The organism is Tardisphaera saccharovorans (genome assembly GCF_046635845.1).
GTDB lineage: Archaea > Thermoproteota > Thermoprotei_A > Marsarchaeales > UBA168 > UBA168.
In genome coordinates this window covers 571323-628993 of sequence record NZ_JAQQXN010000001.1, presented here as the reverse complement: position 1 = coordinate 628993, position 57671 = coordinate 571323, and the positions used below count along the sequence as shown (strand labels likewise).

Sequence of the window (57671 nt, the reverse complement as noted above, 5' to 3'; positions counted from 1 at the left end):
AAAGAGCGATGAGGGCTGTGATAAAGCCCTTTCAAACGACGCCGATGTTGCGCTTATTTATGGGGCTGGGGGCAGTACGTCCTTGTTGGAGCGCTTAATATCTAGCAAGAGATGGAACATCCTGTTTTTAAGGCACCGCTCGGGTCCCTTGTACCTTTGGTACGAGATAGCACATCCGAGACTTCTCAGAAAGTCCTCATCAGACCTCCCGTTGAAGACCCATCTAACCGTAGATGACATTGTGGTAGATAATTACGGCAAACTCGCTAAGATGCTAAGGGCGCTGTTCGGGCTAAAGAACACCTTGGGGAAAAAGATTGTGGCCATAGGCGGCCCTTCCGGATGGGGGATAGGATACAAGGCGCTTGAGCTCGCTAAGGAGAGATGGGGACTTGACATTATAAGCGTCAGCTATGAGCCCGAGCTTGCCGACAGAATAAAGAAAAAGTTATCAGATGAACGCGCTGTTGAAAAAGCTAAAAATCTAGCCAAGAATTACGCCTCACGTGTCCTTGAAATGCAGACCAATCCTGCGTTTTTAACAAACTCGTTTTTGCTTTACGAAGTTTTTGAGGATATATTAACTGAATATGGCGCAGATGCCCTGACCATAAACGATTGCATGACCACAATAATGCCTCTTGCCAAGACAACTGCGTGCCTTCCGCTTAGTCTCATAAATGATGAGGGAAAGCTTGCTTTCTGCGAAAGCGATTTCGTGGCAATACCAGCTGGGATATTGCTTCATTACGTAAGCGGCCAGCCCGTATTTTTAAATGATCCCACATTTCCTCACGATGGCATGGTGACGGTAGCCCACGACACCGCTTCATCGATGATGGGTGGCAAAAGGCACGCGGTCAAGCTTTACACGCACTTTGAATCGGATTATGGAGCCGCTCCTCAAGTGGTATTCGAGGAAGGACAACAGTTAACGGTGTAGACCCCGACTTTCAAGAACTAAAGTGGTTAATCTTCGGAGCTAAAGTGGATCGGGCATCCGATTATCCTGCCTGCCACTCTCAGATGGGCATAAAAATACAGGGAGATTGGATGAAGCTACTCAGGGATATGCGCGGATTCCACTGGATAATAACGTACGGAGATTATCTCGATGAACTGACTTACGCGCTTAAAAAAGTGGGAATAGAGCCAGAAACCGTGTAATTTAAAGCGGGCAGTTTTTCTGAGTCGAGAGATTCATCGCATCTGATGGCATTGGCGCGCTAAAGCTCAACGCGTGAAGCCATGCAAGGACACCTACTGGAACCCCTCAGCGCATTCATGAAAGAACGGGATCTTGGCAAGCGCTCACCGTTCACGCGTTCTTTAATAGGTCCACGACCCATACGAAACGTAATCAATTAATTCTATGAGCATTTTTGCCTTTCTTACTTCAGCTACAAGACTAAAAACTAAGCTCGTGATCCCTACCCACCAAATGCCCTTTCGGTTGAGCTTCAAGCCACAATATCACGTAAGTTAAACATTAAATAAAAAGCGTAAGCTAAGAGAGCTACTTCAGGAGGAGCGTAATTATGCCAAAGTTGGGGTAGTTAAACTCAACCGACGAGGCGCTCTTTTTCACTTTCGCGTCAACCTGGTTAAGCTCCAGCAGGTCAACAGATTGAACATCGTTCCACTTTAAATCGGAGGACGTTATCAAGTTAGCCCTGCCTTTTCTATTGAATGCATCGTAGATCCTTAGCACGATGCCATTACCGTCCTCTGCGCTCTTAACTGCCTCGAGAATCAATCCTTCATCGGATAACGAGATGAAGCTCTTGCTTCTTAGCTCTCCTTTCACTAACGTTAGCGGATACAGTATTTCATAACCTAACCTGTGAACCTTTGCGTCCTTCCATGTTCCCACGTGCGGCACCACCCATACCCGCGTTTCGACGTCTTCTACATCAGTTAAGGGGTCAGGATACATTGGAGTTTTTGAAATAGACAACCCCAGCGATGAGCCTTCCGCCGCAATTCCATGCTTCGCCTCAGCCACGATCGCCATCCCATAGCCGCCATCGCTGATATCCGTCCACCTAAGCATTGGAACTTCAAACTTCGCCTTTTCCCATGAAGTGTTCTTGGTCGTTGGTCTCTCCACGTTTCCAAACGGGATCTCTGAGGTCGCTCTTTCAGCGTTTACGTCTGCCGTGAACCATACCTTGAGGAGCAGCTCCCTATCTCTCATCAGCGGCTTAACTGAAAGGTCGATGATCCTGAAGGTCATAAAGAATTAATCATTAGCTATCTGGCTCCGAGGCCTTATGATTTGAACCCTGGGATTTCGCTTGATCTCATTATTGCTAGGACTAATAAGCACTCAACGTTACCTTCATAAAGAGGGGCAGTCATCTAAGTAGTGATAACAATTCTTTTTGGGTTATGGTCAAACTTCAAGAATTGCATTTATAGGCCGCATCCCTCTTCCGTGATAGACCTCGCTTAATGCCAATCATCTAAATAGTCGGTCGGCTCCTACTTCTCCCACGCATAATGCCACTAATACGATGTGCGATACCGCGCCCACCTAATCATGGGGTTCTAATTATTGAGATCTTTAGTAAATTGTAAGCTCTACACAGAAGCCACTAGGTAATGGTTCTAAAAAAATGATTATTTTATTTCGCCGAAGTTTCGGTTTTTCCGCCGCTTGGGGCTGGCTTGCTACCACGCCTCATCAATGCTACTACAACTACAACGATTATTACTATGATGACTACGGCAATGATTGCGTACATCGCGTAGTTCGTCGTGCTTTTGGCTGTCACCGTTAATGAAACAGCGCTTGATGCAACAGAAGGAGCTGATACTAACTTAGCTACCAAAGATATCGTTCCAGTCTGAGATGGAGTATATGTGTACGTTGCCTCTCCGTTTGATCCGGTTGTGGCGGTACCAACTTCACTTCCGTTTGCATAGAAGGCAACTGCGTATCCCGATGCAGCGCTGCCATTGGAATATTTAGCGGTAGCAGTTAGAGTCACGGGCGAACCAACCGTTACGCTCGAGGCGCTGGAGGATAGAGTAACCGTGGAAACCGTAACGCTCGGCTCTACTGTAAGGGTCGTTGCAGGTGACACAACGGAAGATGCTTGAGTCAGCGAAGCAGTAATCGAGAAGTTTCCAACAGCAGACGGCGTGTAAGAGTACGTTGCAACTCCGCTAGATCCGGTTGTGGCGGTACCTACCGTTACTCCATTCGACATAAAGTTAACGGATACACCGCTAGCTGGAGTGCCGTTCGCGAACGCCACCTTGGCACTAAGTGTAACAGGAGTGCCTGCCTTTACCATGGTCGGGGATACCGCAAGGCTGACACTAGAGGTAGATAATGCACTTTTGACGTAGTTCGAGCTATATATGGATGGCAAGGACAAGAAGTTGGCCCATACCGGCGAGAGGTCATGGTTAGCTATGGCGTCGGCAAGTGGGGACTGTATTCCTGGTGGAGTTATTCCGTATATGGTATCATAATACTCAGCATTCTCATATGAAGCTATACCTGGGAATATAACGCTGTCCTCAAACAGAGGACCGTACTTTTTAGTCCAAGTTAAGTTGAAGTCCTGAGGCCATATTTCCATCACCTCAGTCTTAGCACCAAGAGGTATCATCGGGACATACTGGCCATAGAAGAGAGCGAACTCCTCCATGGTTTCGTTGTAAAGCGCTGACAGGGGTTTCGCCTTCATCAGTTGAGCATACCATGCGCTCTGGTTGTACTGCGTAATCGTACCGTTTGGCCAAGTTATCGGGAAATCAGCTGTAGCGTTCCAACCTCCCTTTGACGTATACACGAGCCCTGACCACCAGTTACCCATCAGCCACGCCGATGCGAAGCCTTCCTGACCGCTTCCTGCCATGAACGAGACGGCCAGCTGGAACTGCCCATCAGGGATAGTAGTTGTGAACAATGTATCATAATCCTGTGTGTAGACCGTCGTTTGTATTCCGAATTTCGTGAGCTCGGCAGCAGCCGCGCTGGCCAAAGTCTGTCCATCCATCCAGCTGTTGCTAACCCATATCTGCAACGTGAATTGTTTCCCATTGGGCATGTACCACTCCCCATTTTTCAGCGCGAAGCCAACGCTCTCTAGCAGCGACGCTGCCTTGGCCGTATTGTAACTTACATTGGTTATGTATTTTGTATACCAAGAGGGGTAAACCATCTGCATGAAGCCTATCAGGCTATTGCTAGGTGTATACTCGTCTATTCCTTCCGCGTTCCATGCGCTGACGGTCTCAGAGTCGTTCATAGCATAAGCCAAAGCAAGCCTTACCTTTGTAATGTTTAGCGGATAGGCACTTGGGTTGATTATCAATCCTAGACCACTGAATGTCGGCAATAGAGGGGTCCAGTATCCTACTGGCTGTACCTCCTTCACCTGAGCTGGGGTGAGCTCCGCCTGTCCCCACGCCAGCTCACCGGCCATGAACATGTTCATATAGGACGATCCGGTCCAGACATATTCGACTTCGGGAGAGTAATACTGCCAGGTATGATAAGGCAAGATCTTTGCCCACCCATCCAACAAGTTCTGGGGCTCCAGATGATCTATCAAGTACGGGTTGGAAATGGTAGCATAGTATGGCCCGAGTGCCCACTCCGGAGGAGCAAAGCTCTCCACGTGATTAGCATACGCGGCAGCCGCGGTAGAGTTAAGCGCAGTAACGTTTTCAAGCAATGGCTTCCAAACGGAATACGGTGTCCAGATCGTGGCCCCCTCGATCATCAGTATGGGGAGCGTCGGCGAGAAGGTCGTAAGCGTGAACATGATTGCCGTGTTATTTATAACAGTTATATTGCTTGGGCTCAGATATGGGGTAAACCAGTTAAAGACCTTTTGTCCTATGTAGAACTCTGTATACACGTCCCATGCCGTGAAAGGCATGGTGGCACTTCCATTATACCAGTAAAGCCCTGGTGTAAGGTCTACAATGAAACTATTATTTGAAGGATAATCGACGATCTTTTGTGCTAATAACGGGAGAAGGGTACCAGTTATCCCATTGTAAACCATCAACGGGTAATCAACGAAGCCAACAAAGTTGTTCGAAGCATATCCGTTCCACACCGGCATGCCCGGCGTGTATACCATGGTTGCTTCCTGAGGTATGGAGATCTCAGGCAAGGAGCTACTCGAGCTAGCAGCTTGTGCAAACGGCATGAAAGCCGCCATGCTAAGTGTTGAGATTAGGAATACGAGCACTATGGCTATTCCTTCTATTGGCTTTTTTACATTCCTCATTTTGTCGCATGTAGTATATCCTATCGGTTCTTAAGCTTTATCTCATATTGAATTACGTCTAATTCATTAAATAAAGTCCGGATAATAAAATGAGAGTTAGCAGAAGTGTTTATAAATCGAAAATCCGACTTACTGCCATAGAGCCATTCGAATTAACGCTTAAAGCGCCGGTAACTGTTATCGATATACGTAAGCTAGAATTAGAAGTTAATTAACAAGGCTATATATGTAGAATCTTAAGAAAGAGCGATTCTAATTAGAAACAGGCAAAATGCTAAATTTATCGTTTACTACGGAATAAAGTCGCACGTCTCATTGATAATCGACGTTTTCTACGAATTAAAGCTCAATAACTGCCCTAAAATGCTACTTCGATACCAGCGACGGGACCAAAATATCAAGGAGACTGATGACGGGTTAACCCCAATCATCTTCTGACCATGAAAACTACAAATCGGATACGCGAAAAGGCCAGCTCTGCTTCTACATAAAAAAGACTTTTATGAATTCCTAATTTTTTTGCTCGCTAGAACGTTCTCAGCTTCCTTTCTCTTCTGCGGATCAAAGACTCTATCCGACGCGTTCGCAAGAAATACGAATCCCATCAAGAGCAAAGTTGATATTATCGTGATGATTATCAAAGGTATGGTGCTATTGAAGTTATAAACTGCTCCTTGACGGTATATAGCTATGTTCATATCAATACCCCAATTTATAGCCGTGAATGGCAGAAGCCCCAGCAATGCCAATCCCATAGAACCATAAATGCCATTGTTAATTGCCAACATGAAATTCATAAATACGTAAGGCATTATACCCGGTAAGATATCGTTGGAAATTATGCTCCAGCTGCTGAGGCCAAGTGCTCTTGAGGCCTCGACAAAGTCCTTCGCTTTATTGGATAAGGCAACAGACCTTATAGCCCTAGCCAGACCTCCCCAACTAAGTATGCCCAGAATAAATCCAAGCGTAATAGGGCCTGCGTTCCTAAAAATTACGGCGAGCACAAGCCACAACGCGAAAGACGGTATTGTGAGAAGCAAGCTGAAGACAAAATTTAAAGCTTGGTCGACGTAACCACCCACATACCCCGAAATCACGCCAAGCACCACTCCTATTGACACGGTTATGGCTGCTGCTACAACTCCTACTATCATGAAGTACTGCAACCCATAGATAATATCAAGGAGAAATGGAGCTCCGTTATAGTCGCCACCCAATATATACCAGAAAGAGGGATGGATGGATGGGAGCGCATCTTCATACACCAAATTTTGCATCGCAACTCCAGGGTAAGGAAACAGCGGGGCGAGTATGGATAAAAGAACAGCACCCAAAACTATGGTAAAGCCTATTTTTCCCTGAGTAGTACTTGTGATCAGCCTAATAGATACCCTGAGGGAGGTAACAAAATCCTTGATCTTCTTCGAAACGCTAGACCCACTGGCCTTGCTCATTTTAAACACCCCGATCGCTTTCCTCTGACCCTTGGGTCTATTATCCCGTAAGCTATATCGGCCACAAAGTTGCCGACTATTACTGCTATGATTATTATTAAGAAACAGCCGATCGTAAGCAGATAATCCCTTGCACCGGCGGCCGTTGACATAATCAAACCAAGCCCCGGAACGTCGAATATGCTTTCTATGAATATTGACGCACCAAAGAGCAACCCATAAGAATACATAAGAGAAGTAAACTGGGGAAGAAGCGCATTCCTGCCAACGTACGACAAAGTTACCCGGCTTGACTTAACGCCTCTCGCCTTCGCTACCAGTATATAATCCTCTTTCATGAGACTTGTAGCAATCGCCCTGGTGCCGAACATCCAGCCAGGGAATAACATGAGGTAGAAGGTAAATATGGGTAAAGCTAGGTGCCTAGCGACGCTCAAGAGGAAGGGAAGGTTCAGACCCATCTTTGTCGACGGACCCCATGCCCCCATCATGGGAAACCATCCAAGCTTTACAGCAAATATAATGAGTATAAATATGGCAAGCATATAAGCTGGAATAGAGGAGAAGAAAGACATTAAACCTGATATAATTGCGTCTAATGCCTTTGATGTAGTAGATGCCGCAATCAAACCCAAGAAGAATCCGGTAATAAACGCCAGGGTCAATGAGACAAGCACTATTAGTATCGTCCAAGGCGCTGCGGCAGCAACGACCTTGGAAACCGACGTTGCATATACTATGGAATAACCGAGGTTGCCATGAATCAAGTTACCTATCCATGTGAAGTACCTTGCAAGAACACCCTCATTGGGATTATACCCTGCAAGGGCGGCAGCCCTCACCTTAGCCGTCAAAGTCGGAACGCCCTTTGATAGCAAAGTATAGTATATGACTAGGTATGGATTTCCGGGCATAGCTAGTATTATGAGGAATGATAATGTCAATGCAACGTAGACCTCAATGGCCAAATACGCAAGCTTCTTACCTATCCACAAAAGCACGCTACTGTCCATATTAATTTAGTTCACTTCCGTTTTTAAGAATAATTCTTATGGTGGATTGTTGAATAATTCCAATGAGCACTTTCAGCACATGGAATAAGTAGTGGTTAGAGCCACAATGGTATGACCACCAAGAGCTCTAACCACTGGGATAAGTCTGCGGGTAAGGGAAATAAGCCTAGCCCCAAACGCCATTGGCGTTCCTAGGACGAGCAGTCGTAAGGGGCGAGTTCCTCCTCGAGGTCAGGCCCTTCAAGCGTTGGAAGAGGGAACTGAAAAGGGTCAACAAAAACAAGAGGGGAAGGCCCCACCTCTACCCGGCCTTTGTCAGGTGGCAGGCCATGGCCAGTGGGTTGACTACCGCTAAAGGGGATAGCGCGCGCCCTGAAGTCCCTTCACCTGATCTCCAGGGCAGATGGCTACACGACCGCCTGGCAGGGGATCTCCAGGATGGTCCCGGAAAAGCTGCCGAGCGCCAAGGAACTGGAAGTGGCGGCAGACGGCACCGGCTTGAAGACCGGAAGCGCGGGAGAGTACCTGACCTACAGGTACGGAAGGCCAGGAAGGCAGAAGAGAAAGCACGCGGTCCTCGTCATAACCGTGGACGTTAAGCGCAGGAAGCTGTTAAGCGCCGACGCTTACGTCGAGGGAAGAGGCTGCTCAGAGGCGAAAACGGCCGTGAAGATGCTCGCCAGTATCAGGGAGAGGGGGAAGACCGTCAGCAAGTTCTACGGCAAAAGCTTACGATGCCAACCTGGTCTTCTCTTCGCTGAATGACGCGGAGAGCGCCTTTGAAGGGAAAACGCGACCACTTACCGTTCCCGCGGCTCTAAGAGAAGAAGGGATGAGATTAGGAGGTACCATTCCCTGGGATACAGGAGGTGGAAGGACGAGACGGATTACGGAAAGAGGTGGGCGGTGGAGGGCTTCTTGGAAGGGGAAGTTCGGCGAGGATAGCACCGCGAGGAAGCCTCAAGCGCTCATCGCGGAAGCTGTGCAGAGGGCTTGGGCGTACGACGAGATGGCCTGCTACGCGAAGAAAAGGACGCGAAAGGGCAAAGCGAGCACGAAAGCTAGGCGGAAGCATGGCCCAGGATTTATTTAACAAAGCATCTTATGGTCTATTGGCTTTCAATTCGAAGAGTAGCTCATAATACATGCAAGTGCAAATTAGAATTAGAGCTTTAATTACTTAATAATTTCAAACAATCGCCATAATAAACTTTAAACTCATACAAGTCCATTTTAACCAATGAGCTAGTGATATCTATTTATTATAAATCGCCAATAAAATATTCGATGATATATGCTTCGTAAAGCAGATCATCAGACGCATAGACTGGCTACTAAAATATCGAAATAACATACAGACTCTCTTCATGGCGTTTATACAGCAGGACAGACATAACTCTCACGGCAATCTCCATTTTATGCTTCGCCATGTGATATTACTTGCATTATTCAAGTCAACGACATTTCGTCTTATAGCCTTCTTCATCGCTATTCGCTCTCTCGCTCTTGAATAGCAAGACAAAACACCATATGTCCAGCTCCTTTGCACTACCCCTGGAGTAAATGCTTCAGGCTTTCTACAAGCTTATCTTCCTTTATCGGCTGGTTTACTCCAGTGATCAGGGCTACTGGTACTCATTACCGTCGCAACTTTAGAATCACGTGTCTTCTTTCTTGAGGTTCGCTCTGGAATTATACAATAACCTACGTTAGTATCTATTTTTATAGCGCATCAAAATCGCGATTCTCCTGCAGAGATAGCTTAATTTTGATTAGGAGAAAGTGTCAGAAGTGTTTTTAGTTCACTCTTCCTACCGCTTCTACATTCAAATAGATTAAATGTTAGATTATCTAGATAAGACCACGTTTTAACTTATATGAATCAAATTCATATAACGATTTTCAAAATAATTGCAGATTATTCTTTTCGTTGTTTCTGTTCAATTACTGAATTAAGCTTTAAGAGCGCATGGCTTACTAGATTTGTTATTTCAAAAGCTATATTTAATAGGTCACTCTCATCGAAATAGGTCATACTTTGACCTTTTGCGACTGCCTGACGTATTTTCTCCAGATCATCCCTTACAATAATATGAGCAAGAAAGCTCCGACCTTCAGGGAGGAGATGAATTGCTGGATTGTTGCATAAATCTCATGAGATTTTAGCGGGTACTGCTTTGGCGTGAGCAAAACAGGGAGAAAAAAACAAAATTCCTCATGAAGTCTGATTTCTCGCAAAATCCTTGAGCAAATTCATGAGCGATTTCCGAATTATGCAACAAAGCATGAATTGCGAGAGGTTTTTATGCCAACGCGATGATTTCCTCATCGGGATAACCAACCGATAGTCGGGTAAGGCACGCTCAAATCCACGCCTGTGGAGATACCTCTGACGGGATACCTTCAGCGGGAAGGTATTATTAGCTACGCGTCGTTGAAACAGGAACCTTATCCTTTAGGGAGGAGAGGATGTCGGATCTATCAGAATTTTCCTTTTCTCTTTATCCATGAGTTTGCAATCGCCTCAGCTTTTATATGTTGTGCTATCGTTGATGCAGACAGAAAGAGCTAACGACACCACGTTCGTTAGCGTGATCTCTTTTCATGCAAGGTTTAACGGATCTTGCCACTACACCGTCGTGATGCTCTGTCCACTTCTACCTTTTCAACATTGCAGCACGGACACTTATACAGGGTCATTCTTCTAAGGTCTCGGCGTTCAGTGCCTCTCCAGCTTAGCATTTCGTATTCAATAGGTACATTCAACCGCTCAAATAAAGATGAAGCTACTGCGAGGTATTGGAATTAAAGCCCTTGGCAACGCATGTAACCGTTTTAATCGGGAACGGGTATCCGAGAAGATAAGCTTAAGAATGATTAAGACTTAAACGCTAAATGGCCAAAGCCTTGCGGGTAAAGCCGATACTTGTGTATTCTGCCCCTCAAAAAAGGGAGGCCACATCGTGGAGAGAGTGGGGAGGTATACAAACCGAAACTCAAGCTGCTGAGGAGACAAGGCGGATAAAAAATGAAATGTCATCGCTGAAGGTCGATTTTCCTCTAGAGTTTCTTCCGCTTTCCTTGGTAAAAAGCGAGACGCAAAGCGACGAAGCCATTTCTAATGACGCTGACGTCTCGCTGATATTTGGGGCGGGTGGCAGCACCGAGCTCATGGAACACCTCATATCTGGGAAAAAGTGGAATATCATGTTCCTGAGGCATCGCTCGGGCCCATTATACCTCTGGTACGAAATAGCCCATCCGAGGCTGTTGAGAAAGTCCTCTTCAGACAACTACCTGGAAACTCGCCTAACGCTAGATGACATATTGGTGGATGACTATGATAGGCTCGTCAAGATGCTTAGGGCGCTCTTCGCCCTGAAGAATACAGTCGGGAAAAAAGTGGTGGCCATAGGAGGCCCTTCTGGATGGGGGATAGGAAGCAAGGCGGTTGAGCTCGCTAAGCAGAGATGGAACCTCGATATCACAAGCGAGAACTACGAACCCGAGCTAGCCGATAGGATAAAAAAGAAGTTCTCGGATGCATTGGCTATCGAAAAAGCGAGGGAAAGGGCCAAGGAATACGCATCTCGCGTCCTCGAAATGCGGACAAGTGCCGATTTCCTGACGAATTCCTTCCTGCTTTACGAGGTATTCGAGGACGTCATGAACGACCATAAAGCAGATGCTATGACTATAAATGATTGTATGACAACCATAATGCCATTGGCAAAAACAACGGCGTGCCTTCCTCTCAGCCTCATAAACGATGAAGGGAAACTGGCCTTCTGCGAAAGCGATTTCGTAGCCATACCCGCAGGTATACTCTTGCACTACATAAGCGGCCAGCCCGTCTTTCTAAATGACCCAACCTTTCCGCACGACGGTGTCGTGACAGTGGCCCATGATACCGCTCCTTCCATGATGGGTGGCATCAAACATGAAGTCAAGCTTCACACCCACTTCGAATCAGACTACGGCGCGGCTCCGCAAGTCCTTTTCAAGAAAGGACAGCAGCTTACAGTAATAGACCCTGACTTCCAAGAATCGAAATGGATAATATTTAGGGCGAGAGTTGAGAAAGCCACGGACTATCCTGTGTGTCACTCTCAAATGGACATCAGAATAGATGGAGACTGGAAGAAGCTATTGCAGGACATGCGCGGATTTCATTGGATGATAACATATGGAGATTACGTCGATGAGCTGGCCTACGCATTAAAAAAAGTGGGGATAGAACCAGAGATCGTATAACCAAAACATCACCTGTCTTTTACAGGGCCAAGAAATCGATATCACCTGAAACGGTATTGTTATCAGAAATGATGTTACAAAATACACTTCGCACATGGGTGTACACACTCCTATGCTAAAGCCTAGCCCGGAAATCCATACAACTATCTGCTGGGGTTCTCTGATACATCGATAAGCCGACTGAGCAGTAGCAAACCCTCAACTTTTTTGCATTCCTCAATAAACAGGTGACCTATAATGAGGTTTTTTTACCAGTTGATTTTATGAGGATTTTTGCCTTTTTTGTTTCACACATAAAACCTAAGAAAAGCAAAACTCCTGATCACTACCCGGCAATGCCTCCCTGGTTAGGTAGCAGGATGTACGATCACAAACCAGCGAAATAAAAAACGATGTGTAATCTAAGAGAGCTACTTCAGGAGGAGCGTAATTATGCCAAAGTTGGGGTAGTTAAACTCAACCGACGAGGCGCTCTTTTTCACTTTCGCGTCAACCTGGTTAAGCTCCAGCAGGTCAACAGATTGAACATCGTTCCACTTTAAATCGGAGGACGTTATCAAGTTAGCCCTGCCTTTTCTATTGAATGCATCGTAGATCCTTAGCACGATGCCATTACCGTCCTCTGCGCTCTTAACTGCCTCGAGAATCAATCCTTCATCGGATAACGAGATGAAGCTCTTGCTTCTTAGCTCTCCTTTCACTAACGTTAGCGGATACAGTATTTCATAACCTAACCTGTGAACCTTTGCGTCCTTCCATGTTCCCACGTGCGGCACCACCCATACCCGCGTTTCGACGTCTTCTACATCAGTTAAGGGGTCAGGATACATTGGAGTTTTTGAAATAGACAACCCCAGCGATGAGCCTTCCGCCGCAATTCCATGCTTCGCCTCAGCCACGATCGCCATCCCATAGCCGCCATCGCTGATATCCGTCCACCTAAGCATTGGAACTTCAAACTTCGCCTTTTCCCATGAAGTGTTCTTGGTCGTTGGTCTCTCCACGTTTCCAAACGGGATCTCTGAGGTCGCTCTTTCAGCGTTTACGTCTGCCGTGAACCATACCTTGAGGAGCAGCTCCCTATCTCTCATCAGCGGCTTAACTGAAAGGTCGATGATCTTGCTATCTGCAGAAACGGCTACCTTCTCCTCGATGCTCGAACTCCTGAAGCCGAACCTCAACGATGCCTTCGCCCTGAGCGGCCCGCCCTCCAATACCTTAACTTCTTGCAGCTTCGGCGAGAAGCTCGTTAACTGATAGGATGGCTCGATATCCCACGCATCCGCCCAGCCAGGCATATTTTCGTAAAACTTGAAGACGTTACCCTTAGTAACCGTCGTCCTGCCCGCCTCTTTATCGAAGACGCTGAACGTCCCATCCTCCTTGCTAATTATAACGCGAATAAGCGGGTTCTCGATCGTGACAGTATTGGCATCCTCAATTACGCTAACGTGGCCTTTCGGTTCGAGTGGCTGCAAGGGGGAGAAGCCCACCGTTGGCGCCCGCACCTTCACGAGATATTTTCCATCGGCCACCAGCTGGGCCTGGCCCTCTACCTTTCCCCCTACCTCAACGTAGTCTTCCCTATCCCAGTTGAGCGAGTTAAAGACGAGGTAACCGTCCCCTTTTCCAGCTAAAAGGCTCTTCGATTCCTCAGCAATTGCGTTCGCTTTTTCTATAACGCTACCGAGCTCCTGGTAGACCTGCTCATACACACTCCTTATTGCAGAACCCGGAAGCACGTCATGAAACTCATCCTTCAGCAACGTCTTCCAAAGCTCTTCAAAGTTCGCTTTCTTTCCGGCTAAAGCTGCCCACAGCTCGGCCTCTCTCAGCGCCGCCTCGGCCTTCGCGTGAAGGTACTTCATCATTGAATGAGACGTGAGCGTTCCTCTGTGAGTCTCCAGGTAAAGCTCGCCCCTCCACGATTCGCTTGGAGAACCAAAATCCATAGGTCCTTTGTGCACTTTCGGGAGCAACGGCAGCTCATTGACAATGTCAGATTTAATTAGCATCTCAGGGGTGGGACCTCCTCCACCGTCCCCGTAACCATAGGAGTAAATCAGTGGCTTGCTCTTGTCGCTGTTGTTGTGCCACTGCTCAACGACCTCCCTTATGTCGAACGTCGAGTTGTAACCACCCCTCCCGTTTCCAAACGTCATCGCGGTTATGGCTGTCCCATCAATTCCTACCCAGTTAAAGTAAGAGTAGGGGAATTTGTCGGTGTCGTTCCAGAATACCTTATGCGTGGCAAAGTACTTGACCCCGCCGAGCTTTGCTATCTGAGGTATGCTTCCTGAAAAGCCAAATGTATCTGGCAGCCAGAAGATATCGGCTAACCTGCCAAATTCCCTTAGGTAAAACCGTTGCGAGTATAGAAATTGACGAGCAAACGATTCCCCTGAAAGCATATTGGCATCCGATTCTACCCATCCGGCTCCAACGATCCATTTACCCTGCTTTATCTTGGCCTTTATGCGATCGTACAGTTCGGGATAATCTTCTTTTATCCATTGATAATAAAGTGCCATACTCTGCATGTAAACGAAATCATAATTATCCATAAGTGTTAGCATGGTAGAGAGGGTTCTAGCAACTTTTCTTCTCGTTTCATCAAATGGCCAAAGCCACGCGGTATCTATATGGGCGTGCGCTATGGCGGCAAGCTCTCCCCTCTTACCGTATTTGGCGCGGAGCTGGGCTAAGTTATTTATCACAAAGGACAGAGCTTCTCCATATCTTGTCAAATCTCCGGATTTTTTGTAGCCAATGGCTGACAAATCCACGTTTGTCTTCATGCTGGAAAGCTGGCTAATCACATCTCTCCGCAATATGACTGAAGCGATTACTACCTGATCAACGCCTACCCCGTCAAAGTAAGCAATGCGCAGCGCTTCCGATATCAGCGCGCCCACATCTGCCTTCAGATCATCATCCTGAATCGAACTCAGAAGATCATTGAGCGCCGATAAGTAAAGGTACAGGCGATATGGGTCCTCAGCTATCTCAACGCGATATGGTATACCTGGATCAATGGAAACAGTCTCTCCAAAGGCCCTATAAGGAGAGAAGATCGCCTCTACCCGATTGTCCCCTGCACTCAACGGGATGTAATTATGGTATCCATCTAGGCTATAGTATGGGTGACCATTTAGAGTTACGAGAGCTGAGCCCGCATATCCCTTAACAAGTAAGATTGATGTGGTCTTCGGATTCTTAGGAGTACCATCAACGCTTAGCGCGTATCTTGCGTCGCCAGATTTCTCCCAACTTAACTCCCGCTCATCTATCACCGAGGCAGCGAAAATCGCCAATAATCTTGTATCAATTTCCTGAGAATTTCTCTGCATATAGTGCAAAACCCCGCATTTATAAGGTTTACGCGAAATAGCAATTAACTAGGATAAATTTATGCGCATAATTAAATAGAAGGCTTTTACGCCAATGAAGAGCAAAAAATCCGATGAAATGATAGATTTTCCTACCGTTATTAAAAATATTTAATAATAATATATCATAACGTCGCAAATGAGATGCTTGTTTGGAGCTGTGAAGCTCATATGTTGGGCTCATCACGCACCGTATCTGTAGATGTGATTAATTCAAATAAAGCAAATACATGAACAACAAATTGGTCAATATCTAAACAGCTTTTTCAGGGACGAAAGTACCCGCAATTATGGCAATTAGGCTAGTATCAAAGACAACACCAGTTGAGCGAAGCATGTTGACAAAGAACGCTTATACATGGAGCGCAATTCCAAGGATCGTTGTAGGCTTCGCCCAACAAGCCACGAGAGCATCGATCGCGCGATTCAGCAAAAACCTCATTTCTGCTGTAGCCTAAGAAAGGCAAGAGCCTCCTCTAGGCTCTTCCTCGGCTCATGTGAAAGCGAGCATTCAAGGGTACCGTAATATGAGTAGCCCAGTTGGGAAAGCGCCTTAAGGGGGGTTGAGAAATCGGTGTGGCCCTTGCCTGGCTCCATTCTGTTGCTATCCGCAAGATGTAGGTGAAGCAAGCGAGGAAACGCTGCTGATAGAGCCTTGACCATATCAACTTCCTCAATATTCATGTGAAACAGATCTCCCATTATGCCTATTCCTTCCCCAGCTTCAAGGGCTATCGAATACGCATCTGATAAAGTTCTGACTAAGTGTGTCTCATACCTATTAAGGGGCTCCAGGATCACGTAGGAACCAACGTCCTGCGCCTTTCTGGACAGTTGCTTTAACTCTTCCAACAAAAGACGCCTTTCCAGCTCTGTGGCCGTCGCGTAAGGGCTGAGATCCGGTAACTTTGAGCCTCCAAACGTGGGTACCACGATCACTCCAACGGCTTCGAGGTTAGCAGCCCAATTAAGACGATCTGTTATCTCTGCCACTGCGGTTTCTCTTTCCTTGGGTGAGGCCGAAAGCAGATCACCCTTATATCCTGAACAGACGGTTGAAATCCTTATACCATAGGACGCGCTTAGCTCCTTCACCTCTTTGATTTTATTGGGCATATCATCAGTGCCCCATAGTTCGACCGCGTCATACCCTATCTCCTTTAACAATGAGAACTTCTGGTCGTACGTCTTTCCTGGGACCAAATTTTCCTGGACCGAAAACTTCATAGAATGATCGTGCCGTCATTTAAAAGTGTAGCATTATCTCTTCGATAAGATTTTACTGTTTACGTTCCACGCATAGTTTTTGCGGATCTCCCCCGGGGGAAATGGGTTCGCGGTCAAGAATTGGCAGATTTGCTGATTTTCAGATGTAAGGAAAAGCCCTTTAAATGGATGACAGTAAAACGCGAAAACCCCTTGAAGGGGATCTCCAGCATCGTAAAAATGCGAGAGCTTCCAAATGAGGAGGACGCATACGCGTAGGCCCTTGTTAATGGGCGCAAACGAGGCCCACCCACAAAGGCCCAACAGCCGTTGCAGCTGTACAGAAAGCACCGAACCCCTCCTCAGTTAGTGAGGTAGTTCGCACGCATCCGCTAACAAAACGTCGGCATATACTTTAATTTAATTAAAGATGAGTTGACTAATCTTCTTCCAGCTACCTTGGTCCCGATACAGATCTCAGGCTTAAATCCGTTCCTTGGCAAATACACAGGTCTCTCCTTGTCGTTAATGGCAGAGGTAAGCCCAGCGTATCTGCTTGCCCTGTCTTTATTTGGCTTAACTTTTGGGCAACTATTTCATTCGTTCACATCACGATCACGTCATTTGTGACCTCGATACATGGCGGCATTTTTTAGAGCTACATCTACCGCTATTCCCATGCCCCTTGTAAGAGGAAATCCCATGTTAAGACAACAACTACTCGCGCGACTTCATAAGCTCCGAGTTGTCCTTCGGCTAGGATCTCCTAACTTTTGTTGATCAGGCGTCAAGCAAGTTTGGCTAAGGTTTTTACACGCAACTAAATCGAGGAGGCTGCTCGTTCTTTACGTCTTCAAAAAAGATTATGAAGCTAATCGCGCAGAAGGACCCACCCACCAGTACAGTAATCCCTATTAGCGTAAGACCCATGAGCAACCACAAGAAACAGGAGAGAATTGCGGAAACCGGCGCCATAAAAAGCACGCCTTCTTCTCCTGAACTTATGCTGTGAGCCAGGTAAAATGAAAAAAAGCCGTCGACCATAGGCATATTATGAGAATTAAATAATCCTCAGGTATACCCGGTAACCACGTCCACAGCGATCCGGATAACGCAAGATAGGGAGACAAAGTTGTAAGTATGCTTGACACCAAAAGAAGGATGACCTTAACATCATAAAAACGGCACTTGCCCCTTTTTCTTCTACCACAATAACCTCAAGGTTTCGCGCTATAAGGGTTTCGAACTACTTGCGTGGCCAAATAAGTCCTAGGCCATAGCATTTTTTTCCCTTGTTTTCCTGCTGCTTTGCGCTTCACGCTTTAGCCTCCGCATTAGGACCAAGGCGTGACAGGCATACACCTTGTACTGCTTCTTCGATAAGTATGTGAGGCTTTCTCTCGAAGGTAACCCAATGGAGTTTCCTGAGGAGAACCACTCGGTGGCCCAGTTCTTTCCATGAGCTGCTTCATCGCTCCACTTCTTTCATGAATTCAAACCCGGCGTGCCAATAAGCCACTGAGACATGATTCTGGCGTTAAAAGGGCTAAGCCTGGCTAGCAGTTGGAATTCCCGTAACTGGTACTTGGCTACCGGTTCGGTCGAGTATCTTAAGCTCTTAATTGTCATATCATCGTGGACCTAACTATCACCTACAACATCTCTAAAAGTTCTCTCTGGAACTGCGAAAAAATCGCTGAGCGAGTAAACCTTTTACGGGGCGTCCCACGCTCGATCATGAGGATTGTTACTTGGAACATTCACGGTGGAAAGGATTCGCGTGGAAGACCGACGCTCACGCAGATCATAAACTTTCTCAGAGCTCTTTCGCCCGACATAGTAGGACTTCAAGAATGTGTCAGATACCAAGGAGAGAATTTCATGGTTTTAACGATATCAAATGCGCTTGACATGGATGCCATTTGGGCTCCCACCATAAGGGATTATCAGAGCAACGCCGTCCTCTCGCGCGAAACCATAGGCTCATACTCGGTGCTAAGGTTCGAAAGGTCACCTGAGGAGGAAGAGAGGAGGTTAGCTATCAGAGTAAGCGCGAACTATCGTGGACGCGGTTTCCCGTTTTTCGTGACTCACCTCTCGCTCGACGAACCAAGCAGAATTGCTCAGGTAGCTCGCCTAATGACATGGATGGGAAAAATTGATGACGCTGTTCTCGTGGGCGACTTCAACGACGTACCCGGCTCGCCCGCCATAAAGGGCATAGGATTAACCGACGCCTCCCCCGGCGTAAGGGCTACATTCCCATCGGAAGATCCAAAGGAAAGGCTTGACTACGTCTTCATTGGGAAGAAATGGAAGGTCATGAGCTACCAGGTGCCGAATGTGCTTTATTCTGATCACCTACCATTGGTCGTAGACTTAGAACCGCTACGAGGTGAAGTTGCACGCGATAGACCAAATACGGCGTACGGGCGCACTTCTTCAAGCACTTTTTACCCTCAACGGTTTATCCGCGATACTTCCAGTGCCTAAAAGGATGTGATGTGCCGTCCAAAGCCGAAGGCTCGCGCTCCCCTTTCCCTGTGGTCTTGCGACCGAGGTCATATCGGAAATTTCTTATTCCCTCAACTGCTTCCTTAACAGGACTTGACTTCGATTGAAGCACTGAAGCCCACAAGTTTTTGCCACTGGCGCTAACGGCATACGTTGCCCTTCAAGGCCAGCTTAAAGCTGAAACCCATTTACCAAAAGTCACGATTCTGCGAGCTTTGCAACGCTAAGCGACTGACCGGTTTCAAGCGAGGAAAGCGCCGCTATGGTAACCGCAGCTGTTTTCAGCGCGTCAGCATAATCCGACTTAACGATTGATTGGTCTGCTTTCTTCACTGCATCCAAGAATGTTCTGTCCTCCAGCTTGAATATGTCCGGTTCGCCGTTTATGGTTACCTGCACGGTTCCTCTCTCCTTGTAAAGCCTCAAGTTTTGCTCCCACTTCTCGAACACGGCGGTTGTATCGTACGCATAAACGTTCATGAAAACTCCACCCATGGAATTGGAAGAACATGAAGAATAAATATTGGCCACTGCACCGCTCTTGAACTTGATGTTTAGCACCGCAGCATCATCTATGTTATATGAAGAGGGCACGCCCTTGTTGAAACCTCTGGCGGCAAAAGCCTGAACAGTATCCACTTCTCCAGCGAAGTACCTGGCCTGGTCTACTGTGTGTGTCACCTGCTCATGCATCTGCGTTCCACTCTGTTCGCGTCTTATCCACCACCAATCCCTGGTGGGCGTACCCCCTATCCAGCCGCCCAATATCAGGATCGGTGGGTCATGCAGAAAGCTTTCTCTGGCATAATTCACAGAGCGCCTGTACCTGTTCATGTAGCCCGCGCCGGTGATGACGCGGTTCTTCTTGACCTCATCAAGTACCTTTTTGCCGATATCGAGATCTAAAACTACTGGTTTCTCCACGAAGAACGGGATGCCTCTCTTGGCGGCCTCAATTTCCGATCCATGCGCGAACGGAGGCAGGAAGTAGTATATGACATCCGGTTTAGACTCGTTTATCATGGCGGCTAACTCGTCATAAACGGGCACGCCGCCGTATTTAGCCGAAAGTGAATTGGCGGCTTCCTTAACCGCATCGTAAAATCCCACGAACTCTACATCCTGAAATGTGGATATTCCCTTGGCATGGGCGTCGGCTATGCCACCGCACCCAACAAAAGATACACGAAGTTTGTCCGACATGATCAAGTTTTGGCTTGGCTTAAACGTTTATCGAATGCAATAGATATGCCGCGCGCAGTACCCAGTAATAGTTTCCATCAGCTCGGAGCCAGTTCAAATGACCAAGAGCCATAAAACCGATTTCCTGCTCAGAACTTCGGGCTTCGTGCGCACAAAACCATGAGATTCCTTTGTACGCTTGATTTTTTGATTAAGCTTTTAATAGGAGTTATTCTGATATACCTGTCTTAAACCGCTTACGTTTTTCCTCTCTTTCTCTGGTCTCTCGTTTCAAGTCAGCCACTCCTCGCCAAAGCTTCGGAAGCTTGTTGCTGGTCTCCTGCCCCACCCGTAAGTGGGGTTTCATCGAACCGCAACGATTGGCTGACAGCGGCCTGAAGTAATCGGATTTACCGAGCACCTCGACGTTCCTTGAGGCGTTCAAGTCCGCATTGAGCTCATAACCGCAGTTCTTGCATTTGAATACTGAGCCATGCCCGTTGTTCTTGCCTGTATAGCCACGTTTCGAACGTTTCTGCGACGCATGCTTCGGATCTACATGCAGTACTATTTTGCCTGCATCCTCTGCCTTGTATTCTGTGAACTTCTGCAGTTCTGCTGGTGACCATGAACCCAGCATCTTTCTAAATCTTTTGCCCTTTCCATTTTGCTTCATCGACGCGGGATTCAGCGCCTCTAATGCATATGCGTCATAGGGAAGTGAAACTATCTTCTTTGAGATCGCATGATTAACATCACGCGCGAACCGTCTCTCTCTTCCGCTCGGTTTCCTCAGTTTCCCATGAGCGGAACGAGCGCAGATGGTAGCGTGGGTATCCTTTCCCTCACCTTTCCGTATGTCCCTTTGTTGAGCTTGCTCTTGTTGAACGTTTTGTTCTCGAAACCATAGTCCAGAACCATCTGTACAGCTTCTTTAAGCTGCTTTGCCGTTTCAATTAATGACTATCGTATGGTAGTTTTAGTTTAATAGTTCTGAACATCTATTATTAGTATAGCAAACTTATTAATAGTATTTTCGGGTGAGGGAAGTCTGCCTATCTCCTCCCTGGAGGTCGGAGCTTTACTGCTTCCCTCAAACTCCTAACTTTTCTATAGATTTCTTAAGGGACTAACCCAACGCACCGTCTTCACAGAGCCCTAGCCGCGCTAACCTATGACCTCGATTGAACGACTCGTTTAAATTCACATGCTTTTGCGCGACAAGCTTAGTAAGGCGTTTAATATGCGGTAAGTTATAGGCCATGCCTAAAGACGATCTTAACCTTATAATAGTTGTCTTAGATAGCCTCAGGCAGGACCACGTCAGCTTTTACAATCATGGGAAAGCCGTTTTCGACGGAGTACCTGCGGCTAAGACCCCCAACCTGGACAGGGTGCTTGCCGATGGCATTGCCTTTTTGAACGCTTACCCCTCTGGCTTACCTACAATCCCGCAACGGACTGAGCTGCTTACTGGGCAATTCACGTTACCTTACAAACCATGGTCTCCGCTAAACCAGTATGACTTGACTGCGGCCGCGCTACTGAAGAGGAGAGGTTACGTGACCGCGTTAATCTCCGATACCTACCATATGTTCAAGCCCGGCTACAACCTGTACTCGGGCCTTGATTACTGGGAATTCATAAGGGGGCAGGAATTTGATGCCCACGGCATCCCGCCTCCTAAAAACAGAAAAATCGAGGACTACTGCAATACTAACATAAAGAACGATCCAGCCTGGGTTTCCTTGTTGAGCAAGTTCCTTTCAAACATTGACGAGTTCAGGGATGATGAAGACGATGATTGGTTCCCCTGCAAGGTTTTCTCGAAGGCGGCTGATTGGGTGCGTAAAAATAGACGGCAGGACGGCCACATCTTCCTTTGGATTGACAGTTTTGACCCGCACGAGCCCTGGGAACATCCTCATTCCTACGACGTAAGTTACGGCATGGCGCTTGATGCTAAGCCGCGGATAATACTTCCCAAGGGTGGCGAGGCCATGTCCTGGGCCTCACCCGAAGAGATAACTAGTATCCGCAAGCTGTACGCTGGGGAAGTTGCCTTCGTCGATCACTGCTTTGAACGCTTTTATTCAGCGCTGAAGGAGACGGGCCTTCTGGACAATTCCATCATGCTTCTGCTTGCCGATCACGGCCATCCGTTGGCTGATCACGGAAAGTTTCTGAAGGGAGGAGATAGGATGTACAGCGAGCTGCTTAAGGTGCCTTTCGGAATTAGGCTTCCGAGCGATGTGGGTTCGGAGCTCGGAATCAAGAGCGGAATGTCCCAAGACCTAATCGCGGTGCCAGACGCGTTGCCCACGCTGCTTGAGCTTCTCGGCTTCGAGGAGGACGCGATACCTTTGGCTGGACGCAGCTTTTTGCCTGTCCTTAAGAGCGAAAAGAAGGGAAGAAACGCAGTGATAATGGGATACCACGAGGCGCCAGACAGGTGCGTAAGGGACGGACGGTACAGTTACGTCAGCAGGCCTGCAGGGCAACCTGATGAGCTTTACGATCTGGAAGAGGACCCTCGTGAGAAGCGCAACTTAATTGACGAGCGCCCTGAGGAGGCGAGGAGGCTTGCCAAAGCTCTAAGGGGTGTTTGGGCGCACACGCCGCAGAGCTACGTCAAGGGTCTCCAAGGCAAGTACGAGCTTTATTGACACGGCGGCTGCTTGCTATCGAATCACTTAGACACCTACTTTTTAAGCAAGATTTCCTAATAGGAACGTTCGTCTTCACTCTACTGAGACGCTTGAACTAAACGCTCTTCTTATGAGTAACCGTGCCGATGCGCTGACTTCAAAATCTCCCCTTAGCCTAATGTCTTCTGATGAAGATCCGACCTCAACAACATATTGACCTTTTTCTATTATGAGCTGCATTTGGTCATCGTAGAAGGATAGGATCTCGGCTGGGACGCGGAACGTGACCTTCCTCCTCTCGCCGGGCTTAAGCGACAGCTTCGCAAATCCCTTGAGCTCCTTTGCTGGCCTTGAAACCGAGGCAATCGGCTTCGAGACGTAGAGCTGGGCGACCTCCTTTCCCTCCCTTCCTCCAGAGTTCTCGACGTAGAACGATATCTCAACCACGCCGCCCGGATTTACCTGCGGCGTGACGGAGAGGGAGGAGTAGGAGAAGGTCGTGTAGGACAGGCCGTGACCAAAGGGGTAGAGGGGCATGGAGTCCGTGAAGGCGTAGCTGCCCATGGAAGACCTCCTCCTGTAGTAGTAATCGGGGAGCTGGCCAACGGACTTTGGATAGGATATGGGAAGGTGGCCGCTTGGGTTGACCTCGCCGAAAAGCACTTCGGCGATCGCCTCCCCTCCCTCCTCTCCCGGAAGCCAGGCCTCGAGGATGGCCGATATGGAAGAGGGGTTGGGGATGGAGTAGGGCCTCCCGCTTACGAGCACTAAAACGAGCGGCTTTCCAAGCCCCTCGAGCTCCACGAGGAGGTCCTCCTGCGCTCCCGGCAGCTTGAGGTCGTGGGAGTCGATGCCCTCCCCGACCGTGTTCTGGTAATCCTCGTACTTACCGCCATGCCAGGCCCATTGCGGAAGCCCAGACCTGTCTCCCATAACGGCCACGACCACGTCTGCCTGCCTGGCTGCCTCAAGGGCCTGCCCGAAGCCGTCCTTAGATGGAAGCGCTACGTCGCATCCCTTAGCGTAGAGAACAGAAGAGACCCTGCTCTTTAGCGCGTCTAGGATGCTCGTTACCTTAACCGTGGGTTCCTTGAGCGCTACGTGGGCTGCATAGTGATAGTCTCCCAGCAAGTTCCTCGCGTCCGCAGCGTTAGGGCCAATCACGGCTATCTTTGCTTTCCTTCCTAAGGGAAGCACCCCTTCGTTCTTGAGAAGTATAATAGACTCCCTAGCTGCTTCGAGCGCAAGGCTCCTGTCCTCAGGCGTGTCTAGGCTCTCTGGGACCTGAGACTCGTCCACATACGGATTGTCGAACAGGCCGAGCTGGAACTTGAGTCTCAGTACCCTCTCAACGGCCGCGTCCACGGCGCTCTCGGGGATTAGGCCCTCCTTGACGGCGCTTACCAGCTCGTGATAGCACCTTCCAGTTGGCAACTCCACGTCGACGCCTACCATTAGCGCCTTGATTCCCGCTTCCTGCAAGCTTCCGGCAATCCCTTCCGTGGTCTTGAGCCGGGAGACCCCCTCATAATCGGACACAACGACCCCCTTAAAGCCCCACTCACCTCTGAGGACCCCTTTTAACAACCATGAGTTGGCGTGAGATGGCACCCCATCTATCTGATGATAAGCTGGCATTATGGTCTGCAATCCTGCCAGCTTCACGGCTGCTTCAAAGGTCCTCAAGTGGTTTTCCCTCAGGAACCTCTCGGAGACGTTCACGGGTGCGGTGTTCCTCCCTCCCTCGGAGGATCCGTGCCCCGCGAAGTGCTTTCCGGTTGCGGCTACGCCCTGCGCCTGAAGAGACGACACGTACGCAACTCCCATGGAGGAGACGAGGTAGGGATCCTCACCGTAGGTCTCCTCGGTCCTTCCCCACCTCGGGTCAACCGCAAGGTCAAGGACTGGCGCAAGACCTTGCCTACCTCCGACGGTCCTCACCTGCTTTCCTATGGATATCGCAACTTTTTTCATCAATGGAACGCTCCAAGTGCTGGCAAGCCCTATGGATTGTGGAAAGCAGGTAGATGATGGTCCCTGCAATCCTGCAAGGCATTCTTCATGGATTATGGTCGGTATTTTCAGCCTTGTCTCATTTATAAGAAACCGCTGTATCTTGTTAACTACGCTCGCGGCGTCTTTTGGCTTGAAGCCCCTGCCGGATATGCGGGTTATCTCGCCTATTCCGTTCTTCAGGAGGTTCCTTGCCTTCTCCTCTGAGAATTGGCCGTTTTCAAGGAGCTCATCTGCCCACGCGGAGCTGAGCTGAGCCATCTTTTCTTCCAAACTCATGCTCTTGATAAGCTCCCTCACTTTCTCATCAACGTTATTAGCTGACATAAGCAAAGCCCATAGCCATATAAAAGCGTAGTCATTTAATGAGGAACGAAACAACCCAAACTGAAAGAAGCACCACGATGAGGACCGCGTCCAAGGGTGTTAAGCTTACGTCCTTGTAATAGCTTCTTCTATTACCGGACCTGAACCCTCTAAGGTCTGCTGAAATGGCTAGGCTCTGGGCGCTCATTATGGATAGCACGACCACATTTGCTATGCCGAGCAATCCCGCAAATACCACCCTTACTATACTCAATGGACGGCGGGCGGTCCATTGCCTCCAAGAGAGGCCGCGGCTTCTCATCGCTTCAAAGGTAGCGGATATCTGATCGATTATCCTAGGTATCGCCGTGAAGGCAACGGTCAGTATGAAACCCATTTCCACGGGAACCTTACTTTTAACCAGTGCTCTAAGGATGTCAGCTGGAGACGAGCTGAAAACTATGAGGAAAGCGCTAGCAACCGCCACGGAATCTCTCAATCCAGACAGCAACCCGAACTGAAAACCAACCGCGGAGAAACCGCTTACGCCAAGGGCCCTCAACGAGCTAGGCAAAAGTAGCTCGTAGCCATAGCCCATGCGGGGTCTGAACTCTATTGACGCCGTCCACGCCGCAGGGATTACTGTGGCGGCTATAAGCGGAAAGATAAACGCGTACTTATCCCTTACGCGGGGCGTAAAGGCGTAAAGCATCAGGACAAACGCAAGAAGCAGCAAGACATATGCTGGGCTTACGACATCGCACATGGCGGGAAGGGTTATGGCCATGAGCAACTTAACCCTGGGATCAACCTTATCTAGCGGTCCTCCATAGGGAAACGCAAACACCGAGCTGAACTTGTTCAGCCCTATGGCTACCCATACGAAGTAGAAGGCGGTTAACGGCCCAAAGAGGATCATGGCCAGCGCAACGGCGTAAGCCACCAGCATGTTAAGAGAGTAACCGCCCTCCTTATAAGCAGTAGGAGGCCAATGAGGTGTTTTGCCTTTGGTCTGAAAACGTTGCGACTACACGCTTTTGGTACCGCTATGGGAAAAATGGCGATTTCCATGTCTTTAACTTTAATCGGGTTTAAGAGGCAGAAGTCTCCTTGAAGGGGATGGATCAACTCTCGCGACCGCCGCACGAGGCTCCACTCGCCAGCGTGGGCTAGTTCATTGGTGCGTTATGCGATTTTCTTTCAAAGCGCTCGCTCCACCTCGCTATCGTGCTTTGTCTCTCTTTCCTCTGGCGGCTTAACGTTGTGGAAGAAAACCCAATACAGGGCCGCGTTGGCCGCTAAAAAAGCCCCGCTTAAGTAAAGAGGCAACGATATGGATATGTATTCCATGAGGTAGCCCGTCAGAGTCGGGGCAGCAACCGTGCTTGCCCTACGCGCTATACCCGATACCCCCTGCGACGTTGCCCGGGCCTCCTCGTCAATTACGCCAAGGGTATACGACTGCCTCACTGGCATTGCCATGCTGTTCAGCGCCCCCCTTAGGACGTAAGCAACGGAAGCCACCAAGTACGTGGGAGATAACGGTATGGCAACCAGTGCCACTATGCCAGCGATGCGCGTCAGGGTTATGGTCTTGATTGAGCCAAGTACGCGAGCCATGCGCGCGGCCAGTGGATAGGAGGCGGCATTTACAAGGCTGGACGTGAAGAACACGGGGGTGAGCTCATTTAGATCTACCCCGAAGCGAACGTAAAACCAATATGGAAAGAAGGGAGATATGAGTCCCATTCCGAACCCAGAGAACACGCCAGCTAGCGAGAACTTCGTTATAAGCGACGCATTTCTCCTTATGGCCCTGTTTACGGCGGCGCGGCCCTTGGGCTTATCCTCGTGAACGCTCCCTATCACAAAGGCCTGCGCGGCCCCTAAGGCCGCTGTTGTGATGAACAAAACCCGAAATCCAGAAAATCCCATCACGCTTGGTATAAAGGCCAAGAGCGTGCCGAAGGCACTTGATAATGAACCCACCGTAGATGCCACGGATATAACGTAAGTCCTGTTCTTATCATCTGTCTTCTCGGCGAGCAGCGCGTTTTGAAGGGGCGCAAAGGGACCCCCTCCCGCTCCCCCTCCTCCTCCCCCTCCGACGCCTCCGAACACGGCAGCCAGGGTTATCAAGGCGAGGTTGCGGAAAAGCGCGTAGAAAACGCCGGAAAGAGACATGATTAAGGCAAGCATGACAAGCAGGGGCTTCTTTCCGTAAACGTCGCCGGCGTAGCTGAAGACCAGCATCAACACGGCCGAAGAGGCCGACGCCGCCGTGAAAATTAGCCCAATCTGAACTGCGCTTAGATGAAGCTTTGCAAAGTAAATGGGTATGGCGACGTTCATGTATCCGAAGGAAAAACTTCTGAGCCCTCTGGCTGCTATTATTAGGGATTCCCCGCGCTTGTCCCTCGTCATCAGATATTACCTTTAAAACTCAAACGATCTCCCCTTAGCTCTTTAACCTTTTTATGCTGCAACCTAGCCTTAACCGTTGGACCATGAGTAACGAGGAGATCCCGTGGGATGGCCTAAGCGACGAAGACGTAAAGGGCATCCTCACGCGTGCGCGGGTAATAATGGTTATAGGGGCGTCTAGGGATCCGCGGAAGCCCTCCGGTCACGTCCCGCTCTACTTGATGTCGAAGGGCTATCGCGTTGTGCCCGTAAATCCGTTTGCCTCCGAAATAAAAGGCGTGAGGGTATTAAACCGGCCCTCAGATTACGCTGGAACCGAGCACATAGACGTAGTTGACGTGTTCAGGCCTTCACATGAGATACCATCGGTGGTTGAGTCCATAAAGGACCTGAGCTTCGACGTGCTTTGGTTGCAAGAGGGCATATACCATCCGGCAGTGCTGCAACTTAATGAAAAAAAGTTGGTTTGGAACCGCTGTATGATGAAAGAGCACGTCCGCCTCATAGGACGACCGTTGCTCATGCGCCTTAACGCGCTGGCCAGCTGCAAAGGGCGCTTTGGTGGTCTCTTAAACTCGCGCTTAGCTCACTAAGACGCAAGAGCGCAGGTAACCTAGAGGCAGCGCGCTCGAGGCAACCGCCTATAGCTTGGATAGAAACGATCCGTCCGCTCCTACCCTTTTCGAGAGCTCGCCTAACTTCTTCAGATTGTTAACGCTGCTTTCAATCGCCTTGAACGGGTCCTCGCGATACGGGAAGAGGTCAAAGGAATACCAGCCATCGTACCCCAGCTTTTCAAGCCATGACAGCATCTCAAGGAAATCCACGACGTGAACGACGCCAAAATCTAGGTCATCATCTCCTGATCCGAGGTTATCGTTTAAGTGAAGGTGGAAAAGCTTGCCATGCTTCAAGGCAAGCGAAGCCGCAAAGGCAAGCCCTTCCCCTACCATCAGCGAGTGGCCAACGTCGATCGTCACACCAACGTTATCGCGTTGAACCTCCTCTGCCATGAGGAGCGCCTCTCCCATATTGGCGGGTATCTCGCGCGCTCTGGGCTCCTTGGGTTTGTACTCTATGGACACCTTAACTTTTGGGTTGTGATCCGCTATGCGCGCTATGGAATCCACCATGTTTGACCAAGCCCGCGGGTAGTCCGTGCGAAACGGGTAATCGTATCCGTCCTGACCCGCCCACACGTTTACGACCGCGCCGAGTTCTGCCGCCAGATCCATGGCTTTTTGTGTCTCGCTTATGGCCTGCGTTCTGATATCGTCATCCGGTGAAGAAAGGGCCCCGAGCGCCCACTTCCTGCTGGAAAAAAGGTCAACGCCCACCGCCGCTACCTTCAGGCCCATTTCTTGCGCTTTCTGTACAAGCGCTTGCGGCTCGAGGCCAGGAGAGAGGTTGAACTCTATTCCCTGAACTCCGTTGATCTCGGAAAGGACGTTCACCGGATCAACTGCGTCCCTATAACCGCCGGACATGAACCTGTCGGCCATGTTCCCAAAGACCCATAAACCCACCGATATCTTCATGCATAAGCGCCCGTCGTGGCCTATACGCGTATTCCCCCCGCCGTGTTAGGTTGAACGTCAATTTCCCCAATCTTGAGCAATCTTCAAGTACATGCCTTACGTGTTCGTCGTTTTGGTCCTTTACCTTGTACACAGTTGTGTAAATCTCGTAAATAAAGTCGCGTACCGTGCTGCTCGTAAGCGAAGAGCGAGGAAGGAGAGGAAGGACGCCCAGGTTTAGCCTCACCCACGCACCCCTCATAGGAGGCTGATAGTAACGAATCGGAAGGACGTAGAAACCGTTGGCCTTCCAAAACGGAACAATCTTGTCTTCGAACTCAGCGTACAAAAATGCTTCAGGGCCTGCCTTAACTTCACCCGAGAGAACGTTTGACACGGACTTAACGAGCTGACTGCCGAGCCCCCTTCTCCGATATCTGTAGTCAACCGCCAGATACCATATTATGCTTCCCCTATCTAAACGGGCGAAGATCGCCATGGCGACAACCACCCCATCCCTCAGCACCGCTAGGCGCGGACCCGCGCGCCGCCCAATTATCCCGCGCAAGAACTCAACTGGTATTGATGTGGGGGAGTTTCCGAACGACTCCTCGTATATCCGAAGGGCTTCATCCAGATCTTCGTCGCGCCCGTTAAGCTCTCTGAACTCAACGCCCAAAGCTCTCGTCCTCCGGCATAAACGACAGCAACAGCTCCCTCCTCCTTGGACGCACGTCAAGTTCTATTAGGAAAACGTTCTGCCATGTCCCAAGTGCTAAGCGGCCCCTTTCGACTGGGAGAGCTAGGGCGCTGCTTAGAAGCAGGGACCTTAGGTGAGAGTGACCGTTACCATCACCCCACGTTGAGTTATGCCTGTAGTTCGCGTTCTTCGGCACAAGGCGAGATATCATGTCCCTTATATCTTCAAGCAGAGCTGGGTCATCCTCGTTAATAAATAGGCCTGAAGTTGTGCTCTTTAAAAACACAAAAAGCATGCCACTTGGCAGGCCAACCACTCTACTTTCAAGCTCGCCCGTAAGGTTGACTATGTCAAGTTCTCCCCTCGTCTCAACGAAAAGGCTTTCCATATCTTATTGTTTTGATCGATAAAAAGTGTGGCGGTTCGTCGAGAGGCCAAACCCAAGAGGGAGTTAACTCAAATTCGGTGCTAAACGCCTCATAGTATTATCAACGCCACGTACAGGGCATATATGGCGAGCAATGGTAGCGCATCAAGGCGATTAAGCTTGTGTCCTCCCCTCATGGATGCATGAAGTAGCAATGGAGAGGCCAGCGCAAAAACAGCAGAGGACACCACGGGCTGGCTGATCGGCAGCACCATGTCGCCTCCCACAGCGGCCATCGCTCCCAATCCCAGCAGTGCCTTCGCGGTATTTGAGCCAAGGATAGTGCTTAACGCCATTCCGCTTTCCCCATTCCTTGAAGAGATGATGGAAACCATGATCTCGGGCAGCTCGACACCCAATCCCAGTATCAAAACGCCCACAACAAACTCGGGTATTAAGTATCTGGTGGCAATGTTCACTGAGGCCACGACGGAAAATTTGGCAGACACGTATATGAGTACTATAGATCCAAGAAGCACGGCGGTAGTTGCCGCAAGCTTTTTTGGTGGAGGCCTCAAGGGAGGGTTTGCCACATCTTTAGCCTCTCCCCTGGCCACGTAAAAGACGTAAAGCGAGTAAAGAACCACAAGGAAGAACCCAGTGTATCTGTTGAGGCCTCCAGCAAATAAAAGCGAGATCGCAAGCGCCGTTGAAAACGATGAAGTAATTGCCTCCCTCGCGCTCAGGTTTCCCCTGGTGCTCACGTCACCCTTTAGTATCACTAGCAACGATGGGACGAAAGTGGTCACTACCACGGTGGACCCGAGAAGCGTTCCTATGCCCAGCTTGGGGACGCCATCAACGGCCGAGATGGCGCCAGTTATTATCTCATCCATGGCAGTAGCCAAAGATATAAGTATGGCACCTATGGCCTCGCTTGACCAGCCCGCGTAAGAGGCTATCTTGCGCGAGGAATCCACAAGAAGCTCAGTCGAAACGTACAGCGTTACAAGCGATGCCGCTAGCACGAGAACGCTATCCAGTGGTCCCAGTCTTACCTCCTCTCGCTGTATTTTGCGACCGCAAATTAGCCTTTCCCAGAGTCACGCGTTGAGCTTAAGCTGCCAATCTGGACGAAGATTGCTCCTCGGCTTCACGAGCTGAACCTGAAGCCTGAGGTTTCTTGATATCTGTTTGAGGTCTTCCGATACGTACTCCTCGATCCTTCCCTTATCCATTAGCTCAGCCATCATGGGATCTACCTGTAGCCTGCCCAAGAACGGGATGCGGTGCCTTTTCGCCTCCTCCTCACCCTTGGGAGCGCCAAATGGATACACGATATCGCCGTTGGGGCATTTCATGTAGGCCATGTTTTCAACGAGGCCGAGTATGGGGACGTTGACCTGCTTAGCCATGTTAACGAACTTGCTAACGACCATGTTCGCGACGTGCTGAGGCGAGGAAACCACTACCACCCCGTCAACTACTATGCTTTGGAAGATCGTTATGGCGGCATCGCTTGTGCCAGGAGGCATGTCTATTATGAGGTAGTGAAGCTTTCCCCATTTGACGTCTGAGTAAAACTGCTGGATCGCCTTGGTTATGAGAGGGCCCCTCCATATGATTGCCCCCTCTGGGTTGTCCAAAAGGAGGTTCATGGAGACAGCCTTTATGCCGTTCTTTGTGATGAAGGGAAGGAGCTTGTTTCCCTCTGCCATGGGCTCCTGTCCTTCAAGTCCCAGCGCTTCGGCCACGCTTGGCCCCGTTATATCCGCATCTAACACTCCTACGTCGAATCCCTCCCTTCTCAGCTCGGAGGCCAGCGCAACGGCCACAAGCGACTTCCCTACTCCTCCCTTTCCGGATCCCACAGCGATTATCTTCATGATGTCGCCGTGACCGTAAACGGGTATGTTAGATGCGGTGCTGTAAGTCGCGCCGTCCCCATACCTCTTCCTTACTATCTGGGTTACCTCGTCGAGTTCCTCCTTCGTCATGACTACCGTGCGAACCTCGACTTCAGATGCGCCTAGCGCCACGAGCGCGGATCTGACGTCGTCCTCAATTGTGTCAGTGAGAGGACAAGTATCGGTGGTTAGCGCAACCGTAACGCTGATCTTGGGATGATCTCCCTCCGATACGCTGACGTCCTTTATCATCTTGAGCTCAACTAAGTTCATGTTCAGCTCCGGATCCGTTACCTTCGAGAGAGCGCGCAGCACATCTTCCTTCGTAACGCTCAACTTCATCGAGTATGAGACCGTTATAACGCTTAAGCCTATCCCAAAGAGCCCTTAGCCTTGAGGTAGCCGTACGTCCACGCGGTTCTCTTGTAGAGGTAGTGAACGGGAATCACGAGTGATGCCGCGCTTCCCGTGTACTTCGCTGCCCTCAACGCGTTCACTATGCCTGACGCCAAGGCCATCGGAGGATAAAAACGCCAAGGGCGCACGGTGCTAGGATACTTTTTCCTTACCAAGAAGGCACCATATCCCCACCAAAAGTACTCCTTCCAAAGCCCTTTCCAGGATGAGCGCGCCGCGTGATAAACCCAAGCATCAGGGTTAACCGCGAAATACCAGCCCTTCTCACGCATGGCCCTCGTTATCATGGCATCTTCTGCCGCGATCTTAAAGCGAAAGTCAAATCCTCCCGCTTCCACAGCGGCCTTCCTTCTGTATAGCGTGGCGGCCGTACCCGCAGAGGGCAGCGTGGGACCCAGCCTTGCTCTTCTAAATGCCGAAACGGTCCAGGTAATTCCCTCAACGAACGCCACTAGCCCTCCGTCGTACGGATAAGTGATTCCCTCAACGGCTCCCACGTTTGGATGCTTTTTGAGGTATGCGACCTGTTTTTCCAAGAAATCCGGGGGAAGTACGTGATCGCCGTCTACCCACAGGATGTATTCTCCCCTTGCATGCTCCAGAAGGAGCTGTCTAGCGTAGGCCAGGCCACGCCCCTCGTCTGACAAGAGGAGCCTCAAAGGCCACCGCTTGAGTTCTTCGAGGGTTCCATCCGTAGAGAGGCCATCTGCAGCAATGACTTCCTTGGGTTCATAAGTCTGCTCGAAGCAAGAGCGAAGAGCGTCCCTTATGGTTCTCGCGTTGTTCTTCACGGCCAGCGCTATGGTAACTAGGGGATTTTCCGCGTCCATGTCACCTTCATGTGCAAGCTTTTAACGCTTGCGAGCGCCGCTTAGGGTATCTCTAATAATTTAGTTTCTTACGCAGACAACGGCTAGGAAGTTAACTCGGCAAGGGGAATCGGTATCCCGGCCAATACTTGGAAAACGCATCGGGAATGGAGTCTATGACGTCTGTGGCAAGCAAGTGATAGCCCTTTCTTAAGGCCGCTATGTCGCCGGCCACCCCGGTCACAAAAGAGCCCGCGCAGGTCGCCCTAAAGGGTTCATTTTTCCAAGAGAGAAACGCCCCTATGACGCCTGATAGCACGTCGCCGACTCCTCCTACGGCCATGCCTGGATTGCCCGTACCGTCGAGCTTGTACCTCTTTCCATCTGTTATGACATCGTACTTGCCCTTGAGTAAGATAACGGATCCAAGCCTCAGCGACGCCTTCATGACGTCATTCACCCTTACCGCCATCAAACGCTCGAAGTCAGCTCCCCTATCCGGCTCCTCGGAAGGCTTAGAACCCGTCATTGCCGCGAACTCGCCGGCGTGCGGAGTGAGCACCCCACCAGGGTTTTCTGGTAGAGCGTGAAGCGCATCGGCATCTATGAGATAGGGTTTCTCAAGCCTCTTGAGTTCTTTTATGATCTTGGGCACGGCGCCCATGGTTTCCGGTTCCCTTCCTATTCCCATGCCGAACACAACTGCATCATATCTCGCGATTAGGGGCAAGAGCTCCGAAACCGATTCCTCGGTCAGCACTTCTCCCTTGAGTGGGTGCACTATTATGGCGGGGCTGTAAGACCGAATTGTGGGGGCTGCGCACTCTGGCGTGGCAACAGCTACTAGGTCTACCCCAGTCCTCATGGCTCCGAGAGCCGCCAAGGCCGGCGCGCCCGTGTAGTACCTTCCCCCACCTATGACGAGCAGCTTGCCCATATCTCCCTTTTTGGCAGTTGGTTTTCTAGCCCGAAGCGCCACGAAAACGTCGCCTGGACCCACGAGGGTTTCCGCTTCCCTAGGTATCCCGATGTCAGCCACCACGTAATTTAAACGGTGGCGTCCAAACCCCAACTTTGGGGCATGCATGGTAACGGTCAGGTCCGCCTTTAAGGTGACGTCTCCATCTTCTCCGCTGTCTGGATCGATTCCGGCTGGTACATCAACGGCCAACTTGAAGGCATTGCTTGCGTTTACCACCATAACGATGGAGCGGAGTGGCTCCCTGAGGGGTCCCTTTACTCCCGTTCCGACCAGTGCCACTATGACCGCTTGCGCGCTCGAAATCAGGCGCTTAACGGTCTCGGCGTCAGCCCTTTCAAACACCTTCACGGTGTAAAGCCGAGATAGAAGTTCGAATTTTTCTTTCGGTGGGCCCGAAAGCTCCTCAGCCCTTGAGGTTAACCCAACCGTCACGTCATATCCCATGGCCGAAAGCCTGCGCGCCGCTACAAGCCCATCTCCCCCGTTGTTGCCCGAGCCACAGAGCACCAGAACCGAGGAACCCTCCTTTACCCTGGCAGCGAGTTCCCTTGCCACCGCCTCACCGGCGGCTTCCATCAGAAGCGAGGGAGAAAGGCCAAGCCACGCGGCGTTAAGGTCAAGTACCCTTAGCTCCTCCACGCTCATGGGAGAACGCTGATCGTTCATAAAGCCTTAGCGGCTTCAAATAAAAACCATTCGACCTTTCAGGTGATCCAGCAGCAACCTCACGCCAAAGCCGGTAGCTCCCTTGTTCATCCACTCCCACTCAGCGTTGAGCATCGCGGGCCCTGCTAGATCTACGTGGGCCCAGGGCGTGCCTTCGGCAAAGAACTTGAGGAACGTTCCGCCCACTATGCTACCGGCTTCGCCGGTGTCGCTGATGTTCTTGAGATCCGACCTTTCTCCCTTTACCAGTTCCTCGTAGAGATCGAACAGCGGAAGCTGCCAGAGAAGTTCCTCCGTCCTCTTTCCGCTCTCTATGAGGGAGCTGACCAAGTGATCGTCGTTTCCCATTACTGCTGCCACCTTGCTTCCAAGGGCCACGACTTGCGCCCCAGTTAGGGTGGCAAGATCTACTATCTCCTGAGGGTCGAAGGTTTTCCCGTAGGAAATTGCGTCAGCCAAGATCAGTCTCCCCTCTGCATCGGTGTTTGCCACCTCCACGGTCTTTCCTGAGTACATCTTGATTATGTCTCCAGGCCTTATCGCCGTTCCTGACGGGATGTTCTCAACCAAGGGAGTGATTCCTACAACGTTTCTGTTCAACTTGAGCTTGGCGGCGCCGTAGACGGCCCCAACAACGTCTGCTGCGCCGCTTTTATCCATGTACATGCTCCTTATGCCGCCTCCTACCTTCAGATTCAACCCACCTGAATCGAAGACGACTCCCTTACCCACCAGCACAATGGGTTTTCCTTGACCTCCGTTATACCTCATGACCAATAGAGCCGGCGGATTGGCGGAACCCTTTCCCACTGCTATTATGCCACCGAAGCCGTCTTTCCGAAGCCTTTCCTCCTCTAATACCTCAACCTCGACGGGAAGGCCCTTTAATTTCTCCTTCGCCACCTGAGCAAATGTCAGTGGCGGAACTGAGATGGCGGGCTCGTTAGCAAGATCCCTCGCGAGCTCCACGGCTTCGCAGATCGAGTTCGCGCGATTCACCTCCTCTTCATGCTCCTTGCCAACAACGTGTAGGATGGGTTCCTTTTCGTCGGAAGAACTTACGTACTTCCTGAAGCGGTACAATGCGAGCCTTGCGCCTATGGTGACTTTTTCAGCGCTCAGTCCATTGAGCACTATAGATGCCTCGTCTATGGAGTTATTCTTCAAAAACTTGACGAGTCTTGCACCCCATTTGAGCTCGTCCCCAAAGGTACCGATCACCTTCTTCTCATCGAGGGAAAACTTGAACTTTATTTCCTTTTTCTCTCCCTCGGGTTCCCGCGCCGCTTCCACAACAACGCCCTTAGGTACGCTAACGACGTCTATCAACTTGAAAGATTAACTTGAACCCTTTATAAAGGGTTGGGTTTGGAATTGGAAAGGGAGTTCGGGTTCTTTGTGAACTATCCCGTACTGGCGGATGGGGCCTCGAGGGAGGGCACCGCCGGCAAGGGCCTCTCTCCGGTTGGAAGCCCTCGTTGGAAGCCCTCGCGCTTTCGCAGGCGGGCAGATCCCTAAGGGCGACTTCGGCCTGCTTATTAGAGCGAAAGGCTGAAGGTTTCTCGCATTAGGGCAAGCATCCGCATCTTACCCCTGCTCGCTACCCTTCGATCTCTTGAAAGCGCGTAAAGAAAGGGCGCCATTTCCACAAGCGATAATGCTGGCAGGGCCGCAGACGAGCTGGCCACGTTCTTGGTGAGGAAAGCCGCAATCATGAACGCGCCACTGGGAATGGCTATTATGAATATAACGCCAATGGTGAAGAGCACGGCGGTCACGGAGTTCGCCATGCCTGCCCCGCCCCCCTTGAAAACCCTGCTGAAGTAATATCCGGCAAAGGCGACGGTTGCCATCAATGGAAACTCCATGAGCATAATCGGGAGCCAGTAGCTGGGCTTTCCGAAGTACACCACGAGCGCAGACATAAGGGCGCCGACAACCGCATATATTCCCATCGTAACCATGCACTTGCTCAAGAAGTTTTCGAGCTTCGATATGGGCAACGTCATGAAAGTTGCCAGTCCCCGTTCCTCCGAGGCATAAAGGGCATATGCCAGCATTGCTGACGCAAAGGCCATTGGAACCACATAGCTTCCCCAGAAAACCAAGTAATCTTTGCTTATGAGAGACCTACTTGTCACTGCCGTGATGATTGCCAACGCGAAGTAAATCACAGGTATCGCCAGCATGCCCGCAAGCCTTGAGCGAAGGGCCTGCCTGAAGTCGAGCGTGATTATGGCTACCGCTGGGCTGGTTTGCTTAACCTTGATTTCCCCCTCAAAGGACCTACCGATGTACTGTTCAGGTGTGAGAAGGTATATGGCCTGCTTGCTGAAGCCGTAAACGGCGAGAGCGAGGAAAAGCACCGCATAAACGCCGGATAAAGCCATGCAGGTCCGGTTTATCCAATACAGGTTGAGCACTGGAACAAAGGCCAGGTAAGAACTCCAGTGCTGCGCTATGAATATGGGTACGTCATAAGCGACTCCGGCCAGCAGCACCACGGGAATTATGGAGCCAGCCCTGATCAGGCCGCTCACCTTGCTTCCCACCGATACCTTGCGGAAGCCGTACGATAGGGCCACGTCCGTTGCCAGCGCAAGCGATATTCCCGATATCGACGCCACTAAGAAATTGACCGCGTAAGTCAAGCCGTAAATGGCCCCACCAAAAACGGGAACGATCAACGATACCAATATTGGGGCGTCAACCGATCTGAGAATGGAAACAGCTGAGGTGGCCTGAAGCTCGGTGCGATCCAAGGGAAGGGTGCTCAAAAAATTCCTTATGTGAGGAGACGAGGATATGGAGAAACTGATCTGAAAAGCTGACAGGAAAACAAGTATGTAAACCCAGAAGAAGATCGTCACCGATATGCCCGCAAAGTAAGACTTATCTAGGAGACCCATGGCCATGGTCAGCACAATCATACCACCGTATACTGCGCTCATCAAGTACTTGTAGAGCTTAGCGTTCCTTGCAAGCCTCGACGCGATCTTCTCCGTCGGCGAAAGCCCGGTGAGCCTCGACGCGGCGTATCCCTGGAACATGAGCTCGTCGTAAACCTTTCCCGCTATATCCCATATGTCCTTCCACTGCATGATTCAAGCGCCCGATAAAGCGTTTATTAGACTTTTAACCTCTTCCTCTTCTTCCGTGGCCTTGAGGAATACGTCTTCTAACGAGGCCGCCTTAACTTGGTTCCTCAGCTCCTCGACCGTTCCCTCGGCAACCATCTTACCCTCGTTTATTATGCCCACCCTTGTGCATATCTTCTCCGCGACGTCCATTATATGAGTGGAAAAGATGACGGAGCCCCCTCCTTCCACGTGCATTTTCAAGAGCTCCTTGAAAATCCTCACCGACTTCACGTCGAGCCCGTTGAACGGCTCATCTAGCAACAGCAATTTGGGCCGGTGCAGCATCGCAGCTATGACCGCAACCTTTTGCTTGTTTCCCATGGAAAGAGACGCGATCGGCGTTTTTAGATACTGGCGCAGCTCGAAGGCCTCCACAAGACCGTTAAGCCTCGATGGGTCGTTGACCCGCCTCACGGAGGCCACGAACTCAAAGAACTCCAGCGGGGTTAAAACGTCGAATATGGCTGGACTTTCTAGGACTGCACCTATGTAGTTCATGACCTCCTTTGAGGGCGCCTGTTTGCCCATCACCCTTATTGTACCCTCTTGGGCAGGGACCAGCCCGAGTATGGCCTTTATTGTGGATGACTTCCCCGCTCCGTTGGGGCCCAGAAGGCCGTATATCTCTCCAGGCTTAACGGAGAAACTCAGGTGATCTACCGCAACCTTTTCACCGTACTTCACTACGAGCGAATTGACCTCTAGGGGATCGGCGCTCTGCATGAGATCTAGTGCCGTAGGCTTTTAAAGATAGGCAACAGCCGCTTAGAGAGGCAACGCTTTTATCTCGTTCTACTTGCTTTGCCCATGACCTACAATAAAGAAGAAGCGCTCAATTCTTTGCTGGAATTTTTGAAAAAGCCCTCGGTTTCCGCCACTGGTGAGGGGGTGCTGGAAGCCGCCGAGGCCTTGGCATCGTTAATGGACAAGCTTGGCTTCGAGAGCAGCGTCAACAAGACGGCGGGTAATCCAGTTGTAAGGGGAGAGGTCAACGTTGGGTCCGAAAGGACCGTCCTCATGTACAACCATTACGACGTTCAACCAGTCGATCCCGAGTCGGAGTGGAAGTTTCCCCCTTTTTCGGCAACGATAGAAGAGGGCAAGGTGTACGCAAGGGGAGCATCAGACAACAAGGGAACCCTGATGGCAAGGTTATTTGGAGTGAAGAGATTGATAGATGAAGGAAAGCTGGGCGTCAACGTGAAGTTTCTCTTTGAGGGAGAAGAAGAGATTGGTAGTCCTCACCTTGCAGATTACGTTAAAGGCGTAGCGGGGGAACTGAAGTCCGATGGGGTTCTCATGGAGGGAAGCGGACTAGACGCAAAGGGAAGGCCCCAGATCATACTTGGAGTTAAGGGGATATTATACGTTCAGATAGACGCAAAGGGTGGCTCCAGGGACATCCATTCATCTATGGCGTCCTTGGTGGAAAACCCGGCGATCCAGCTTATGAAGTTCCTCTCATCGCTTGTAGACGAGAACGGCAAAGTGACCATCGAGGGCTTTTACGATGACGTCCAAAAGCCAGATCCCTTGTTCGATGAGCTATTATCTAAACTTGACCAAGATCCAGCCGAGCTCATGAAAAGCCTTGGAGTTAACAAGCTTAAGCTTAACGATAGGGAGTCGTTACTTCGCGCGCTCTACGCGGAACCCACGTTTAACGTTGATGGGTTCATTTCAGGTTACACGGGCCCAGGGAGCAAGACCATAATTCCCCATTCGGCAAGCGCAAAGATAGACTTCAGGCTTGTGCCTAATCAAGACCCGTATAAGATATTTGAGGCGCTCCGCAAGCGCATGCAGGCATTTGGTATGGTTGCTGAAATAAGGAACCTCGGCCCAGAGTACGCCGCAAGGACATCCCCAAATTCAAGGCTCGTAAGGGCCATGGAGAGTTCGGCCAGGCGCGTGTACGGAATAGATCCGGTGATCATACCCACGAGCGCTGGAACCCAACCCATGTGGGTTTTCACGAGGATCGCCGGCATACCAGACGCCATAAGCGCCATAGGAGCTGGATCAAGTGGCTCCAACGCGCATGCTCCGAATGAAAACATATCTCTCGAGAACTACTACAAGGCCATTGACCACACAGCAGAATTCCTGCGCGACTTCGCGAAGTAGGGCCTCACCACTCAAGATCTATTTCATCTGATTTCAAGTGGGAGCTGCGATCATGGGCCCCGGCAAATAAAAAAGCAAGCTAAAGGCTTATTTGATGTCCGCCGGAAGCTTGACCTTGGCTTCGGACCGCGTCTTGGCTGACTCGTATATGGCGTCGATGAGGTAATGCATCTTGACTATGCCCTTGGTGTCAATTGGAGGCTTTGTTCCGTCCCTAACCGCGACAAGGAAGTCGTACACCTTCTGGTAGAACCACGGGCCGCGCCTCTCGGGTAAGTGCTGCGGACTTATATTCACCATGTAGCCGTTCATGTCGGTGTAGAGGGTTAGCGGGCTCAGCGTTAGACCTCCCTTGGTGCCAAGCAGTATGGGGTTGCCCAAGGACTCGGCGTGCATGGCCCACGCCTGCTTGTAAGTCATGACCAGATCGTCCTCGAACCTTATGAAGGCGGCCGAGAAGTCCTCGACCTCAAAGTTCTTTGGATACCACTGCCCAGCCCATGTAGGAGCACCTACGCCCACCGCGGTCTCGTCCTTTCCTATGCCCGCGTAGGTGAACCCGCTCACGGACACTGGATTGGGATGGCCTAGCAGGTAGAGGGCAGTATCCAACACGTAAACTCCTATGTCAAGGGTTACGCCCCCTCCTGCTGTTTCAAGCTTCGTGAAGCTCTCTCCCGGTATTCCCCTTCTTCTGGCGCCTACCTCTCCGCCTGCAGCTTCGGCGTAGTAGGCCTTGCCCAGAAAACCGGAATCCACGAACTTCTTGGCCGCCTGAAGCTCCGGGTTATACCTGCTCTGGAACCCAACCATGAGTACTTTTCCGTTTTTTTCCGCCGCCTTGTACATGGCGTAGGCCTCATCTCCCGTGGGAGCCATAGGCTTCTCGACGAGCACGTTTACCCCGGCGTTTAACGCGTCGATGGTTACGGGAGCATGGGCCTTATGCCAAGTGCAAACGCTCACGGCATCGGGCTTCAGCTCCAGAAGGTCGTGGTAATCTGTGAAAGCCCTTTCCTCCGGTATTCCCCACTTCTTAGCGGCATCTTTTGCTCTATCCGCTTTTATGTCTGCCACGCCGACAAGCTCGACCCAAGGTATCTGCTTGTACGCTTCAACGTGTGCAGGTGCGACCGCCCCAGCCCCAATTATGCCAACCTTCAACGTCTTGCTTGACATGCCACCTGAAATGGCAGCTCGATTTTTATGCCTTTCTAGTTTCATTCAAAGAAACGCTTTGTATTTCTCATCAGATAGTATCGTCTCACGTTCCCGCTTGAGCATTTCAAGGTACTTTTCGCCCCTTTCGGCAAGGGCTTCGCCTATGGACTTCACCAGCGCATTGCTGATATCGGGAGGATACGGGATAGCAACCCTGCCCAAGCTTCCCCTGGCCAACAAAAGCATCTTGATCGTCAAGTCATCAAGATCATCCTCACTTCCAGACCAGAAGGATATCCTCATCAAGTTGTACGCGACGGACCTTATGAGATGATCACGGCTTTCTTCGAAAAGCCGAGCATCGTTGTCGTTGATATATGTCAAAAGCTCGCCGAGGCGAAAGTCATAACCGTGCAAGTACACCTTGGATGCGGCAAACGGGAAACCTCCGCTCAGCAGAGGCCTGAAACTGCCCCTCAATAAGCAGGCGGTCGCCGCAAAGGCACTTGCGGAAACCGACTTGACGAAGTTCTGAGCAGCCTGATCAATCGTTATGGATGCCCTCTTTTTTCCTTCAAAAAGGTCTATGACCTCATCGTAAGTAACCGGGTCGACCAACACGGGCCTTCCACCCACAAATACGTAAGGAACGGAAATCACGCCTTTTTCCATGGCATCTTGAAACTCTTGTGCTGTATTGATCAAGTGCACGGCTTCCAGATATCCCGCGGATTCAAGCCCCTTTATCAGATTGTAGCTTGAAATGCAACTTGGATGATAATAGATCTCCATAAAATGTCAAGATCGCTGCAGATAGGCTTAACTCCTGTGGCTTCTTGCCTTAATGCGGGCAGGAGGTGTGGTTTACTCTTTCGATGAGCTCTTCGAGGCCACACTGATTAAAAGGATGAACAGGTTCTTGACCCTCGTTGATCAAGAGGGAACGATAAGGAAGTGCCACCTCCACGACCCCGGGAGGATCCCCGAGCTAACGCCTGGAACCCCCCTGTTAATAAGGAAGACAAGGGGCAAGAAGACGGATTGCTCGATCACGGCGTTCCTGAATGGCCACACATGGGTAATTGCTGACAGCAGGATACACTCTGATGTAGCGTCCGCGTTTCTCCCGCCGAGCGCCAGAAGAGAAGTAAGGATCGGAGACAGCAGGCTGGACTTCGCCTACGACGACACTTATGCGGAGGTCAAGGGATGCACGCTGGTAATCGACGGGAAGGCGCTTTTTCCAGATGCACCGACGAAGCGTGGGCTTAAGCACGTTAAAGAGCTAACTCGCCTAAGGCTTGAGGGGCATAGCTCTGAGCTCTTAGTTCTCATAATGCGTGATGACGCGCTTTGCTTCGCCCCCAATGAAAAGACAGACCCAAGTTTTTCAAGGGCGTTCTGGGAAGCCCTAGGCGCAGGCGTAAGGGTGAGATCGCTGAAGTTCCGGCTAAGCGGGAATGACTTGGTCTTCGCCGGAGAGATCCCCTTGTGCAGGCAACCGCTTAAGTCCGAAGGGCCCAATATCCTGTGATGAAAAACAGAAAGGTGCTTCTGGTCGGCGTAAGCTGGAGGCTTGGAGCCGCACTCGCGTATGCCCTACTGAAAAAGGGTGCGAGGGTCGCCATAGCGGCCAGAAACGTCGAGAGGCTTCGCGAGATAGCCAACTCTTTTTCATCGATCGGCCAATTGGAAGTCGTGCAGGGCGACGCATCTACCGATGAAGGATCAAAGCTAATTGCCCGGAGGGCTTGCGAGGCCTTGGAAGGTATAGACGACCTTGCCGTGACCATTGGGGCTTTCACACCGGATTCCACGAAGGATCTCGGCGCCCTTGACGAGATGGTTCGGACCAACCTCGTATCGCCCTTGCGCATGGTATCTGCCGTACTGCCATATCTTCACTATGGTTCTTCGGTGGTACTTACAACTTCCATAAGTTCATTTCTAAGGGAAAGGGAACAGATCTCGTATTCTGTGGCAAAGGCCGCGTTGAACAAGGCCGTAGAGCTCATGGCTCTTGAGCTCCTGGATAGTGGCATAAGGGTAAACGGAGTGGCGCCCGGCGTGATAGGAGGTACCTTTAGCCCAAATGGCGTGCAAGCCGAAAGGAAATTGGGCGAACTGGAGGCTCCGCCTGAGTACTACGCATCGGTGGTTTTGTGGCTATTAAGTGATGGCTCTCGCTGGGTCAACGGCGTCGTGATACCAGTTGACGGTGGGTACAGGCTCAAAGGGGGAAGTGCCCGCGACCTCCTTGGACAACCAACTCACCTTTAGCGCGACAGCTGCCGATGTTAGGTACTGCGAGTTTTGCTTGCTCGCGGTAGGCGTTTCTCTTGAGTTTCTCGCGGAGTTCCCCCCCTCCTTGCAGATGCTGTCCGGTGGTCTCGCGAAAAATCGTTTTTGCGTCACGGGAAACGGAACGTCATGTGATAACAGGGTCATAAGGCTTATTAATTACTGAAGGTATTTCATGACCACAAATGATAGAGGTAGGATATCCAGCGCCGAACTTCAGTGCAAACGCGTTCTTCCCGGCCGACAAATCCATAAGGAAGATATCGCTCTCGGATTACAAGGGAAAATGGGTCATAATCACGTTCCATCCGGGTGACTTCACGTTTGTATGCGCCACCGACCTTCAGGCTTTCCAAAGCTACTACGACAAGTTCAAGGCAGCAAACGCCGAGGTGCTTGCGGTAAGCACTGACTCCATATACTCGCACAAGGTTTGGTGGGAAACAAGCCCACGCGTAGGAAAGGTAATGTACCCACTAGTTGACGACATTTCCAAGTCCATATCTGCTTCGTACGGATTCCTGAACACGCAAACTGGCATGACCAAGAGGGGAACAGTAATAATCGATCCTGATGGTATAGTTCAGTACATATCGGTCTTCAATGACAGACTAGGAAAAGACGTAGGCCATATATACAACGCCTTCGAGGGCCTTCGCTACATATACTCGCATCCAGGAACCGCTGACCAGTTCGACATAATACCCGCGGGCTGGAAGGTAGGAGATTCGCCTATAACCATCAAAGTACCAAGCGACATAGGCAAGCTCTGATTGCGTGAACTGAAAAATTTTAGCCTTTTTTTGTTTGGGTGTTTATCCTGTAAATTGTTTCAAGAGCGACCTTTGTCTCAGCCAATATGGCCTTTCTGACCACGGGGCCATTATCGAACGCGGGACCAGTGATCAAGTTGCCGTTAACTGCCATTATCGACGCCACCGATACACCTCTGATCATGCCGACCGCAAACAGGGTTGCCGTTTCCATGTCGACATCGGTGACTCCCATCGAACTTAGGCGCTTAATAAACTCATCATCTTCCATGTAGAAGGCGTCATCAGAGCTTACAAGTCCCAAATGGTACCTAACTCCGAGCGTCCCTGACATGCGCGCCAATATCGAGTGCATCTCCAGGAGTAGCCTAAAATCTGGGATAGCAGGAAACTCTTGCGGAATGTAATACCTTGAAGTGCCGTCATTTCTCACAGCCGCCCTCGCAAGGACAAGGTCCCCCACCTTTACGTCATCGCTTATGGATGCCGTCGTGCCAACCCTTATGGCATACCTAACCCCCAACCTCCAGAGCTCCTCGAGCGCTATGGCGGCCGATGGTCCTCCTATCCCGGTGGATACAACGCCAACTTTGACCCCACGGTAGCTTCCCACCAAGGAGGCGTACTCTCTGCTCTCGGAAAGTAGGCGCACATCTGACAGGAGGGACGAGATCAACTTCAGCCTGTCCGGATCGCCCGGGAGAAGCACGAACTCTGGTACTTGACCCTTCAAAAGGCGTATGTGATATTGAGGTTTATCGGGATTGGTTTCACCTTTCATAATCATTTCCTGCAGGCGAATTTACGTTTTTACCGCAAACTGGCTAGCAAAGGTAATACCGCGTAGTTCCATTTTCGTCGAGATCTGTTGAATCCTCTGTTCGCCTCGCTCACCGCCGCTTTACATAAGCCAGAAGCGCTTATAAGCAAAAACAGCGTTATATATTATGAAAGCCTTATTATTTGAAAGAAATGGAATACAAAACCTTAAAGTAGTTGATCTTCCTGACGCTGAACCCAAGCCCGATGAGGTAGTAGTTGAGGTTAAGCTTGGAGGCGTGAACCCCATAGACCTCGCTGTTGTCGAGAGAATTCCCGTTAAGCTGCCGCACATACCCGGCGCCGAGGTCGCAGGCGTGATCAAGAGCGTTGGTAGCTTGGTGACGGACCTAAAGCCAGGAGATCACGTCACCGTGTACAATCGCGTCTTCGATGGAACCTGCGATATGTGCGTCTCTGGCAGGGAAAACATGTGCAGGAACGGAGGCATAATGAGCGTCATCACCGATGGGGGATACAGACAACTCTATCCGGTACCTGCGAGGAACGCCATAAAGGTTGCCGACATGCCATGGGAACTGGCAGCCAGCTTGCCCACGGCTGCCATATCGGCTTATCACGCCTTGAGAGAGTCCGAGCTCAGGGCAGGAGAGTACCTAGTCGTCCTTGGGGCGACGGGAAACACCGGGCGTTTCGCGGTTCAGCTTGGGAAGATGCTGGGCGCTGAGACCATAGCGGTTTCTAGAGCAAAAGTCGAAGTGGACGGTGCGGATCACGTGCTCGGGTATGATAACCTAAAGGAAGAGGTCCGGAAAGTAACCAATGGAAAGATGGCAGACGTCGTCGTGAACTCGGTGGGAAAGGCGGTTTGGGATCAGGGCCTTTCCGTGCTCGCTCCATTTGGAAGGCTTGTGACTTTTGGCGTGCTGACGGGAGGTGACGTGACGCTTAACCTAAGCTGGCTTTACGGCAATCACGTAAAGCTCATAGGCGTAACCGGCGGCACAAGAAGAGAGATGTTTGACCTGATCAGGTTCGCGCCCAACCTGAGGGTAAGGACTTGGAAGAAGTTCCCTCTGGAAAGCGGACGCGACGCGCTCGCATCCCTTTCGACTAGCGAACGCAGCTACAATGGGAGGGCGTTCATAGAGTTTTCCTCTTAGGACTTGGAAACAAAACGGAGAACTCAGCGGCATTTATGAAAGAGCAAATTCGCGTCGGCAATCGGTACGCATAAGTCACGCGCACGCGATGTGCAAAATCTTCCCTAGAAACCGCGGTTGGCATGATAAACGCTTTAACGCCACGTTGAGCCCCTCAGCACTTACCTTAGACCAAGTCGCTCCAGAGCTCGAGTGCCACTGGCAATCAGAAGATGAGCGAGCCCTGACGATGGCGTTGCAGACCAACTTACCTCGAAGTAGGTACTTCACACCTCGTGCAGTTCCAAGAGGTTTGTGACGCCCTCTCTTGACATGGGTTCGCCTGCCACCACAACGACCTTGTCGCCTTTTCTGGCAAGTCCTGCCTTTACGGCCTCGTTCCACGACTGCGAGAAGAGCTGGCTAACCTCCTTGCTGCTTGGCGTTAACGACGGAACCACCCCCCAGTAAAACCTCGCCTGCCTAAACTTTTCCTCGTTCTCGACCAACGCAAGTATGGGCTGGTCAGGCCTCAGCCTTGCCACGCGTGCGACCGTGAGGCCGCTCCGGCTGTGGGCCACTATCACGCTTGCTTTGGCTATCTTGGCGGCGTTGACTGCCGCAAAGGCCATGGCATCATTTTCATCCCTAGCAGCTGGGACTGGGCCAGGGGAAAGGTCGAACTCGGCCTTTCTTATGATGCCATCCAAGTACCTTACCGCTGCCATGGGATTTTGTCCTGCCGCCGTTTCGTCGCTTAGCATGATGCTGTCAACCCCCTTGTTGACCGAATTGGCCACGTCGATCACCTCTGCCCTCGTGGGAGAGGTATTGTTAACCATTGACTCAAGGACTTGCGTCGCTAGTATAACTGGCTTGCCTGCCTCCCTTGCCACCCTTATTATCTTCTCCTGGGTGCCTGGCAGCCTCTCGAGCCCTACCTCAACACCCAGATCTCCTCTTGCCACCATTATCCCATCTGCTTCCTCGGTTATGCTCTGAAGGTTCCTCAGGGCATCTGCCTTTTCGATTTTGGCTATAAAGAAGGCTTCCTTGTACAAGCCTCTGGCCTCCCTGACCTCGTCGGCACTGACCACGAAAGAAAGTCCTATGGCGTCCGCGCCTAGTGCCTTTGCCTCTTCAAGCAGGGACCTATCGGATGGCGTCAACCCGACTTTTACTTTGAGCTTGGGTATGTTTATGCCCTTACGGGATGTTAATACCCCTCCCTCGATTACCTTTCCCTCAACTCTGTCATTCTCAACCGAGGTTATCTTTACCTTTACCTCGCTGTCGGCCAGAAGCACAATGCTACCGCTTTCCACGACGCTGTAGAACGCGTCATCCTCCACCGGCAGCCCCTCTCCGCTCTTTGAAAAGGTAACGATTTGCCCCCTTGACAGTTTTACGGGATTTGGCATGTCTCCAAGCCTCAGCTTTGGCCCGGGCAAATCGACTAATATGGGCTTGCCCGGTGCCTTGGCCCTTATCGCCTTGAAGTACTGAGAGTGCTGAGCGGCATCTCCGTGAGCGAAGTTAAGCCTAAACACGTCAACGTACCTGTTCATCTCCCGCAACAAGGAGATCGAGGGGGGGCCGACTGTCGCTATTATCTTGGTCTTCCGCATGAATCTCATAGCAGCGGGCCGTTTAACCTTTTGCGCTCAATCGTGCCTTAGGGCCTCCACGGGCATGAGCCGTGATGCCCTATAGGCGGGTATCACACCAGCTACTATGCCTACCAGCACAGATAGCCCAAAGGCCATGAAAACGGTCTCGAGAGAGATCACCGGGGGTATGAACGACGTGAGGCCAAGGCCGCTGGCCGGTTTGAGGTAGCTAAGCAGGTAAGCGATAGCGACTCCCAGCACCGATCCTGCGATCCCTCCCATTATGCCCATAAGTGCTGACTCGGCTACGAACATCCCTATGACGTCAACGTTCGTGAACCCGAGCGCCTTAAGCAGCCCTATCTCCCTTGTCCTTTCCACTATGCTGGTGAACATGGTAGTGGTAACTCCCACGAAGGCCACGAGAAGAGATATGGCGGCCGCGGAGACCAGCAGGGCGTTGAGCGACCCTATTACGCTGTTCGCGATGCTTATTCCCTCTTCGGCCGTGTATATCGTCACCTGATTGCCGTAAAGCGACTCAAGGACGCTGCTGACGTGATCGACGTCTCCTGAATTGTAAACGACTACCAGTATGCCGCTATAGGCTGAACTCCCGGTGAGCTGCTGGCCCGTCGCTAAAGGAACGAAAATGTCCTCATCCACGTCAACGAAGAAGCTCTGGCCGAACTCCTTGAGCACGCCGGTGACAAGAAAGCTCTTCTGCGTGAGCCTCCCATTTGCGTAAACGTGGACGTCTACCACTTGCCCGGTCTTGTAATGTGGGTAGTAGGCGTTGCGGGGGTTGGCCACGAGGTAACCCAACACCGCCGCCGAGGTTTGGTAGGCGGGCGGATATCTGCCGGAAAGCAGGCTTATTCCGGGCACGGCCTCCTCCAATCCCTCCTGGGCATTTATCGCGAAGAGGTAAACGTCCTCATTACCTCCCGCTGTGCTTATGATGGCTGGAATGTAATAATACGGAAACACGCCCTTAACGCCAGCTATTCCGGAGATTATCTGAACGTCGCGTTGGGTTAGCGAAAAAGAGCTAGAGGGCACAACGGCCATGGTGTTCGTCCCGAGCTTCAGCAGCTGGGACGTTATGTAGGACCGATATCCCCCAACCATGGACGTTATCCCTATAATGGCCGCTGGTCCGATCAGTATGCCGATTATGGTTAGAGCGGAGCGCGTCTTTCTTTCCTTTAACGCCTCGTAAGCCATCTCAAGAAAGCTCGCGAGCTTCATCGCTTGGGCCTCCGCCTTCTTACCAATGCATAGGAAGAGGCCGCGATCGCGATGGCGACGCCCGCTATCGCGTACACAAGCGCGTAGTTCATCGTGCCGCGTGGTCTGGTAGATTGCTCGTGCACGGATATGGCGATCGGATAGCTGTACACGTAGGAATTGCCCAGTGCGTCCTGATATGTGACGTTTACGTAGAGCTGGTATGTTCCCCGAGCGTTCTTGGGAATTGACACGGACAGACTGAAAGGAGTGGGCGAGTCCGCGGGAAGACTACCTATGTATTGCTCTTGAGACCAATTATATGGCCATAGGCCCACGTTGACGTAATAGGCCTCGGAAGTACCCTCATTTAGTAGAATGCCAGAAACAGTCGCGTTCGTTCCGTTTATGGCCGTCACTGGAACAGATGGCGAGGTCACGTAGATTTTTATGAGGCCCTTTAGGAAGAGGGTAGCGGTGAGCCGAGCTTCTTCCGTGTAGTTCATGGAGTTCCTGTAGGTAACTATGAACTCAAGCGGCAATGGGCCAGATTCGGGTACGCTTGGGATAACGCTTAGGGGTAAAACGGCAGTTTCTCCTCTTTCCAACGTGCCAAGGCTCCAGGGGCCGTTCCCTTGGGCCACGTACAGCCCCTGAACGGGCTCGAGGGAGACCTGAACGCCGTAAACCGGCGAGCCCCAGTTGGTCATCTTAACGAGCATGGTATTGTTCCTGTTGTAGTAGGCATACGCCGGCGCCAGCGACACGGATAGGTTTTGAACCTGTTGGGCAACCGTCACGAAAGTGGTGCACTGCGCTGCGGACTGCAAGGGAGCTCCGTAGTACACCGTAAACATAACTGGATAAATGCCCGGAGGCACGTTTTGTGGTACGTAGAAGCTGTAACGGAGCGTCGCGTTATCCCTCCCGCCTATGGAACTTATCGAGCTAAGATTCCCCGATATGAGCTCAAACGGCTGAAATTCCGGCTTCACGGTCACGTGATATATGGGTGATGAAGAAAGGACGGATATGATAAGGCTAAGGTTTACAATACCTCCAGACTGCGCGTGCCCTTTGCTAGCAAGAAGCGTGACTTTAGGCCTAGCGTAAAGCATGACGTTAAACGACGCCTGTGTAGAGTAGTGTCCTCCGAAGTAATCTTGAAAGCTTATGTTTGCCCGGATGAGCTGATTTCCAACCAAAGCCGCGCTCGTTACGTTCAAGGGAAACTGAAGTAGCGCGACGCCCTTTGGTTGTACGTAAGGCAGCTGGAAAGAGACCGTTTTTTCACCATTGAGACCGAGGATACCGCGCGGGAGAAAGAGCGTGACGTTAACGCCAAGCAAAGGTACTGAGCTTGGGTTTGAGAGGTAAACCTGAAGGTCGTCAAGGCCGAAGCCCGAATACGGAAATGACGACATGTTGCCGGTTATCCAGGCTGGATCTACGAGTTCCGGCCTCTCCGGAGCGTAGATCGTGAGGTTAACGTACGCGAAATAATCGCGGGTAACGCCGGACTTCCTGTAAACAAGCGTTAAGAGCGAGGGATAGCTGCCCGGCTTGGCGCTCTGCGGGACGTTGAGGTAAAAAGTGAGAAATGTTGCGGTCGAACCGGTCGTTACCGTTGGTATGGATATGCCCGGTATCGGGGTTGAGTTGCTCAACGAGATCTCGCTTTGCGCGCTTTCAGGAGCTGCGTAAGCGTAAGGGCCTCCAGAAATGCTCTTGACCGGTGTTCCCTCGAGGTTCAGTTGCCCGTACAGTATGGACACGTTGGGCATTTGCACGACCTCTACGGTAAATGGTACGTTGGTGTAGCCGGGCCTTGGCCTTATCTGCTGATTCGCGGTTCCCCACTGGTAAGTTACGATGAGGACTTCCTGTCCGCTGGCCGGAAATACCACCAAAGCGAGCAACGCCAAAATCGCAATTACCGCTACGTATCTCATGGATCTCGCCCCAAGCGCTCATCACTTTCTATGAGCCCATCCCTTATGTGAATTATCCTGTGGGTCATCTTGGCCAATTCCATGTTGTGAGTTACCATTACTATGCTCCTACCCGCTTCCCGATTTACGGCTTTCAACAGGTCCATGATCATTAACGAGTTTGTCGTGTCAAGGTTTCCGGTGGGCTCATCGGCCAAGATGAACTCGGGTTCCGTTACAAGCGCTCTGGCTATCGCCACCCTCTGCTGTTGTCCTCCGCTCAGCGCATTCGGCTTCTTGTTGGCCAGGGTAGCAACTCCCACCATTTCGAGGCTTTTCATGGCCCTGGCCTCCATCTCCAATTTTGACATACCTCTTATCATGAGCGGTAGCTCAACGTTTTGAAGCACGGTGAGCCTGTTGATCAGGTTATATGACTGAAACACGAAGCCTATGTACTTGTTTCTGGCATACGAAAGCTTCGAGTCAGGGAGCGAAAGGACGTCTATCCCGCCGACGTAGACCTTGCCCTCGGTTGGCCTGTCTAGCACTCCCATTATGTTAAGAAGCGTGGACTTCCCACTACCAGAGGGGCCGACGACAGACACAAACTCTCCCCTTCTTATCCTCAGGTTGATCCCCTTTAGCGCATAAGTAGGTACTGCTCCGCCATAGACCTTCTTGACGTTTTCTAGCACGACCGCGTACTGCTTCAGCTCATCCGCTTCCATATTTTACTCACAAGGGCCCGTATTAACCTTCACCACGCTTTTATCGCTCCGACCACAGTTACGAAAATGCGCGTTGCTGTGGGCTCTGTCAACAGGGTAAAGGTCGAGGCGGTGACAGAGGCGCTAAAACTCATGAAGGTCGATGCCGAGCTTATTCCCGTTGAGGTACGGTCTGGAGTACCTGATCAGCCAGTTTGCGATCAGACGTTTGAGGGCGCCAGAAACAGGGCAAGGGAGTCAACCAAGATATCAGGCTCCGACGTGGGAATCGGCATTGAGGGAGGGATTTGCAGTTACGCCACGAAAACGCTCGCTTATGCGGTGGTCTACGCTTCGTCGGCAAGCGGCAAGGAGAACTTTGCCTTCTCAGCAGCCTTCTCCCTGCCCAAGGGTATTGTTGATCTAATTGGCGCGGGTATGGAACTGGGAGATGCCGTTGACAGGTTCTTTGGAGCCAAGGATAGCAAGCATGCCGAGGGAGCGGTGGGGTACCTAACCAAGGTGATATCAAGACGGGAGCTTTACGTGCAACCCGTTATCATGGCGCTTTATCCGTTTTTTGCCGATGACCCAAGGATTGCCCTTGAGCCCTAGAGCGAGCGGAAGTCGTTGGTTCCTGCGAGACATCTCCAAAAACGCAAAGCCCAAAATTGAGGCATTGCCCACGCATGATCCGAGTAGCTCTCCGGCCGTGGTCTCCCCGTTTAGCCGTCGATCCGTGAGGGCTAGTTCTAGGTCAATCCCTGCCTTACCAAGTTATCCCAATCTTTTTGCTAGCCCGGTTTATTGGTGTATTGATAGCTCAAACCCAAGCCAAGCATTGGTGAACGTCAGCCTTAGCCATGAAGAGTTTGCCTGTGGTTCAAGGCCCGGGGCCCTCGCCAGATTCGGAACGGAGTAACCGGGGTTACGGGGGCAAACCCGACCCGCAGTTCTCGTTGAGATACAGCTAAGCCGCCTTAAGGTCACGGTTGTACGCCAAACCGGAGTTAGCCGCAGAAAGACCTCCAACCAGGGGTCCAAAGAAAGTTGTACGCCAAACCGGAGTTAGAGGACTGAACCGGCTCTCGTCTGCTTCTGCGACGCGGCCGCACCTGAGGATGAGGATATCTTTCCCTGAGCGGCTAACTTCGCTCCTGTTTTCAGGGAACGATCCCAAAATACTTTTACGTTGCGCTATATGGTTTTCTATCTCCCCGTTCTAACTGACGGGGGTCTACGTGATAAAAATGAAAATCTCGCTATTGGGTCATGGGTTTATAGCGAAGGCGCACGCCAACGCTTACCTGGTTTCCCCTCGCTTCTTTCAGCTTTCCGAAGAACCGGAGCTGAGCGTTGTCTATGGACGGGATCTGGGATCACTAAAGGCCTTCGCAAAGAAGTTCGGCTTCAAGACCTACACGACCGATCTGACCGAGGCGATTTCGATGGGCGAGGTGATCGATAATTGCCTCCCGAATCACATGCATGCTGCACCAACCATATCGGCTTTAAACAATGGAAAGCACGTGCTGCTCGAAAAGCCTATGGCGATGAACGCACAAGAGGCTCGTGAAATAGTTGAAGCGTCTAAGAAGGCAGGTGACGACGTCAAGGGTATGCTTGCGTTCAATTACCGTTTCCTTCCAGCAGTGGCTTTAGCCAAAGAGCTAATAGAAGAGGGGAGGCTAGGCAAGGTCCACGAGTACAGGGCAGCTTATCTACATGAATCGCTCACGCGCCCCAGCGCTAGGGCCACGTGGAGACAAAGCAAGGAACTCTCCGGAACGGGAGCACTGGGTGATCTAGGGTCTCATGCCATCGACATGGCCTTGTACTTACTGGGAGCGATCAAGGGGGTAATGGGAAAGACGTACACCGTCAAGCAAGAACTCCCATCGCGCGACGGCACGATGGTTCCCCAGGAAGTAGATGATGCGTTTGTGGCGCTGCTTTCCTTTACCAGTGGCGCTTATGGCGTTGTTGAGGCGTCGAAGGTCTCACCTGGGATGAAGAACTTCTTCAGGTTCGAGGTGCATGGATCCAAGGGGAGCTTGGCCTTTAACCTTGAAAGGCCCAACGAGCTTAACTTCTTCACGTTTGATGATGAGCAAAAGGTCTCGGGATTCAGAACCATAATAGCAACCGACCCATCTCACCCTTACGGAGGTATCTGGTGGCCCCCGGGCCACGTGCTTGGCTGGGAGCACTCAGTCGATATAGAAATTGGGCACTTTCTCGACTGCGTGGCGAACAATAAGCCCATTTACCCTGGTGCAACACTGGAGGACGGCCTTCTAAACCAAAAGATCATCGACGATATATCACTATCATCAGAAAAAGGACAATGGGTAACCCTGTGAACTAAGCCATATAACAGAAGGGGCTTTGGCTCGTCGGGCGGTCGCGAGGGCTGTTCACCTTGGCGCTCACCGGCACGCACGCGAGCGCCTTCCCGCGAAGCGAGGGAGGGCACCGCCGGCAAGGGCCTCTCTCCGGTTGGAAGCCCTCGTTGGAAGCCCTCGCGCTTTCGCAGGCGGGCAGATCCCTAAGGGCGACTTCGGCCTGCTTATTAGAGCGAAAGGCTGAAGGTTTCTCGCATTAGGGCAAGCATCCGCATCTTGCCCGTCAAAAAACAAAAAATCACGGGTAGTACTTGGCGAACTCGCCAACATGCTCGAAGCTCGTCTCCACGCACACGGCTGCGGTGAGAAGTGCTGCAAGCACTATCAGCAATAACGCTATCCAAAGCAGGTACCTCTTCTTGCTGTTAGCGAACGCGGGACCTGCAAATATCCCGGATAGACCCTGCAGCATGAACATACCCCAAACATATATTGGATCCAAGGAGTTATGGGCTATAATTATCCCGTAGAGTATCGCTATCAGACCCACTGGGACGGCCAGTCCTTCTATGTAATTTAGGTTTCCAAAGGCCAAAATCTCGAGCCCTGCGGCGATTAACAGGACTGCAAACAGCAGGAAGGGATCTCCAAATATGAAGTTAAAGGGACCAGGTAACGGCCAGTCAACGTCCATAGCTAGCCCTAAGCCCATGGACGCCAACCCAAGACTAAGTGGTACTGCTCCTGCCTCGCGCGTTATGGAACCTCCCCTGATCAGCCTAAATAGCATGTAGCCAGCGTAAACGTCAGCTACCAGCAACAGGTAACCAAGCGTACTCAAGAAGTCTACAAATCCAGTCATTTTCATATGATGAGGGTTACCGCATTTAAGCCTTCTCATATAAAGGCTAGCTACTAAGAATCCGAAAACGACCTTTAAAGTGCGCTTCCTAACCTTATGTACGCAGAGAGAAGCGCCCTAAAAGCCCTACGCCTGAACGATCCCGATGACAGATAGTCCTTGAGGTAATCGTCTAAAGAAGAGGTCTCTTCCGCGGTAAGCACCAGATCTCCAGCTCCTGCGTCCTCCACCGCGTGCTCTGGCGTGGATGCCTTGGGTATGGCTACCACCTGCGGCTTGGAGACGAGCCAAGCCAGAGCAGCCTGAACCCAGCTCTTCCCGTGAGCGTTGCCGATCTTCTCGAGCATAATCCTCAGCTCGCTGTCCTTGAAGAGCTGGCCGTGCCCAAGCGGGCTATAAGCTATTATCGTTATTTTCTCCTTTTCGCAGTAGGGCATAAGCTCATTTTCTGCCTCCCTGTTGAAGGGACTGTACTCGACTTGATCTGAAACCAAGTCGTACTTCTTCATCGAGGCCCTTGCCTCCTCAAGCTGTTTGACCGAGAAGTTGCTTACTCCTATGTACCTTATTTTCCCCTGGTCCACCAGCTCTTCCATGGCCTTCACCGTTTCCGATATGGGAACGGAGGGATTTGGCCAGTGGAGCTGGTAGAGGTCGATGGTGCTTAGGCCAAGCCTCTTCAGGCTTCCCTCGCATGACTTAATGACGTCGTCGTGGTGGAAATGGGTTGGCCACACCTTCGTGGCCACAAAAACGCCGATTCCCTTCGCCCTGATCCGGGAAAGAGCCCTTCCCACAAGCGGCTCCGTATGATATATCTCCGCCGTATCGATGAACTTGGCGCCTGTCTCGGCTCCCGCCACGAGCGCTTCTTCGCCGCTACCTTCTCCGAGCTGCCATGTGCCAAGCCCTATTACGGGAAGCCTTTCTCCCGTTTTTCCCAGTTCCTTGTTGTATCATGGCTCAATTCAGCGATAAAAAATTTAAGCCTGTCTCACGCAGTTTCTAGCTTTGCCTTAACGGCTGACACCAGCTGATTTATTATTTCGTCAGCTACCTTCTTGAAGTTATCTTCTCCCATAAGCTTCAGTATCATGCCCGCGTTCACGTCCGCGTTCCAATCGATGCCCGTCTTGCCAGCGGCCTCCGATACGACCATCTTTAGATCGATGCTCACCTTCATGCCCATGGACCTTCCCTCCCCATGTATGCTTACAGAATCGCCAGCCACCTCGCTCTTGAAGTTCATCTTTATGCCAACGTTGGCCAAATTAGCCAGAAGGCCTTTTCTCATGTCAGTCGGAAGCTCAACCTTGAACTTCGCGGTAAATTCCTGCGGGGTCTTCTTCTCAAACTCCTGCACGTTCGGTAGGCAGGTTGAAAACTGATCTGGGTCCGTAACGAAGGCCAGCACCTTCGACTTGGAAGCGCTCAGCTCTATTCTCCCATTCATGCTTGTCATTTCACATCACCCCAAGCTTGAAAAGGCCTTAAGAGCGGCCTCCTGAACCGATTCCGATATGGTGGCATGCTCAAAGTTGGAAAGTGCAAGGTCCGCCACGGTGGCTTTCATCCTCATGGCGAGAACTATCTCATGAATTACCTCGGACGCATGAGAACCCAGCACCCCTCCTCCTATTATGTTGCCTTTGTCGTCAGACACTATCTTGACCAAGCCCTCAGGCCGCCCCTCCACTATGGCTTTTTCATTTGCCGCCAAATACGCGGTCCCCACAACGGGGTTTATGCCGACCCTCCTCGCTCCCTCCTCGGTGAGCCCGACTCCTTCAAGTTCGGGGATAGTGGCACAACCACGGGGGAACTGGTTGTAATCCATGGTGACGTGCCTCCCTGCAACGTTAAGCGCGACAACCCTCCCCATGTGCATTGCGGAGGCTGCGCCCAGGTGAGTCGTGACGTCTCCTACCGCGTAAAGCCAGGGTAGGTTGGTGCGGCCCGTCTCATCCACTTTTATGAAACCGAGCTCGGTTTCAACGCCGAGCTGCTCTGCTCCCGTGTGCTCAACGTTCGGCATCCACCCATATGACACCAGAAGGGCGTCAAACTCGGCTTCCTTTTCCTCATCGTTTTGAGCGTAAACGACCTTGTTGCCTTTTACCTCTTTTGGCTCTATTCCCATGTTGAACTCGAAGCCCCTCTTGCTCAAGCTTTCCCTAAGCGAAGCCGCGAGCTCAGCGTCTTCCCAAGGCAATATCTCATCGTTTTCGTCCAAGAACTTCACGCTCGCTCCGCCCGCTGCAAGGATCTGCGACAGCTCAAGGATGTCTGAGGAAGGTTCCCCTCCTTCGAGGACGACCACCTTTTTAGGAAGTTCTTGTAACTCCCAAAAGTTCTCCCTGGTTATGACCCTCTTAAGGTCTAATCCGTCCACATCTGGCATAATGGGCGTTGCTCCCGTCGCCAAGACCACGTTTTCGGAGTGCAAGGTCTCGCCATTCACTTGCACCCCTTTTTCGACGAGCTTACCCCCGCCGTTTATCACGTCAACGTTCAGGCTTTGGAGCACGTA

At 51.0% G+C, this 57671-nt stretch carries 48 protein-coding genes (2 of these 48 cut by a window edge); 15 read left to right on the top strand and 33 right to left on the bottom strand.

The annotated features are described in order from the left end of the window. Together PRZ02_RS03070 and PRZ02_RS03065 are read left to right on the top strand one after the other, a co-directional pair. Positions 1-943: the 3' portion of a sugar isomerase gene (locus PRZ02_RS03070; protein WP_449464372.1), read on the top strand. 203 nt of this gene lie to the left of the window's left edge; 943 of the gene's 1146 nt are visible here — the last part of the coding sequence; its start codon lies off the left edge, out of view; the stop codon is at positions 941-943. Positions 944-987: 44 nt separating this feature from the next. After that, positions 988-1167, top strand: a complete 180-nt coding sequence (locus PRZ02_RS03065) for a hypothetical protein (protein WP_449464371.1) — start codon at positions 988-990, stop codon at positions 1165-1167. Between the two features lie 349 nt (positions 1168-1516). Here the strand turns inward: PRZ02_RS03065 and PRZ02_RS03060 are convergent, their stop codons facing one another. The 4 genes from PRZ02_RS03060 to PRZ02_RS03045 form a co-directional block, all read right to left on the bottom strand. Further along, entirely contained in the window at positions 1517-2236 is a 720-nt protein-coding gene (locus tag PRZ02_RS03060; RefSeq protein ID WP_449464370.1) for a glycoside hydrolase family 38 C-terminal domain-containing protein, read from the bottom strand. Between the two features lie 391 nt (positions 2237-2627). Then, positions 2628-5258, bottom strand: a complete 2631-nt coding sequence (locus tag PRZ02_RS03055; protein WP_449464369.1) for an ABC transporter substrate-binding protein — start codon at positions 5256-5258, stop codon at positions 2628-2630. Between the two features lie 500 nt (positions 5259-5758). Next, on the bottom strand, positions 5759-6715 hold the full coding sequence (locus tag PRZ02_RS03050) for an ABC transporter permease (protein WP_449464368.1): 957 nt from the start codon (positions 6713-6715) through the stop codon (positions 5759-5761). Next, positions 6712-7728, bottom strand: a complete 1017-nt coding sequence (locus PRZ02_RS03045) for an ABC transporter permease (protein WP_449464367.1) — start codon at positions 7726-7728, stop codon at positions 6712-6714. The genes PRZ02_RS03050 and PRZ02_RS03045 overlap by 4 nt, the downstream gene beginning before the upstream one ends. 438 nt (positions 7729-8166) lie before the next feature. Here PRZ02_RS03045 and PRZ02_RS03040 point away from each other — a divergent pair, with 438 nt between their 5' ends. Together PRZ02_RS03040 and PRZ02_RS03035 are read left to right on the top strand one after the other, a co-directional pair. Then, complete coding sequence (locus PRZ02_RS03040) at positions 8167-8493, top strand: hypothetical protein (protein ID WP_449464366.1); 327 nt, start codon at positions 8167-8169, stop codon at positions 8491-8493. Positions 8494-10623: 2130 nt separating this feature from the next. After that, positions 10624-11982: a sugar isomerase gene (locus PRZ02_RS03035; RefSeq protein ID WP_449464365.1), complete on the top strand. Its 1359-nt coding sequence runs from the start codon at positions 10624-10626 to the stop codon at positions 11980-11982. Between the two features lie 410 nt (positions 11983-12392). Here the strand turns inward: PRZ02_RS03035 and PRZ02_RS03030 are convergent, their stop codons facing one another. After that, complete coding sequence (locus PRZ02_RS03030; protein WP_449464364.1) at positions 12393-15332, bottom strand: alpha-mannosidase; 2940 nt, start codon at positions 15330-15332, stop codon at positions 12393-12395. Positions 15333-15809: 477 nt separating this feature from the next. Beyond that, complete coding sequence (locus tag PRZ02_RS03025; protein WP_449464363.1) at positions 15810-16598, bottom strand: sugar phosphate isomerase/epimerase family protein; 789 nt, start codon at positions 16596-16598, stop codon at positions 15810-15812. 1716 nt (positions 16599-18314) lie between these two features. On the opposite strand from PRZ02_RS03025, the gene PRZ02_RS03020 reads away from it, so the two are divergent. Continuing rightward, entirely contained in the window at positions 18315-19070 is a 756-nt protein-coding gene (locus tag PRZ02_RS03020; protein WP_449464362.1) for an endonuclease/exonuclease/phosphatase family protein, read from the top strand. Positions 19071-19289: 219 nt separating this feature from the next. On the opposite strand, the gene PRZ02_RS03015 is transcribed toward PRZ02_RS03020, so the two are convergent. From PRZ02_RS03015 to PRZ02_RS03005, 3 genes are all read right to left on the bottom strand, one after another. After that, entirely contained in the window at positions 19290-20294 is a 1005-nt protein-coding gene (locus PRZ02_RS03015) for a Gfo/Idh/MocA family protein (protein WP_449464361.1), read from the bottom strand. A 208-nt stretch (positions 20295-20502) separates the two neighbouring features. After that, the gene (locus PRZ02_RS03010; protein ID WP_449464436.1) at positions 20503-21096 is read right to left on the bottom strand and encodes an RNA-guided endonuclease TnpB family protein; all 594 of its coding nucleotides are present in this window, start codon (positions 21094-21096) and stop codon (positions 20503-20505) included. Next, a complete protein-coding gene (locus PRZ02_RS03005; protein WP_449464360.1) occupies positions 21066-21194 on the bottom strand; it encodes a hypothetical protein in 129 nt (42 codons plus the stop codon). The genes PRZ02_RS03010 and PRZ02_RS03005 overlap by 31 nt, the downstream gene beginning before the upstream one ends. 341 nt (positions 21195-21535) lie before the next feature. Here PRZ02_RS03005 and PRZ02_RS03000 point away from each other — a divergent pair, with 341 nt between their 5' ends. Beyond that, positions 21536-22939: a sulfatase gene (locus tag PRZ02_RS03000; RefSeq protein WP_449464359.1), complete on the top strand. Its 1404-nt coding sequence runs from the start codon at positions 21536-21538 to the stop codon at positions 22937-22939. A gap of 75 nt (positions 22940-23014) precedes the next feature. On the opposite strand, the gene PRZ02_RS02995 is transcribed toward PRZ02_RS03000, so the two are convergent. From PRZ02_RS02995 to PRZ02_RS02985, 3 genes are all read right to left on the bottom strand, one after another. Further along, positions 23015-25261, bottom strand: a complete 2247-nt coding sequence (locus tag PRZ02_RS02995; protein WP_449464358.1) for a glycoside hydrolase family 3 N-terminal domain-containing protein — start codon at positions 25259-25261, stop codon at positions 23015-23017. Positions 25262-25292: 31 nt separating this feature from the next. Beyond that, positions 25293-26189, bottom strand: coding sequence for an energy-coupling factor transporter transmembrane component T family protein (locus PRZ02_RS02990; protein ID WP_449464357.1), 897 nt, complete (start codon positions 26187-26189; stop codon positions 25293-25295). A 251-nt stretch (positions 26190-26440) separates the two neighbouring features. Further along, entirely contained in the window at positions 26441-27664 is a 1224-nt protein-coding gene (locus tag PRZ02_RS02985) for an MFS transporter (RefSeq protein WP_449464356.1), read from the bottom strand. Between the two features lie 83 nt (positions 27665-27747). Between PRZ02_RS02985 and PRZ02_RS02980 the strand changes: the two genes are divergently transcribed. Next, positions 27748-28257 carry a CoA-binding protein gene (locus tag PRZ02_RS02980; RefSeq protein WP_449464355.1) on the top strand — a complete coding sequence of 170 codons (510 nt, stop codon included), beginning with the start codon at positions 27748-27750 and terminating at the stop codon, positions 28255-28257. A 48-nt stretch (positions 28258-28305) separates the two neighbouring features. On the opposite strand, the gene PRZ02_RS02975 is transcribed toward PRZ02_RS02980, so the two are convergent. The 8 genes from PRZ02_RS02975 to PRZ02_RS02940 all read right to left on the bottom strand — a co-directional run bounded on the left by PRZ02_RS02975 (position 28306) and on the right by PRZ02_RS02940 (position 36358). After that, complete coding sequence (locus PRZ02_RS02975) at positions 28306-29202, bottom strand: sugar phosphate isomerase/epimerase family protein (protein WP_449464354.1); 897 nt, start codon at positions 29200-29202, stop codon at positions 28306-28308. Beyond that, positions 29135-29860, bottom strand: coding sequence for a GNAT family N-acetyltransferase (locus PRZ02_RS02970; protein ID WP_449464353.1), 726 nt, complete (start codon positions 29858-29860; stop codon positions 29135-29137). The genes PRZ02_RS02975 and PRZ02_RS02970 overlap by 68 nt, the downstream gene beginning before the upstream one ends. Further along, positions 29850-30269 carry a secondary thiamine-phosphate synthase enzyme YjbQ gene (locus PRZ02_RS02965; RefSeq protein ID WP_449464352.1) on the bottom strand — a complete coding sequence of 140 codons (420 nt, stop codon included), beginning with the start codon at positions 30267-30269 and terminating at the stop codon, positions 29850-29852. Before PRZ02_RS02965 ends, PRZ02_RS02970 begins: the two co-directional genes overlap by 11 nt. 89 nt (positions 30270-30358) lie before the next feature. Further along, the gene (locus PRZ02_RS02960) at positions 30359-31276 is read right to left on the bottom strand and encodes a sodium:calcium antiporter (protein WP_449464351.1); all 918 of its coding nucleotides are present in this window, start codon (positions 31274-31276) and stop codon (positions 30359-30361) included. 75 nt (positions 31277-31351) lie between these two features. Further along, a complete protein-coding gene (locus PRZ02_RS02955; RefSeq protein WP_449464350.1) occupies positions 31352-32491 on the bottom strand; it encodes a P-loop NTPase in 1140 nt (379 codons plus the stop codon). 35 nt (positions 32492-32526) lie between these two features. Continuing rightward, positions 32527-33402 carry a glycosyltransferase gene (locus PRZ02_RS02950; RefSeq protein ID WP_449464349.1) on the bottom strand — a complete coding sequence of 292 codons (876 nt, stop codon included), beginning with the start codon at positions 33400-33402 and terminating at the stop codon, positions 32527-32529. A 91-nt stretch (positions 33403-33493) separates the two neighbouring features. Next, positions 33494-35029 (bottom strand): NAD(P)H-hydrate dehydratase, encoded by a 1536-nt coding sequence (locus tag PRZ02_RS02945; RefSeq protein WP_449464348.1) that lies wholly within the window; start codon positions 35027-35029, stop codon positions 33494-33496. A gap of 15 nt (positions 35030-35044) precedes the next feature. Further along, on the bottom strand, positions 35045-36358 hold the full coding sequence (locus tag PRZ02_RS02940) for a leucyl aminopeptidase family protein (protein WP_449464347.1): 1314 nt from the start codon (positions 36356-36358) through the stop codon (positions 35045-35047). 39 nt (positions 36359-36397) lie between these two features. On the opposite strand from PRZ02_RS02940, the gene PRZ02_RS02935 reads away from it, so the two are divergent. After that, the gene (locus PRZ02_RS02935) at positions 36398-36547 is read left to right on the top strand and encodes a hypothetical protein (protein WP_449464346.1); all 150 of its coding nucleotides are present in this window, start codon (positions 36398-36400) and stop codon (positions 36545-36547) included. A 20-nt stretch (positions 36548-36567) separates the two neighbouring features. Here the strand turns inward: PRZ02_RS02935 and PRZ02_RS02930 are convergent, their stop codons facing one another. Together PRZ02_RS02930 and PRZ02_RS02925 are read right to left on the bottom strand one after the other, a co-directional pair. Next, the gene (locus PRZ02_RS02930) at positions 36568-38130 is read right to left on the bottom strand and encodes a hypothetical protein (protein ID WP_449464345.1); all 1563 of its coding nucleotides are present in this window, start codon (positions 38128-38130) and stop codon (positions 36568-36570) included. 3 nt (positions 38131-38133) lie between these two features. After that, complete coding sequence (locus PRZ02_RS02925; RefSeq protein ID WP_449464344.1) at positions 38134-38892, bottom strand: ABC transporter ATP-binding protein; 759 nt, start codon at positions 38890-38892, stop codon at positions 38134-38136. Between the two features lie 84 nt (positions 38893-38976). On the opposite strand from PRZ02_RS02925, the gene PRZ02_RS02920 reads away from it, so the two are divergent. Continuing rightward, complete coding sequence (locus PRZ02_RS02920) at positions 38977-40296, top strand: M20/M25/M40 family metallo-hydrolase (protein WP_449464343.1); 1320 nt, start codon at positions 38977-38979, stop codon at positions 40294-40296. Positions 40297-40383: 87 nt separating this feature from the next. On the opposite strand, the gene PRZ02_RS02915 is transcribed toward PRZ02_RS02920, so the two are convergent. Together PRZ02_RS02915 and PRZ02_RS02910 are read right to left on the bottom strand one after the other, a co-directional pair. Next, positions 40384-41475 carry a Gfo/Idh/MocA family protein gene (locus tag PRZ02_RS02915; RefSeq protein ID WP_449464342.1) on the bottom strand — a complete coding sequence of 364 codons (1092 nt, stop codon included), beginning with the start codon at positions 41473-41475 and terminating at the stop codon, positions 40384-40386. A 45-nt stretch (positions 41476-41520) separates the two neighbouring features. Then, complete coding sequence (locus PRZ02_RS02910) at positions 41521-42249, bottom strand: hypothetical protein (protein WP_449464341.1); 729 nt, start codon at positions 42247-42249, stop codon at positions 41521-41523. Between the two features lie 52 nt (positions 42250-42301). Between PRZ02_RS02910 and sfsA the strand changes: the two genes are divergently transcribed. From sfsA to PRZ02_RS02895, 3 genes are all read left to right on the top strand, one after another. Beyond that, positions 42302-42991, top strand: a complete 690-nt coding sequence (sfsA, locus tag PRZ02_RS02905) for a DNA/RNA nuclease SfsA (RefSeq protein ID WP_449464340.1) — start codon at positions 42302-42304, stop codon at positions 42989-42991. Continuing rightward, positions 42991-43737: an SDR family oxidoreductase gene (locus PRZ02_RS02900; RefSeq protein WP_449464339.1), complete on the top strand. Its 747-nt coding sequence runs from the start codon at positions 42991-42993 to the stop codon at positions 43735-43737. Before sfsA ends, PRZ02_RS02900 begins: the two co-directional genes overlap by 1 nt. Before the next feature lie 206 nt (positions 43738-43943). Continuing rightward, the gene (locus PRZ02_RS02895) at positions 43944-44531 is read left to right on the top strand and encodes a redoxin domain-containing protein (protein WP_449464338.1); all 588 of its coding nucleotides are present in this window, start codon (positions 43944-43946) and stop codon (positions 44529-44531) included. Between the two features lie 19 nt (positions 44532-44550). Here the strand turns inward: PRZ02_RS02895 and PRZ02_RS02890 are convergent, their stop codons facing one another. Continuing rightward, on the bottom strand, positions 44551-45312 hold the full coding sequence (locus PRZ02_RS02890; RefSeq protein ID WP_449464337.1) for a nucleoside phosphorylase: 762 nt from the start codon (positions 45310-45312) through the stop codon (positions 44551-44553). Between the two features lie 166 nt (positions 45313-45478). Here PRZ02_RS02890 and PRZ02_RS02885 point away from each other — a divergent pair, with 166 nt between their 5' ends. Further along, the gene (locus PRZ02_RS02885) at positions 45479-46474 is read left to right on the top strand and encodes an alcohol dehydrogenase catalytic domain-containing protein (protein WP_449464336.1); all 996 of its coding nucleotides are present in this window, start codon (positions 45479-45481) and stop codon (positions 46472-46474) included. Between the two features lie 266 nt (positions 46475-46740). Here PRZ02_RS02885 and pyk read toward each other — a convergent pair whose 3' ends face one another. The 4 genes from pyk to PRZ02_RS02865 are packed head-to-tail and all read right to left on the bottom strand — an operon-like array spanning position 46741 to position 51955. After that, the gene (gene pyk / locus PRZ02_RS02880) at positions 46741-48081 is read right to left on the bottom strand and encodes a pyruvate kinase (protein ID WP_449464335.1); all 1341 of its coding nucleotides are present in this window, start codon (positions 48079-48081) and stop codon (positions 46741-46743) included. A 36-nt stretch (positions 48082-48117) separates the two neighbouring features. Beyond that, positions 48118-49314: an ABC transporter permease gene (locus PRZ02_RS02875; RefSeq protein ID WP_449464334.1), complete on the bottom strand. Its 1197-nt coding sequence runs from the start codon at positions 49312-49314 to the stop codon at positions 48118-48120. Beyond that, positions 49311-51245: a hypothetical protein gene (locus PRZ02_RS02870; RefSeq protein ID WP_449464333.1), complete on the bottom strand. Its 1935-nt coding sequence runs from the start codon at positions 51243-51245 to the stop codon at positions 49311-49313. The genes PRZ02_RS02875 and PRZ02_RS02870 overlap by 4 nt, the downstream gene beginning before the upstream one ends. Beyond that, positions 51242-51955: an ABC transporter ATP-binding protein gene (locus PRZ02_RS02865; protein ID WP_449464332.1), complete on the bottom strand. Its 714-nt coding sequence runs from the start codon at positions 51953-51955 to the stop codon at positions 51242-51244. The genes PRZ02_RS02870 and PRZ02_RS02865 overlap by 4 nt, the downstream gene beginning before the upstream one ends. Positions 51956-52021: 66 nt before the next feature. Between PRZ02_RS02865 and PRZ02_RS02860 the strand changes: the two genes are divergently transcribed. Beyond that, positions 52022-52549 (top strand): DUF84 family protein, encoded by a 528-nt coding sequence (locus PRZ02_RS02860; protein WP_449464331.1) that lies wholly within the window; start codon positions 52022-52024, stop codon positions 52547-52549. 635 nt (positions 52550-53184) lie between these two features. Continuing rightward, the gene (locus tag PRZ02_RS02855; protein WP_449464330.1) at positions 53185-54297 is read left to right on the top strand and encodes a Gfo/Idh/MocA family protein; all 1113 of its coding nucleotides are present in this window, start codon (positions 53185-53187) and stop codon (positions 54295-54297) included. Positions 54298-54577: 280 nt separating this feature from the next. Here PRZ02_RS02855 and PRZ02_RS02850 read toward each other — a convergent pair whose 3' ends face one another. From PRZ02_RS02850 to PRZ02_RS02835, 4 genes are all read right to left on the bottom strand, one after another. Continuing rightward, entirely contained in the window at positions 54578-55141 is a 564-nt protein-coding gene (locus PRZ02_RS02850; RefSeq protein WP_449464329.1) for a DUF981 family protein, read from the bottom strand. A gap of 74 nt (positions 55142-55215) precedes the next feature. Next, positions 55216-56055, bottom strand: a complete 840-nt coding sequence (locus tag PRZ02_RS02845) for an aldo/keto reductase (protein WP_449464435.1) — start codon at positions 56053-56055, stop codon at positions 55216-55218. A gap of 80 nt (positions 56056-56135) precedes the next feature. Continuing rightward, on the bottom strand, positions 56136-56603 hold the full coding sequence (locus PRZ02_RS02840; protein WP_449464328.1) for a CoxG family protein: 468 nt from the start codon (positions 56601-56603) through the stop codon (positions 56136-56138). 6 nt (positions 56604-56609) lie between these two features. Further along, positions 56610-57671: the 3' portion of a dihydrolipoyl dehydrogenase family protein gene (locus PRZ02_RS02835; protein ID WP_449464327.1), read on the bottom strand. Its footprint extends 285 nt past the window's final position; the window shows 1062 of its 1347 coding nt (coding positions 286-1347); its start codon lies beyond the right edge, outside the window; the stop codon is at positions 56610-56612.

Bases quoted from the DNA above. Each gene is read 5' to 3' on its own strand.
- PRZ02_RS03060 (WP_449464370.1), bottom strand. From the start codon at position 2,236: ATGACCTTCAGGATCATCGACCTTTCAGTTAAGCCGCTGATGAGAGAT.
- PRZ02_RS03055 (WP_449464369.1), bottom strand. From the start codon at position 5,258: ATGAGGAATGTAAAAAAGCCAATAGAAGGAATAGCCATAGTGCTCGTA.
- PRZ02_RS03050 (WP_449464368.1), bottom strand. From the start codon at position 6,715: ATGAGCAAGGCCAGTGGGTCTAGCGTTTCGAAGAAGATCAAGGATTTT.
- PRZ02_RS03045 (WP_449464367.1), bottom strand. From the start codon at position 7,728: ATGGACAGTAGCGTGCTTTTGTGGATAGGTAAGAAGCTTGCGTATTTG.
- PRZ02_RS03040 (WP_449464366.1), top strand. From the start codon at position 8,167: ATGGTCCCGGAAAAGCTGCCGAGCGCCAAGGAACTGGAAGTGGCGGCA.
- PRZ02_RS03035 (WP_449464365.1), top strand. From the start codon at position 10,624: ATGGCCAAAGCCTTGCGGGTAAAGCCGATACTTGTGTATTCTGCCCCT.
- PRZ02_RS03030 (WP_449464364.1), bottom strand. From the start codon at position 15,332: ATGCAGAGAAATTCTCAGGAAATTGATACAAGATTATTGGCGATTTTC.
- PRZ02_RS03025 (WP_449464363.1), bottom strand. From the start codon at position 16,598: ATGAAGTTTTCGGTCCAGGAAAATTTGGTCCCAGGAAAGACGTACGAC.
- PRZ02_RS03020 (WP_449464362.1), top strand. From the start codon at position 18,315: ATGAGGATTGTTACTTGGAACATTCACGGTGGAAAGGATTCGCGTGGA.
- PRZ02_RS03015 (WP_449464361.1), bottom strand. From the start codon at position 20,294: ATGTCGGACAAACTTCGTGTATCTTTTGTTGGGTGCGGTGGCATAGCC.
- PRZ02_RS03005 (WP_449464360.1), bottom strand. From the start codon at position 21,194: ATGGTTCTGGACTATGGTTTCGAGAACAAAACGTTCAACAAGAGCAAG.
- PRZ02_RS03000 (WP_449464359.1), top strand. From the start codon at position 21,536: ATGCCTAAAGACGATCTTAACCTTATAATAGTTGTCTTAGATAGCCTC.
- PRZ02_RS02995 (WP_449464358.1), bottom strand. From the start codon at position 25,261: ATGTCAGCTAATAACGTTGATGAGAAAGTGAGGGAGCTTATCAAGAGC.
- PRZ02_RS02990 (WP_449464357.1), bottom strand. From the start codon at position 26,189: ATGCTGGTGGCTTACGCCGTTGCGCTGGCCATGATCCTCTTTGGGCCG.
- PRZ02_RS02985 (WP_449464356.1), bottom strand. From the start codon at position 27,664: ATGACGAGGGACAAGCGCGGGGAATCCCTAATAATAGCAGCCAGAGGG.
- PRZ02_RS02980 (WP_449464355.1), top strand. From the start codon at position 27,748: ATGAGTAACGAGGAGATCCCGTGGGATGGCCTAAGCGACGAAGACGTA.
- PRZ02_RS02975 (WP_449464354.1), bottom strand. From the start codon at position 29,202: ATGAAGATATCGGTGGGTTTATGGGTCTTTGGGAACATGGCCGACAGG.
- PRZ02_RS02965 (WP_449464352.1), bottom strand. From the start codon at position 30,269: ATGGAAAGCCTTTTCGTTGAGACGAGGGGAGAACTTGACATAGTCAAC.
- PRZ02_RS02950 (WP_449464349.1), bottom strand. From the start codon at position 33,402: ATGGACGCGGAAAATCCCCTAGTTACCATAGCGCTGGCCGTGAAGAAC.
- PRZ02_RS02945 (WP_449464348.1), bottom strand. From the start codon at position 35,029: ATGAACGATCAGCGTTCTCCCATGAGCGTGGAGGAGCTAAGGGTACTT.
- PRZ02_RS02930 (WP_449464345.1), bottom strand. From the start codon at position 38,130: ATGCAGTGGAAGGACATATGGGATATAGCGGGAAAGGTTTACGACGAG.
- PRZ02_RS02925 (WP_449464344.1), bottom strand. From the start codon at position 38,892: ATGCAGAGCGCCGATCCCCTAGAGGTCAATTCGCTCGTAGTGAAGTAC.
- PRZ02_RS02920 (WP_449464343.1), top strand. From the start codon at position 38,977: ATGACCTACAATAAAGAAGAAGCGCTCAATTCTTTGCTGGAATTTTTG.
- PRZ02_RS02915 (WP_449464342.1), bottom strand. From the start codon at position 41,475: ATGTCAAGCAAGACGTTGAAGGTTGGCATAATTGGGGCTGGGGCGGTC.
- PRZ02_RS02910 (WP_449464341.1), bottom strand. From the start codon at position 42,249: ATGGAGATCTATTATCATCCAAGTTGCATTTCAAGCTACAATCTGATA.
- sfsA (WP_449464340.1), top strand. From the start codon at position 42,302: ATGCGGGCAGGAGGTGTGGTTTACTCTTTCGATGAGCTCTTCGAGGCC.
- PRZ02_RS02900 (WP_449464339.1), top strand. From the start codon at position 42,991: ATGAAAAACAGAAAGGTGCTTCTGGTCGGCGTAAGCTGGAGGCTTGGA.
- PRZ02_RS02895 (WP_449464338.1), top strand. From the start codon at position 43,944: ATGATAGAGGTAGGATATCCAGCGCCGAACTTCAGTGCAAACGCGTTC.
- PRZ02_RS02890 (WP_449464337.1), bottom strand. From the start codon at position 45,312: ATGAAAGGTGAAACCAATCCCGATAAACCTCAATATCACATACGCCTT.
- PRZ02_RS02885 (WP_449464336.1), top strand. From the start codon at position 45,479: ATGAAAGCCTTATTATTTGAAAGAAATGGAATACAAAACCTTAAAGTA.
- pyk (WP_449464335.1), bottom strand. From the start codon at position 48,081: ATGCGGAAGACCAAGATAATAGCGACAGTCGGCCCCCCCTCGATCTCC.
- PRZ02_RS02875 (WP_449464334.1), bottom strand. From the start codon at position 49,314: ATGAAGCTCGCGAGCTTTCTTGAGATGGCTTACGAGGCGTTAAAGGAA.
- PRZ02_RS02870 (WP_449464333.1), bottom strand. From the start codon at position 51,245: ATGAGATACGTAGCGGTAATTGCGATTTTGGCGTTGCTCGCTTTGGTG.
- PRZ02_RS02865 (WP_449464332.1), bottom strand. From the start codon at position 51,955: ATGGAAGCGGATGAGCTGAAGCAGTACGCGGTCGTGCTAGAAAACGTC.
- PRZ02_RS02860 (WP_449464331.1), top strand. From the start codon at position 52,022: ATGCGCGTTGCTGTGGGCTCTGTCAACAGGGTAAAGGTCGAGGCGGTG.
- PRZ02_RS02855 (WP_449464330.1), top strand. From the start codon at position 53,185: ATGAAAATCTCGCTATTGGGTCATGGGTTTATAGCGAAGGCGCACGCC.
- PRZ02_RS02850 (WP_449464329.1), bottom strand. From the start codon at position 55,141: ATGACTGGATTTGTAGACTTCTTGAGTACGCTTGGTTACCTGTTGCTG.
- PRZ02_RS02840 (WP_449464328.1), bottom strand. From the start codon at position 56,603: ATGACAAGCATGAATGGGAGAATAGAGCTGAGCGCTTCCAAGTCGAAG.